Consider the following 52,168-nt stretch of genomic DNA (forward strand, 5'->3'; position numbering starts at 1 on the left):
GCTGGCGTTCTTCGGTGTGCGGGTCTTTCAGGCGTGCGGCTTGCTTCATGGCGCTTAGTGCCGTTCGCTACGGTAGGGCAGCAGCATCAGCTTGGTCAGCAGCGGCCACAGCAGTGCGCCGATCAGGGCCGGCAGGAAGTAGCCGAGGCCGGGCAGCGAGGCGCCGACGCTCCAGCGTGCGACCGCCATCAGCAGCTGGATCAGCATCATCAGCACCAGGATCACCAGCGTCTGCTGGCCGAGGTTGAACATCACCAGCTGCTGCTGGCGCAGCAGGATCAGGTAGGCGCCGACGGAGTAGGCCAGCGCGTGCTGGCCGAACATGCTGGTCGACACCACGTCGGCCAAGAGGCCGATGCCGAAGGCCATGCCGATGCCGATGCGCCGCGGCTGGTTTACGCTCCAGTACAGGATCAGCAGCGCGACGAAGTCGGGTAGCCAGCGGTTGGAGCCTTGCGGCAAGGGCAGCAGCTCCAGCGCCAGCGCGACGACAAAGGTCAGCGTGATGAAGCGGCGCTTGACCGGCTTGAGCAGTTCTTGCGGGCGATCGTAGTTCATGACGGTCGGGACTGACGGCAATGGCGCAGCTGGGCACGGCCGCTGCCGGGGTGGAAGGCATCACGCATCATGGCGATTTCTTGTCGGTGTTGGCCGCGTCGGTCGGAGGCGGCACCGGCGGCGCGGCCGGCAGGCGGCGGTTGGGCATGATCACCACAAAGCGGCTGGACTGCACGCCGGCGATCACCTCGCTGCGCACACGGGCAAAGGCGGCACCGCCAAGGCGGTCGATCTGTTTCACCCGCGCCACCGGAATGCCCTGCAGGTAGACGCCGTCGACACCGGAGGTGACCAGTAGGTCATTGTCGCGGATGTCGGTGCTGATCGGCAGGTAGCGCACTTCCACGCCGCCGCCAAAGCCGTACAGCAGCGCGCGATGGCCGGTACGCTCGATCATTACCGGCACGATGTAGTGGCGGTTGATCACCTGGGTGACCTCGGCGCTCAGCGGCTGCACGCGGGTGACCTGGCCGATGAGGCCGTTCTCGTCGATCACCGCCTGGCCGCTGGCGATGCCGCTGCTGCTGCCCTTGTCGATGATCAGGCGATAGGAGAACGGATCGCGTCCGGTGTACAGCACCTCGGCCACCACGCCCGCATGCGATGGCTGCGCCGCCAGCGCATTGAGCCGGCGCAGCTGTTGCAGCTCCTTCTCCAGCGACGACATGCGCATCAGGTGCGAGGACTGGATCAGGTCGCGTTCGCGCAGTGCGTCGTTCTCGCGCTTCAGTGCCGCCTGCGCGGTAAAGAAGTCGCCGACCTGCATGGTGAGGTTGAGCGGCGCGTTGGCCGCACGCTGCAACGGGTACAGCACCACGGAAATGGCGTCGCGCGCCTTTTCCATCAGGCCGTACTGGCTGTCGCCGATCAGCAGCGCCAGCGAGGTGAGCACGCACAGGAACAGGCGGCCGCCGGGCTGCAGGCCCTGATTGGCAAAGCTGGGAGTGTTGGCAAAGTTCATGCAGCACAACGTCACCTCTTGCGAGGTGACGTCTGGTCAGGAAATCAGGGAACGCTGGTGAAAATGGTGCCGACCTTGTCCATTTTTTCCAGCGACTTGCCGGAGCCGCGTACCACGCAGGTCAGTGGCTCTTCTGCGATGAATACCGGCAGGCCGGTTTCCTCGGCCAGCAGGCGGTCGATGTCCTTCAGCAGCGCGCCGCCGCCGGTCAGCACCATGCCCTTGTCGGCGATGTCGGCGCCCAGTTCCGGCGGGGCCTGTTCCAGCGCGATCTTCACCGCCGACACGATCTGATTCAGCGGCTCGGTCAGCGCTTCCAGGATCTCGTTGCTGGACACGGTAAAGGCGCGCGGGATGCCTTCGGCCAGGTTGCGGCCCTTGACTTCCATTTCCTTCACTTCGGCGCCGGGGAAGGCGGAACCGATGGTTTTCTTGATTTCTTCGGCGGTGGCTTCGCCGATCAGCATGCCGTAGTTGCGGCGGATGTAGTTGATGATGGCTTCATCAAACTTGTCGCCGCCGACGCGTACGGAATTGGAGTACACCACACCGCCCAGCGAGATCACGCCGACTTCGGTGGTGCCGCCGCCGATGTCGACCACCATCGAGCCGGTCGGCTCTTCCACCGGCAGGCCGGCGCCGATGGCGGCGGCCATGGTTTCCTCGATCAGCTCGACGCGGCGGGCGCCGGCGGCCAGCGCCGAGTCCTTGATCGCACGACGCTCGACCTGGGTCGAGCCGCACGGCACGCAGATCACGATGCGCGGGCTGGCGGCGAAGAAGCGGTTGGGGGTGACCTTCTTGATGAACTGCTTCAGCATCTGCTCGGTGACGGTGAAGTCGGCGATCACGCCGTCCTTCATCGGACGGATGGCCTGGATGCTGCCCGGGGTGCGTCCCAGCATTTTCTTGGCTTCGAGGCCGACGGCCAGGATCGATTTCTTGTTGCTGGGGATATCGTTGTGAATGGCGACCACCGACGGTTCGTCCAGCACGATGCCCTTGTTGCGCATGTAGATCAGGGTGTTGGCAGTACCGAGGTCGATAGCCAAGTCATTGGAGAAGTATCCGGTGAGCGAGCGGAGCATGGGGGTCGGTCCTGAAATGTTTTTTGAACGTTGCCTTATCGAAAACGACGGCACGCGTAATTAAATCGTGTTTGGGACAGGGCGGACAGGTAAAGATTCACTGTCCGCAGCGGTCCCGTTTGCCAAGCAGGTCTGGCCCCTTGGTTCTTGGGCTAATGTAACCAATTATGATACCCTACAACGCTTGAAATATTAAAGATTTTGACGAGGACGCCATGTCGTTGAGCCATCAGGATGTTGCACGTATTGCGCGCCTGTCCCGCATCGCGGTAACAGACGCCGAAATCGACGCGGTAAACCGCCAGTTGAACAGTATTCTCGGCCTGATCGAGCAGATGCAGGCGGTCAATACCGACGGTATCGAGCCGATGGCGCACCCGCAGGATGTATCGCTGCGCCTGCGCGAAGACGTTGTCACCGAGCCTAACCGGCGCGAGGCCTGCCAGGCGGTGGCGCCACAGGTGGAAAAAGGCCTGTTCCTGGTGCCGAAAGTCATCGAATAAGCCGCTGCGGCCAACCTTTGCCGTATCTGCCCTGCCGCCGAGGCGGGCCTTCTCTACGGAAGCTCTCTACACGATGATTCACGCTACGCTAAAACAATTGTCGCAACAGCTGGCCGACAAGCAGGTTTCTGCCGTCGAGCTGGCCACCGAATACCTGCAGCGCATCGACGCGCTCAACCCGCAGCTCAATGCCTTCATCACCGTTGACCGCGACAAGACCCTGCTCGAGGCCGCCGCCGCCGATGCGCGCCGCGCCGCCGGCAGCGCCGGGTTGCTGACCGGGGCGCCGATCGCGCACAAGGACATTTTCTGCCAGCAGGGCTGGAAGACCAGCTGCGGCTCGAAGATGCTGGACAACTTTATTTCGCCGTACGACGCGCACGTGATCGAGCAGTGCCAGGCCGCCGGTCTGGTGACGCTGGGCCGCGCCAACATGGACGAATTCGCGATGGGCTCGTCCAACGAGAACAGCTACTACGGCGCGGTGAAAAACCCGTGGGACCTGAACGCCATTCCCGGCGGCTCCTCCGGCGGTTCCGCCGCCGCGGTGGCCGCGCGCCTGGCGCCGGTGGCCACCGCCACCGATACCGGCGGCTCCATCCGCCAGCCGGCCAGCCACTGCGGCGTGACCGGCATCAAGCCGACCTACGGCGTGGTGTCGCGCTTCGGCATGGTCGCCTACGCCAGCTCGCTGGATCAGGGCGGGGTGATGGCACAGACCGCCGAAGACTGCGCGCTGATGCTGAACGTGATCGCCGGCTTCGACGAGCGTGATTCCACCAGCCTGGAGCGTGCCAAGGAAGACTACAGCCGCGATCTGGCGCAGCCGCTGGCCGGCCTGCGCGTCGGTCTGCCGCGCGAGTACTTCGCCGACGGCCTCGCCGCCGACGTTGGCCGCATCATCGACAACGCGGTGAGCGAACTGAAAAAGCTGGGCGCCGAGGTGGTGGACATCAGCCTGCCGAACACCCAGCTGTCGATTCCGGCCTACTACGTGATCGCGCCGGCCGAGGCCTCGGCCAACCTGTCGCGCTTTGACGGTGTGCGCTACGGCCACCGCGCCAGCGAGTACAAGGACCTGGTCGACATGTACGAGAAGTCGCGCGCCGAAGGCTTCGGCAGCGAGGTGAAGCGCCGCATCATGGTCGGCACCTATGTGCTGAGTCACGGCTACTACGACGCCTACTACATCAAGGCGCAGAAGATCCGCCGCCTGATCGCCGACGACTTCAAGGCCGCCTTTGCCGGCTGCGACGTGATCCTCGGCCCGGTGGCGCCGACCGCCGCCTTCAATCTGGGCGAGAAGTCCGGCGATCCGGTGCAGATGTACCTGTCCGACATCTACACGCTGTCGGTCAACCTCGCCGGCCTGCCGGCGATGAGCGTGCCAGCCGGCTTCAGCGACAACGGCCGTCCGGTCGGGCTGCAGATCATCGGCAACTACTTCAGCGAAGCGAAGATGCTGAACGTGGCGCACCAGTTCCAGCAGGTCACCGACTGGCACAGCAAGGCCCCGGCCCTGTAATTACGCGATCAACAAAGCTTGGCCGCAGCCTGCGGCCAAGCTTTAAAACAAGAAGGATTTTCCAAACATGAAATGGGAAGTCGTTATCGGTCTTGAGGTGCACGTGCAGCTCAACACCGTTTCCAAGATTTTCTCCGGCGCCAGCACCGCTTTCGGCGCCGAACCGAACACCCAGGCCTCGCTGGTGGAGCTGGCGCTGCCGGGCGTGCTGCCGGTGCTGAACAAGGCGGTGGTGGAGAAGGCGATTCGCCTTGGTCTGGCGCTGGACGCCACCATCAACCAGAAGAACGTGTTTGCCCGCAAAAACTACTTCTATCCCGACCTGCCCAAGGGCTACCAGATCAGCCAGATGGAGCTGCCGATCGTCGAACACGGCAAGCTGAACATCCTGGTCGGCGACGAGGAGAAATCCATCCGCGTCACCCGCGCGCACATGGAAGAAGATGCCGGCAAGTCGCTGCATGAAGACTTTCACGGCATGACCGGTATCGACCTCAACCGCGCCGGCACGCCGCTGCTGGAAGTGGTGTCCGAGCCGGACATGCGCTCGGCGGAAGAGGCGGTCGCCTACGCCAAGGCGCTGCACACGCTGGTGACCTGGCTGGGCATCTGCGACGGCAACATGCAGGAAGGCAGCTTCCGCGTCGATGCCAACGTGTCGGTGCGCCCGTTCGGCCAGGCCGAATTCGGTACCCGCCGCGAGGTGAAGAACCTGAACTCGTTCCGTTTCCTCGAGCAGGCGATCAAGTACGAGACGCAGTGGCAGATCGAAACCATCGAGGACGGCGGCAAGGTGCAGCAGGCAACGGTGCTGTTCGATCCGGATTCCGGCGAAACGCGGATGATGCGCAGCAAAGAAGACGCGCACGACTATCGCTACTTCCCGGACCCGGACCTGCTGCCGGTGCGCATCAGCGACGAGCAGATCGCGCGCGTCCGCAGCGAGATGCCGGAATTGCCGGCGCAGATGAAGGCGCGCTTTGTCGACGCCTTCGGCGTTACCGCGTACGACGCGGCGGTACTGACCGGCAGTCGCGCGCTGGCCACCTATTTCGAGGCGGTGGCGACGGCCTCCGGCCAGGGCAAGCTGGCCGCCAACTGGCTGGGTGGCGACGTCGCCGCGCGTCTCAACCGCGAAGGCAAGGACATCGCCGAGCTGCCGATCGATGCCGAACGCTTGTCCGGTCTGCTGGTGCGCATTGCCGACGGTACCTTGTCCAACAAGCTGGCCAAGCAGGTGTTTGATGCGATGTGGGACAGCAGGCTGTCTGCCGATGTCATCATCGAGCGCGACGGCCTGAAGCAGGTGTCCGATGTCGGCGCCATCGAGAAGATGGTGGAAGAGGTGCTGGCCGCCAACCCGAAAGCGGTGGAAGAATTCCGCGCTGGCAAGGAAAAGGCGCTCAACGCGCTGGCCGGACAGGTGATGAAGGCGTCCAAAGGCAAGGCCAACCCGGCGCAGGTGCAGGAAATCCTGAAGCAGAAGCTGGCGTAAGCCTGCAAAAACAGCGGCCGCCCTGTATTTGGCAGGGCGGCCGCTGTTTTTTGTTTTGTGGTGCTGCTTGTCAATGGCATGACTTGACACTCTGCCTGCAGAGGATGCTGTAAGCCGCTGATTTCTCTTGTTTTCCCTCCGCTTTGGCCTGCCCTAAGTCTTTGTCGCGAAAGGCGAAATGCCACAAATCAATATTGACCGGCTGATGTCGTTTCCCTATAGTGGCGAAAAGTGGGGCAATGTGGGTAATTGTGGAGTGTCAGCGCATTAATTTCAGGTGATGTGACAACAAAATGATCGGCGGCGTAAGTCTTGTCTCTCTCGACAGCAAGGGGCGTCTGGCCATTCCGGCCAAGCACCGGGAGACACTGTTGTCCGCGTTCGGTCATCGCCTGGTAATCACGCTGGAATCGTCCGAGCACCTGCTGTTGTACCCCGAAGCCAACTGGAAACCGGTGGAAGAGCGCTTGCTGAAGCTGCCGGCCGCCAATCCGGCCCTGAAGCGCTACCAGCGCCTGATGCTCGGCCACGCCGACCTGCTGGAGATGGATGCCGCCGGCCGCATCCTGCTGCCGGCGCGGCTGCGTGAGCTGGTCAAGCTGGACAAGGAAGTGGCGCTGGTGGGCATGGGTAACCGATTTGAATTGTGGGATGCCGTCGAGTGGGATGCGCAGACCAATGCTGCCCTGGCGCTGGATCCGGCCGACCTGGCGCAGCACCTTGGAGATTTTACACTTTGACCGACGCAGTTTTTGTTCACCGCACGGTGCTGCTCGACGAAGCCGTAGAGGCGCTCGCCATCCGCAAGGATGGCGTTTACGTTGATTGCACCTTCGGGCGCGGCGGCCACAGTCGCTTGATTTTGTCGCAGCTGGGCCCGACGGGCCGGCTGATCGCCTTCGACAAGGACCCGGAGGCGATTGCGGTCGCCACCGCACTGGCGGCCAGCGATGCCCGCTTTACCATCGTGCACAACGGCTTTGCCGCCTTTGCCGCCGAGCTGGACGCGCTGGGTGTGGCCCAGGTCGACGGCGTGCTGATGGATCTGGGGATTTCGTCCCCGCAAATTGACGACGGACGCCGCGGTTTCAGCTTCCGTTTTGACGCGCCGCTGGACATGCGCATGGACACCACCCGCGGCCAGACGGCCGCGCAGTGGCTGGCCGCGGCTGACGAGGCGGATATTGCAGAGGTTATCAAGACTTATGGTGAAGAGCGGTTTGCTCGCAAGATCGCAGCAGCCATTGTTGCGCACAGGGCTGAACGTCCCCTCGAAACGACGCGTGAGCTCGCTGTGCTCGTTGGGAAAAACGTCCGTACTCGCGAACAAGGTCAGGACCCCGCGACGCGAACCTTCCAGGCGATCCGGATCTACATCAACCGCGAGCTGGACGAGCTGAAGGAAATCCTGCCGCAAACGGTGGCAAGGTTGGCCGCAGGCGGCCGCCTGGCGGTGATTAGCTTCCATTCGCTGGAAGACCGCATCGTGAAGAACTTCATTCGCGATGCCAGCACCACCGACAAGTTGCCGTCGTGGGTGCCGGTGCGTGCCTGCGACATTCCCGAGGCGGCGATCAAGCCGGTGGGCAAGGCGATCCGCTGCAGCGAGGCGGAAGTGGCCGCCAACCCGCGTTCGCGTAGCGCGATCATGCGTGTGGCGCAGCGTATCGGCGGGCAGTGGCAGGGCACAGAGTGAGCCTTAACAAGCTGAATGCGGTACTGCTGCTGCTGTTGATCCTGTGTGCGATGTCGGTAGTGAGTTCCACCCACGTGGCACGCAAGCTGTACTACGAGCTGGAAAAAGAACAAAAGCTGGCACGCCAGCTGGATGTGGAGTACGGGCAGTTGACGCTGGAACAGAGCACCTGGGGCGCGCATGCGCTGATCGAGAAGACTGCCGCCGCGCGGCTGCAGATGCTGACGCCGAGCCAGCGCCAGGTGCACGTGATCACGCCTGAGGGTGTGCGATGAGCCGGGTGTACACGCCGCGCTACCAGCAGAACCTGAAGCCGGCGATGCGGCTGGCGCCGGGACGGGTCACCGTGGTGCTGCTGCTGCTGGGCGCGCTGCTGCTGGCCTTGCTGGCACGGGCAATCTACCTGCAGGTGGTGCAGCAGGACTTCCTGCAAAACCAGGGCGATGCGCGCTTCCGCCGCACGCTGCTGCTGGAGGCCAACCGCGGCGAGATTACCGACCGCAACGGCGAGCCGCTGGCGATCAGCACCCCGGTGCAGTCGATCTGGGCAAGCCCGGTGGACATGGAACTGGGCACGGTGCCGGCTGCCAAGCTGCAGCAGCTGGCGCGGCTGCTGGAAATGCCACTGGATGAAGTGAAACGCAAGCTGTCGGACAACAAGCGCGAGTTCGTCTACCTCAAGCGCCAGATCAGTCCGGCGCTGGCGCAGCAGGTGATGGCGCTGGAGATTCCGGGGGTGGCGAAGCAGCAGGAATTCCGCCGCTACTACCCGGCCGGCGAGATGCTGGCCCACGTGGTCGGCTTTACCGGCGTGGACGGCAAGGGGCAGGAAGGTTTTGAGCTGACGCGCGAAAAGATGCTTGCCGGCAAACACGGCAGCCGCACGGTGCTGAAGGACCGCCGCGGCCACATCGTGGAAGACCTGGCGGTGATCGAGCCGCCGCGTGACGGCCAGACGCTGCAGCTGTCGATCGACAAGCGCATTCAGTACCTCGCCTACCGCGAGCTGAAGGCGGCGATGGAAGTAAACAAGGCGAAAGCCGGCGGGGTGGTGGTACTGGATGCCCGCACCGGCGAGGTGCTGGCGCTGGCCAACACCCCGTCGTACAACCCGAACAACCGTGCGGTGCTGGAGCCGGAAATGCGGCGCAACCGCGCGGTGGTGGACATGTTCGAGCCCGGCTCGACCATGAAGCCGTTCCCGATCGCGATGGCGCTGGATGCCGGCAAGGTGACGCCGGACACGGTGTTCGACACCCAGACCTACCGCATCGGTCCGGCCACGGTGCGCGATACGCATCCGAAGCCGGCGATGACGGTGACGCAGATCATCCAGAAGTCGTCGAACGTCGGTTCGTCGAAGATGGCGGCGATGTTCTCGCCGGAGGATATGTGGACGTTTTACCGGCAGGCCGGCTTCGGGCAAAGCCCGCAAACCGGGTTTCCGGGTGAAAGCGCCGGCCGCCTGCGCGACTGGCAGAACTGGCGCCCGATCGAGCAGGCCACCATGTCGTTCGGTTATGGCGTCTCGGTCAGCCTGTTGCAGCTGGCGCGTTCGTACACGGTGTTTACCAACCGTGGCGCGCTGCTGCCGGTGTCGTTTACCCGTCTCGGCGCACCGTTGCCGGGCAAGAGCCTGATCAAGCCGGACACCGCGAAAAAGATGCGCGACATGATGGTGACGGTGACGGAAGAAGGCGGTACTGCGGTGCGCGCCCAGGTGCTGGGCTACCACGTTGGCGGCAAGTCCGGTACCGCGCGCAAGCTGGTCGGTGGCGCCTATGCGGCCAACAAGCACATCGGCCTGTTTGTCGGCTTTGCGCCGGCGACCACGCCACGGCTGATCGTGGCGATGATGATTGATGAACCGGGTGCCGGTGCCTACTACGGTGGTGCGGTGGCCGGGCCGGCGTTTTCCAACATCATGGCCGGCAGTTTGCGAATTCTGGGGGTCGAGCCGGATGCTCCCTCCAACAATACATTGATTCCGGAACACCAGATTTCGGAAGTGCGGGAAGAAACATGAAAACAAGCTTGATCGACTTGCCTGACTGGGACCCTGCCGTGTTGCAGGGTTTGGGCGTCGCCATTTCCCGCGTCGAGGCGGACAGCCGCCGCGTGTTCCCCGGTGACGTGTTCCTCGCCTGCCGTGGCGAGTACAGCGACGGCCGCGACTTCATCGCCGCCGCGCTGGAAAAGGGCGCCGCCGCGGTGCTGTGGGATGACGCCGACGGCTTCGTCTGGAATCCGGCGTGGCAGGTACCCAATCTGGCGGTGCCGCAGCTGCGCGAGCGCGCCGGCATCGTCGCCGCCCACGTCTACGGCTACCCCAGCCGTGACATGGCGGTGATCGGCATCACCGGCACCAACGGCAAGACCTCGATCTCGCACTGGCTGGCGCAGGCCTACGCGCTGCTGGGCGAGAAGGCGGCGCTGATCGGCACTGTCGGCAACGGCTTTTACGGCGCGCTGACCGAAACCACCCACACCACTCCCGACCCGATCACCGTGCAGCAGAAGCTGGCGGAATACCGCCGCCAGGGCGCGCACATGGTGTCGATGGAGGTGTCCAGCCACGGCCTCGACCAGTTCCGCGTCAACGGCGTCAGCTTCCGCAGCGCGGTGTTCACCAACCTGACCCGCGACCACCTCGACTACCACGGCACCATGGCCGAGTACGGCGCCTCCAAGGCCAAGCTGTTCCACTGGCAGGGGCTGCAGCACGCGGTGATCAATGTCGACGACGCCTTCGGTCGCCAGCTGGCGAGCGAAATTGACCAAAGCCGCACCCGTGTCATCAGCTACGGCCTGGAGCAGGGCGACGTGCGCCCGCTGAGCCTTGCGGCCAACCTTGATGGCCTGCAGCTCTCCGTCACCACGCCTTGGGGCAATGCCGAGATCAAGAGCCCGCTGCTGGGCCGCTTCAATGCGGCCAACATGCTGGCCTGCCTGGCGGTGCTGTGCGCCAACGGCGTGACCCTCGACGACGCGGTGCGCGTGCTGGGCAAGATCCAGCCGGCACGCGGCCGCATGCAGCGCATCGGCAGCAGCCTGGAGCCGCTGGTGGTGGTCGACTACGCACACACGCCGGACGCGCTGGAAAAGGCGCTGGCCACCCTGGCCGAGATTCGCCCCGTCGGCGGCAAGCTGTTCTGCGTGTTCGGCTGCGGCGGTGATCGCGACAAGGGCAAGCGCCCGATCATGGGCGAGATCGCCGAGCGCATCGCCGACGTGGCGGTGGTGACCAGCGACAACCCGCGCAGCGAAGCACCGGCGGCCATCGTCGCCGACATCGTCGCCGGCATGCAGGCACCGGGCCATGTCGAAATCGACCGCGCCGCTGCCATCCACTGGGCGGTGGCCAATGCCCGCGTCGGCGACGTGATCCTGATCGCCGGCAAGGGCCACGAGGAATACCAGGACATCGCCGGCGTGAAGCAGCCGTTCTCCGATTTCCGTGTTGCCGAAGACGCGCTCACCGCCTGGGGGGCCAACGATGCTGCCGCTGTCTGACGCCGCCCGCCTGTTGTCCGGCGAACTGGCCGGCAGCGATGCCGTGTTCCAGCGCGTGGTCACCGACAGCCGCGCGGTGCAGGCCGGCGACCTGTTCGTGGCGCTGAAGGGTGACAACTTCGACGCGCACGACTTCGTGGCCGAGGTACTGGCCAAGGGCGCGTTTGCGCTGGTGCGCCATGACTTCGAGCCGGCGAGCGGCAGCGTGATCCGCGTCGCCGATACTCGGCTGGCGCTGGGCACCTTGGCCGCCGCCTGGTGCGCACGGTTGCAGGTGAAGCGCATCGGCATCACCGGCTCCAACGGCAAGACCACGGTCAAGGAAATGGTGGCCGCCATCCTGCGCGCCCATGTCGGTGCTGATGCCGTGCACGCCACCGCCGGCAACTTCAACAACGACATCGGCCTGCCGCTGACGCTGCTGGCGCTGCGCCCGGCGCACCGCTACGCGGTGATTGAGATGGGCATGAACCATTTCGGCGAGATCCGCTACCTTACCGGCCTCGCGCGGCCGCAGGTGGCGCTGGTCAACAACGCCATGCGTGCGCACCTGGGCGGCGGCTTTGACAGCACCGCCGACATCGCCCGCGCCAAGAGCGAGATCTTCGAAGGCCTGAGCGCCGACGGTGTCGCCATCATCAATGCCGACGACGCGCAGCAGGCGATCTTCGCCGCCGCCGCCGGCCAGCATCGCCAACTGCGCTTTGGTTTGTCCGCTGCGGCCAACGTCTACGCCCGCGACATCGTCGCCAGCGCCACCGGCAGCCGCTTCGTGCTGTGCTGCCCGCTAGGCGAGCAGGCGATCGAACTGCCGGCCGCCGGCGAACACAATGTGCGCAACGCGCTGGCCGCCGCTGCGGTGGCGCTGGCACTGGAGGTGCCGCTGGCCGCCATCGCCACCGGTCTGGCCGCCTTTGCCGGCGTCAAGGGCCGCCTGCAGCTGAAGCCGGCCGCCTGCGGTGCCACCGTGATCGACGACAGCTACAACGCCAACCCGGATTCGATGAAGGCCGGCATCGACGTGCTGGCCGCCTATCCGGCGCCGCGCATCTTCGTGATGGGCCAGATCGGCGAGCTGGGCGACACCGCGCCGCAACTGCACGCCGAAGTGGGCGCGCATGCCCGCGCGCGCGGCATCGAAGCGCTGCTGTGCCTGGGCGAGCTGGCGCAGCATGCCGCCGCCGCCTACGGTGCCGGCGCCGAGTATTTCGACGACATCGCCGCGCTGCTGGCGCGGCTGGATGCCGTGGTCACCCCGGCCAGCACGGTGCTGGTCAAGGGTTCGCGCTTCATGCGCATGGAACGGGTCGTTGCCCATCTGGTAACCCCACAACAACAAGAAAACGGGAAGGGCTAAACGTGCTGCTGTTACTGGCTGAACTGCTAAAGGACCACATCCGGGCTTTCAACGTCCTCAACTACGTCACGCTGCGCGCGGTGATGGCGGCGCTGACGTCGCTGGTGATCTCGCTGTGGCTGGGGCCGTGGGTGATCGCCAAGCTGACCGAACTCAAGGTCGGCCAGGCGGTACGCAGCGACGGCCCGCAGACGCATCTGGTGAAGACCGGCACCCCGACCATGGGCGGCACGCTGATCCTGCTGGCGATGAGTGTCACCACCCTGCTATGGGCCGACCTGTCCAACCAGTACGTGTGGCTGCTGCTGGCGGTAACGCTGGGCACCGGCGCGCTGGGTTTCTACGATGACTGGCGCAAGGTGGTGTACAAGGACCCGAACGGGGTCTCCGCCCGTTTCAAAATGGCGTGGCAATCGACCATCGCCATTGCCGCCGGCGTGTTCCTGATCACCACCGCCAAGCTGCCGGCATCCACCGAATTCATCATCCCGTTCTTCAAGAACGTGATCTATCCGCTGGGCGGCATCGGCTTCTGCGTGCTGACCTACTTCGTCATCGTCGGCACCTCCAACTCGGTGAACCTCACCGACGGCCTCGACGGCCTCGCCGCGCTGCCGGTGGTGATGGTGGCCGCCGGTCTGGCGATCTTCGCCTACGTCGCCGGTCACGCGCTGTTCTCCAAATACCTGGGCATGCCGTTCGTGCCCGGTGCGCACGAGGTGGTGGTGTTCTGCGCCGCCATCTGCGGTGCCTGCCTCGGCTTCTTGTGGTTCAACGCCTACCCGGCACAGGTGTTCATGGGCGACGTCGGCGCGCTGGCGCTGGGTGCCGCGCTGGGCACCGTGGCGGTGATCGTGCGCCAGGAAATCGTGCTGCTGATCATGGGCGGCCTGTTCGTGGTCGAGGCGCTGTCGGTGATGATCCAGGTGGCGTCGTTCAAGCTCACCGGCAAGCGCGTGTTCCGCATGGCACCGCTGCATCACCACTACGAACTCAAAGGCTGGAAAGAGACCCAGGTCGTGGTCCGCTTCTGGATCATCACCATGATGCTGGTGCTGGCAGGTCTTGCCACGCTGAAACTGCGCTAAGGAAAGCTGACCATGGATCTGGCTAACCGTCACATCATCGTTATCGGCCTCGGTGACACCGGCGTGTCCGCCGCCCGCTGGCTGCTGGCGCACGGTGCGCGCGTGACGATGGCGGACAGCCGCGACAATCCGCCGAATGCGGCCGCCGTTGCGGCCAACCTTGGCTCGGTGTCGCTGCGTCTGGGCGCGTTCAGCGATGCTACCTTTGCCGATGCCGACATGCTGATGGTCAGCCCCGGCGTCAGTGTCCGCAGCCCGGCCATCGCCGCCTTTGCTGCCGCCGGCGGCGAGGTGGTCGGCGATGTGGAATTGTGGGCACGCGCCATTGCCGGCAGCGGCGCGCGGGTGATCGCCATCACCGGCTCCAACGGCAAGAGCACCGTCACCAGCCTGGTCGGCCACCTGTGCGAGGCCGCCGGGCTGGACACCGTGGTATGCGGCAATATCGGCCTGCCGGTGCTGGACGCACTGGCCGCGCGCGAAGCCGCCGGGCGGGCGCCGGAGGTGTGGGTGGTGGAGCTGTCCAGCTTCCAGCTGGAAACCACGCGCAGCCTGCAGGCGGACGCGGCCACGGTGCTGAACATTTCCGAAGACCATCTGGATCGCTACCACGACCTGCTCGATTACGCGCACAGCAAGACCGCCATCTTCAACGGTGACGGCGTACAGGTGCTGAACCGCGACGACGTGTTCTGCCGTGCGATGGTGCGCGCCGGACGACGGGTGGCGTGGTTCTCGCTGCGTGAAGACGCCGATTACGCATTGCAACAGACGGATAGCCGTTACCAGCTGGCCATCGCCGGACAGGCGGTGTTCGACTGTGCCGACATGCCGCTGCAGGGCCTGCACAACGCGGCCAACGCCTTGGCGGCACTGGCGCTGTGCGAGGCGATCGGCCTCGCGCGCGAACAGCTGCTGCCGGCACTGAAAACCTTCCGTGGCCTCGCGCACCGCGTCGAGTTCGTCGCCGAGTTCGACGACGTGATGTACATCGACGACTCCAAGGGCACCAACGTCGGCGCCACCGAGGCGGCGCTGAACGGCATGACCCGCAAAGTGGTGCTGATCGCCGGCGGCGACGGCAAGGGCCAGGATTTTGCGTCGCTGGCGCCGGCCTGTGCCCGTATCGCCCGCGCGGTGGTGCTGATCGGCCGCGACGGCCCGCAGATCGGCGCCGCACTGGCCGACAGCGGTGTGCCGCTGGTGGCGTGCCAGACGCTGGAGGACGCCACCCGCGAGGCGGCCAGCCTGGCGCAGCCCGGTGACGTGGTGCTGCTGTCGCCGGCCTGCGCCAGCCTCGACATGTTCAAGAATTACGCGCATCGCGCCCAGGTGTTTGTCGACACCGTCGCGCAGCTGCAAGCGGAGCGTCTATCGTGATGCACGCCGCGCGCAGCCGCTACCACCACAGCACCGCCATCACCGTGATGGACGAGGCGCTGATGTGGGCGATTGCGCTGTTGCTGTCAGTCAGCCTGGTGATGGTGTTCTCGGCGTCGATTGCCAACGCCGAGGCCGATCCGGCGACCAACAGCCCGTACTTCTACCTGATGCGCCACATGGTGTTCATGGTGATCGGGCTGTCGGCGGCGGCGCTGACCTTCATGATCCCGATGGCGTGGTGGCAGCAGTACGCGGGCAAGTTTTTCCTGTTCGCCGGCTTCCTGCTGGTGCTGGTGCTGATTCCCGGCATCGGCCGGGTGGTGAACGGTTCGCGGCGCTGGATCAACCTGATCGTGCTGAATTTCCAGCCGTCGGAAGTGATGAAGCTGGCGGCGGTGATCTACGCCGCCGACTACACCGTGCGCAAGGCGGCCAAGCTGCACAGTTTCAGCCAGGGCTTCCTGCCGATCCTGATGGCGATCGTGGTGGTGGCCTTCCTGTTGCTGGCGGAGCCGGACTTCGGCGCGCTGATGGTGGTGATGAGCATCACCATGGGCATCGTGTTCCTCGGCGGCATCAACCTGCGCATCTTTGCCGGGCTGGCGCTGATGGCGGTGGCGGCGATCGGCTTGCTGATCGTGACCTCGCCGTACCGGGTGAAGCGGGTGCTGGGTTTCCTCGATCCGTGGGAAGACCCGTACGGCAAGGGCTACCAGCTGTCGCACTCGCTGATCGCCATCGGCCGTGGCGAGTGGCTGGGCGTCGGCCTCGGCGGCAGCATCGAGAAGCTGTTCTACCTGCCGGAGGCGCACACCGACTTCATCATGGCGGTGATCTCGGAGGAATTCGGTTTCATCGGCATCTGCGTGGTGCTGGGGCTGTATGCGTGGATCGTGCGGCGTGCCTTCCACATCGGCACCGAGGCGAAGAAGCTGGAACGCTACTACCCGTCGCTGGTGGCGCAGGGCATCGGCATCTGGCTGGGGATCCAGACCTTCTTCAATGTCGGCGTCAACATGGGCTTGCTGCCGACCAAGGGCCTGACCCTGCCGCTGATGTCGTTCGGCGGCTCGGCCATGCTGTGCAACCTCGCCTCGCTGGCGGTGCTGTTGCGGGTGGATTATGAAAACAGGCGTTTGATGCGGGGCTTCAAAGTTTGAAGCACCGCATTGCTCCGCAAGGAGCACGAGCGCAGCGAGCAAGCGCCTGTTTGTCCGAGCCGCGTAGCGGCGAAGGAAAAATCGCCGGCTGATGCGCGGTTTCAAGGTTTAAGGAATCACGTTGCGGCCAACGTTGGCCGCAACGGCAATGAATAACCGGCAGGGCCGGAGCAAGAGAAAGCAAGAGATGACTAAACGCACGGTGATGGTAATGGCGGCAGGCACGGGTGGACACATCGTCCCCGGCATCGCCGTTGCCCGCGAGCTGCAACGGCGCGGCTGGCAAGTGCTGTGGGTCGGCACCGAGCGTGGCATGGAAAACAAGCTGGTGCCGCCGACCGGCATCCCGCTGATCCGGCTGGCGTTCCACGGTGTGCGTGGCAAGGGACTGCTGGGTTCGGTAAAAGGCGTGCTGCAGCTGGGGGCCGCCTTTGTGCGCAGCCTGAAGCTGATGTTCGAACACCGCCCGGACGTGATTCTGGGCATGGGCGGCTACGTGTGCCTGCCGACCGGCCTTGCCGGCGCCCTGCTGTGGAAGCCGCTGGTGATGGTCAATGCCGACGCCGGCCTGCTGCTGAGCAACAAGGCGCTGTTGCCGTTTGCCGACCATCTGGCCTGCGGCTTTGACGGCGAGGCCGCCAGGCTGAACAAGGCGGTGGTCACCGGCAACCCGGTGCGCGCCGAGATCGAGCAGATGACGCCGCCGGCCGCACGCTTTGCCGGCCGTACCGGTCCGCTGCGGGTGCTGGTGGTCGGTGGCAGCCTCGGCGCCAAGGTGCTGAACGACACGCTGCCGCAGGCGCTGGCACTACTGCCGGCCGAGGCGCGGCCGCTGCTGACGCACCAGACCGGCGACAAGAATTTCGACGCGGTGCAGGCGGCTTACGCCAGCGCCGGGCTCAAGGTTGGCCGCGACGTCACCCTGCTGCCCTTCATCGACAATATGGCGGCGCTGCTGGCCGACTGCGACGTGATCCTGTGCCGTGCCGGCGCGATCACCATCAGCGAACTGTGCGCCGCCGGCGTGCCCAGCATCCTGGTGCCGCTGGTGGTGTCCACCACCTCGCACCAGCGCGACAACGCGGCGTGGATGGCGGCCCATGGCGCGGCCATCCATCTGCCGCAACAAGACATGAATCCGCAGCAACTGGCGGCGCTGCTGGCAGGGCTGACCCGCCCGCAGCTGCTGCAGATGGCCGAACAGGCGCGAACGCTGGCCAAGCCGGCCGCGGCGGCCAAAGTGGCCGACCTGTGCCAGGCGCTGGCGGATACCGAATAGGACTGGGCCCGGACCGGGCCCGAGCAAGAGAAGACACCATGAAACATCGCGTCAAACACATACACTTTGTCGGCATCGGCGGCGTCGGCATGTGCGGCATCGCCGAGGTGCTGCTGAACCTGGGCTACACCGTGTCCGGTTCCGACATGGCCGACAACGCCGCCACCAAGCGCCTGACCGAGCAGGGCGCGCGCATCTTCTTTGGTCATGACGCCACCTACATCAAGGGCGCCGACGTGGTGGTGACCTCCACCGCGGTGAAGGCCGACAACCCGGAAGTGCAGGAAGCGCAGGCCAAGCACGTGCCGGTAATCCCGCGCGCGATGATGCTGGCCGAGCTGATGCGCTTCAAGCAGGGCATTGCCATCGCCGGTACCCACGGCAAGACCACCACCACCAGTCTGACCGCGTCGGTGCTGGGTGCGGCCAACCTTGACCCGACCTTCGTGATCGGCGGCAAGCTGACCGCGGCCGGTACCAATGCCCGCCTCGGCAGCGGCGACTACCTGGTGGCCGAGGCCGACGAATCGGACGCGTCCTTCCTCTATTTGCAGCCGGTGATGTCGGTGGTGACCAATATCGACGCCGACCACATGGACACCTACGACCACAGCTTCGACAAGCTGAAGCAGGCCTTCGTCGACTTCATCCACCACCTGCCGTTCTACGGCCGGGCTGTGCTGTGCGTCGACGACGAGCACGTGCGCAGCATCGTGCCGCAGCTGAAAAAACCGGTGACCACCTACGGTCTGGACGACAGCGCCGATGTCTACGCCGAAAACGTGGTCGCCGATGCCGGCCAGATGCACTTCGACGTGGTGGTGAAGGCCGACGGCCTGCGCTTCCCGGTGACGCTGAACATGCCGGGCCGCCACAACGTGCTCAACGCGCTGGCGGCCACCGCCATCGGCCTGGAGTGCGGCGCCGAGGTGGAAGCGATCCAGCGTGGTCTTGCCGAGTTCGCCGGTGTCGGCCGCCGCTTCCAGCGCTACGGCGAACTGCCGGCCAAGGATGGCGGTAGCTACACCCTGATCGACGACTACGGCCACCATCCGGTGGAAATGGCGGCGACGCTGGCCGCGGTGCGCGGCGCCTTCCCGCAGAAGCGGCTGGTGCTGGCGTTCCAGCCGCACCGTTACAGCCGCACCCGCGACCTGTTCGAGGACTTCGTCAAGGTATTGAACGGTGTCGACTGCCTGTTGCTGGCGGAAGTGTATGCCGCCGGCGAGGCGCCGATCGTGGCCGCCGACGGCCGCGCGCTGACGCGGGCGGTACGGGTCGGCGGCAAGGTGGAGCCGGTATTCGTCGAGCAGATTGCCGACATGCCGCAGGTGATCAGCGACATGGTGCGTGACGGTGACGTGGTGATCACCATGGGCGCCGGTTCCATCGGTGGCATCCCGGCCAAGCTGGTCGCGGCGAGCAAGGCATAACCCAGGACAAGGTTGGCCGCGTGCAGCTCACGCGGCAGCAAGGAAACATGATGAAGCAATTTGGCAAGGTGGCAGTGATCATGGGCGGCAGCTCCGCCGAGCGCGAAGTGTCGCTGATGAGCGGCAACGGCGTGCTAGCCGCGCTGCAGAGCAAGGGCGTCGATGCGCACAAGTTCGACCCGTCGGAAAAACCGCTGACAGCGCTGCAGGAAGAGGGCTTTGCCCGCGTGTTCAACATCCTGCACGGCCCGTTCGGCGAGGACGGCACGCTGCAGGGCGCGCTGGAGAGCATGGCCATTCCCTATACCGGCTGCGGCGTGATGGCGTCGGCCATCTGCATGGACAAGTGGCGCACCAAGCTGCTGTGGAAGGGTGCCGGCCTGCCGATCCCGGACTTCGAGCTGCTGAGCGACGACAGCGATTTTGACGCCATCGAGGCCCGCCTCGGCCTGCCGATCTTCGTGAAGCCGTCCACCGAAGGCTCCAGCATCGGGGTCACCAAGGTGAAGGAACACGGCGGCCTGAAGGCGGCGTACGCCGAGGCGCGCCAGTACGACGAGATCGTGATCGCCGAGCAGTTCATCGGCGGCGGCGAGTACACCTGCGCCATCATCGACGGCAAGGCCTATCCGACCATCAAGATCGAGCCGGCCACCGAGTACTACGACTACCAGGCCAAGTATTTCCGCGACGACACCGTCTACCGCTGCCCGTCCGGCCTCGCGCCGGAGGTGGAGCAGCGTGCGCGCGAGCTGGCGCTGCAGGCGTTCCGCGTGCTGGGTTGCCGCGGCTGGGCGCGCATCGACTTCCTGATGGACGAAGCCGGTGGCATCTACCTGCTGGAGGCCAACACCAATCCGGGCATGACCAGCCATAGCCTGGTGCCGATGGCGGCGCGGGTCGAGGGGCTGTCCTACGAAGATCTGTGCGTACAGGTGCTGGCGGCAGCTCATGTGGGATAACCATGCGGTACTGCGCGCGCTGGCGAACATGCTGTTGCTGGCCGCGCTGCTGATGTTGCTGTACAGCGCCGGGGTGTGGTTGACGCACTCGCCGCTGTTTCCGGTCAAGCGGATCGCGATTGGCGGCCAGTTCGTGAAGGTGACACCGGTGCAGTTGAAGTACATCGCGCAGCACGAGCTGTCCGGCACCTTCTTCACGCTGGACATCAACAAGACGCGCGGTGCGTTCGAGAAGCTGCCGTGGGTGCGCGAGGCGCAGGTGAGGCGGACGTGGCCGGACCGCCTGCAGATCACCATCGCGGAACACGTCGCGGTGGCGCGCTGGGGCGAAAGCGGGTTGATCAGCAAGGAAGGCCGCTGGTTCGATGCGGCCAGTGACCAGCCGCTGCCGGTGCTGTTCGGGCCGGCGGGCAGTGAAAAGGAAATGGTACAGGCCCTGCACACGTTCGGGCCGGTACTGGCTCAGGCCAGGCTGAAAGTGCGGCAATTGTGGTTGAGCGAGCGCCGCGCCTGGAAGATGGAACTGGATAACGGGGTAATGCTGGAGCTGGGACGTGGCCCGGTGAAGGAGCGGTTGGCGCGGTTTGTCGAGTACTGGCCGCGCAGCCTGGCCACCATGCCGTATCGCATCGAGTACATCGACCTGCGTTACCCCAATGGATTTGCCGTGAAGATGCCGGAATACCAGGCAAGCACGGCAACAGCAAACAAGCTTTGAGTGTTGGAGCGACAGGTGAGCAAACCTAAAGAAAGCAAGAACATGCTGGTCGGTCTGGATATCGGGACCTCGAAGATCGTCGCGATCGTTGCCGAGGTGCTGGAAGAGGGCCAGATCAACATCATCGGCATGGGCCAGGTGCCGTCGCGCGGCTTGAAGCGCGGCATGGTGGTCAACATCGAGTCCACGGTGCAGGCGATCCAGCGCGCGCTGGAAGAGGCCGAGCTGATGGCCGACTGCAAGATCCACCAGGTGTTTACCGGCATCGCCGGCAGCCACATCAAGAGCGTCAATTCGCACGGCATGGTGGCGATCAAGGACCGCGAGGTGACGCCGATGGACATCGAGCGCGTGATCGAAACCGCGCGCGCGGTGACCATTCCGCCGGATCACCAGGTGCTGCACATCCTGACCCAGGAATACAGCATCGACGGCCAGGAAGGCGTGCGCGAGCCGCTGGGTATGAGCGGCGTGCGGCTGGAGGCCAAGGTGCACATCGTCACCGGCGCGGTGTCCGCCGCGCAGAACGTGGCCAAGTGCGTGCGCCGCTGCGGGCTGGAAGTGTCCGACCTGGTGCTGCAGCCGATGGCGTCGGCGATGGCGGTGCTGTCCGAGGACGAGAAGGAACTCGGTGTCTGCCTGATCGACATCGGTGGCGGCACCACCGACATCGCGGTGTACACCAACGGCGCCATCCGCCATACCGCGGTGATCCCGATTGCCGGTGACCAGATCACCAACGACATCGCCATGGCGCTGCGCACCCCGACCAAGGAAGCGGAAGACATCAAGATCCAGCACGGCGTGGCGCTGGTGTCTCTGGCCGATGCCTCGCAGATGATCGAGGTGCCGGGCGTCGGCGAGCGCGGTCCGCGCCAGATGTCGCGCGCCACGCTGGCCGAAGTGATCGAGCCGCGGGTGGAAGAACTGTTCCAGCTGGTGCAGCAGGAGCTGCGCCGCAGCGGTTTCGAGGAAGTGTTGTCGTCCGGCATGGTGATTACCGGCGGCGCCAGCCTGATGCCGGGCATGGTCGAGCTGGCCGAGGAAGTGTTCCACATGCCGGTGCGTATCGGCGTGCCGAAGTATGTCGGCGGTTTGTCGGAGGTGGTGAAGAATCCGCGCTTCTCGACCGGCGTCGGCCTGTTGCAGTACGGCAAGGACCAGATGAATCCGCGCGCCCACCACAAGGTGGACGATGGCGGCGTAGGACAAATGTTTCAAAAAATGAAAGCCTGGTTTGCCGGAAATTTCTGAGCATGACCAGGGTCTCGGGTTCGCTCATCTTTTAACAGGAGAGAAAAAATGAGCATGGTATTCGAAGTAATGCAGGAAACCGCCTCCGAGGCGGTGATCAAGGTGATCGGTGTTGGTGGTGGCGGCTGCAACGCCATCGACAACATGATCGACAATCTGGTGAACGGCGTGGAATTCATCTGCGCCAACACCGATGCCCAGGCGCTGAAGCGCAACAAGGCCGCGCAGAAGCTGCAGCTGGGTAACAACCTGACCCGTGGTCTGGGTGCCGGTGCCAATCCGGAAGTTGGCCGCAGCGCCGCGCTGGAAGACCGCGAACGCATCGCCGAGATGCTGCGCGGCGCCAACATGGTGTTCGTGACCGCCGGCATGGGCGGCGGTACTGGTACTGGCGCCGCACCGGTGGTGGCGGAAGTGGCCAAGGAAATGGGCATCCTCACCGTCGGCGTGGTGACGCGTCCGTTCGACCACGAAGGCAAGCGCATGCGCGTCGCCAACGACGGCATCGAGCTGCTGAAGAAGCACGTCGATTCGCTGATCGTGATCCCGAACGAGAAGCTGATGGACGTGCTGGGTGACGACGTGTCGATGCGCGACGCCTTCCGCGCCGCCGACGACGTGCTCAAGGGCGCCGTGGCCGGGATCTCGGAGGTGATTACCTGCCCGGGCCTGATCAACGTCGACTTTGCCGACGTGCGCGCGGTGATGGGCGAGATGGGTCTGGCGATGATGGGGTCGGCGTTTGCCTCCGGCATCGACCGTGCCCGCGTCGCCGCCGAACAGGCCGTGGCCAGCCCGCTGCTGGACAACATCACGCTGGAAGGTGCCCGTGGCGTACTGGTGAACATCTCCACCGCGCCGGGCTGCCTGAAGATGAGCGAATACCGCGAAATCATGTCCATCATCCGCCAGTACGCCGACGATGATGCGCAGGTGAAGTTCGGTACCGCCGAAGTGGAAGACATGCCGGAAGACACCATCCGCGTGACGCTGATCGCGACCGGCCTCGGCCAGAAGCCGCAGACCAGCCGCGACGAGCGTCCGGAATACATCAAGATCGTGAAGACCGGTACCGACAATATCGCGATGGAAGTGGACTACAACGAGCTGGGCAACACCCCGGCCGTGATGCGTAGCCGCAACCGCCGTGCCACCGGTGCCGCCGACTTCTCCGATCCGTCGGTCAGCGAGTCGTTCGACATTCCGGCCTTCCTGCGCAAGCAGGCGGACTGATAGCGCAGACCTATAGTCGGTATCCGGTCAATCAATAAAGCACTAGCGTGAGCTGTGCTAGAATCGGTGTCACTGTAACGGCTTGAAAGCATGTGATGATTTTGCAGCGCACCTTGAAAAAAGCGATCAGCGCGACCGGCGTAGGCCTGCATTCGGGAGAAAGGGTGAAACTGACCCTGAACCCGGCGGCGCCCGATACCGGCATCGTGTTTCGCCGTACCGACCTGCCCGAGCCGGTCAGTGTCAAAGTGCATCCTTCGCTGGTGAACGATACGCGCCTCTCCTCGACGCTGGTCTCCGAGACCGGCGTGCGTATCGGCACCATCGAACACCTGATGTCCGCTTTTGCAGGGCTGGGCATCGATAACCTGCTGATCGACGTCACCGCGGCGGAGATGCCCATCATGGATGGCTCCGCCGCGCCGTTCATCTTCCTGCTGCAAAGCGCCGGCATCGTCGATCAGGCACAGCCGAAGCGCTTCATCCGCGTCAAGCAGGTGGTCGAGGTGGTGGAAGGCGACAAGTGGGTGCGGCTGGCGCCGCACGACGGCTTCAGTGTCGAGCTGTCGATCGAGTTCAACCATCCGGCATTCAACCGCGCGCCGCAGACGGTGCACATCGATTTCGCCAACCGTTCCTACATCGACGAGATCAGCCGCGCGCGCACTTTCGGCTTCATGCACGAGGTCGAGTACATGCGTAGCCACGGTCTCGGCCGCGGCGGCAACCTCAACAACGCCATCGTGATCGACGACGAGTACGTGCTCAATCCGGAAGGGTTGCGCTTTCCGGACGAGTTCGTGCGCCACAAGATCCTTGACGCCATCGGCGACCTGTACATCGTCGGCCATCCGCTGATCGCAGCCTTCAGCGGCCACAAGTCCGGCCATGCGCTCAACAACAAGCTGCTGCGCGTGCTGCTGGATACGCCGGAGGCGTGGGAGTTCGTCAGCTTCAGCGACGAGCACGACGTACCGTCCAGCTTCCACCGCCTGCCCGACGTGGCCTGAAGGTTGGCCGCATGAAAAAACCGCGCTGCGAGTGATCGCCGCGCGGTTTTGCATTGGGACGGAGCCGTCTTAGCGCGGTGTGCTCATCGCTTCGCCCAGGCGCACCGGCTTGGTCGGCAGCCAGGCCGGGTTGAACGTCATGCTGTGCTGCGGGAACAGCAGCACCACGGTGGAGCCGAGCAGGAAGCGGCCCATTTCCTCGCCCTGCTTGAGGGTGATGTGCTGGCCGGTATAGGACCACTCGGTGACCTCGCTGCGGCGCGGCGGATTGACCACGCCGTGCCAGCTGGTGGCCATGCTGCCGACCACGGTGGCGCCGACCAGGGTCAGCACCATAGTGCCGAACTCAGTGTCGAACACGCATACCACGCGCTCGTTGCGCGCGAACAGGCCGGGCACGCCGCGTGCGGTGGTCGGGTTGACCGAGAACAGCGCGCCGGGCACGTAGATCATGCGCCGCAGCGTGCCGTCGCACGGCATGTGGATGCGGTGGTAGTCGCGCGGGCTGAGGTAGATGGTGGCGAACTGGCCGTCGGCGAACTGTGCCGCCAGGCTGGCGTCGCCGCCGAGCAGCGCGGTGGTGGAGTAGTGGTGGCCCTTGGCCTGGAAGATCTGGTCCTGCGCGATGTGGCCGAACTGGCTGATGGCGCCGTCCACCGGGCAGGTCAGCGCCGCGTCCGCCTGCGGCCGCACGCCGTCGCGCAGCGCGCGGGTGAAGAAGGCATTGAAGGTGTCGTAGCTGGCGATGTCCGGATTGGCGGCTTCCGCCATGTTGACCTGGTAACGGCGCACGAACCAGCGGATCAGCCGCGTGGTGCGCTCGCCGCCACGGGCATTGGCAACCCGGCCGGCAAAGGCGGTCAGCGCCTGCTTGGGCAGCAGGTATTGCGGCAATACGGCAAGACGATCGGACACGATGACACCCTAATTCGAAAAAACAGCGGCAGATTATACCGGTGCCGCTGTCTCTGTCGGGAAAAACCGTGTCGACTGGCCGCCTGTCACTCGGTGAGTGTCAGCTCCGCCGGCTTGCGTTCGCGGCTGATCACCACCACCGCCGCCAGGATCAGCGCGCCGCCGGCCAGCTGCGACAGGGTGACGGCTTCGTGCAGGAACACCGCCGCCAGCAGCACGGTGACTACCGGCTCCACCGTCGATAGCAGCGAGGCCTGGGTGGCGTCGGTTTTTTCCAGTCCGGCCAGGAACAGCGTGATGGCAATTACGGTGGAAATCAGCGCGATCAGCGCAATGGCCAGCACGCCACTGCCGCTCGCCGGCGGCTGCAGCCCCTGCAGGCTGACCACGATGCCATTGCACAGTGCCGCCGACAGCGTCACCACGCAGGCGGCAGCGAGCGGGTGGCCGCGCTCGCGCAGGCGGCTGCCGGCCAGGATGTACAGCGCGTAGATCAGCGCCGCGCCCAGCCCCAGCAGCAGGCCGCGCAGCGAGGTCGACCACTCCAGCCCGATGGTGACCGCCAGCCCCCCCAGCGCCAGCAGCAGCGCCAGCAGGCGGCGCCGGGTCAGCGGCTCGCCGAGCAGGCTGGAGAGCAGGATCACGATCACCGGAAACAGGTACAGCAGCAGCGCCACGGTGCCGGCCGAGGCGTAGTGCAGCGCATTGAAATAACAGGCCGACATGCCGGCGTAGCCGACTGCGCCCATCGCGATCAGCGTCAGCAGGCTACGGCCGCGCGGCCACGGCAGCCGCCGCCACAGCACCCACGGCAGCAACAGCAGCCCGGCCACCAGGAAGCGCAGGAACAGCAGGCTGCCGGTACTGACGCCGTCGGCGTAAGCCTGCTTGGCAAAGATCGCCATCGCGCCAAAGGCTACCGCGGAGAGCAGGATCTGGACGGGGCCGAGCAGGCTGTGGCCGGGCGACAGGGTGGTGGCTGAGGCGGTCATGGCGGCATCCGTTTACTTTTTGCGCGGTCTGGCGTCCGGCTTGTTCAGGTTGGCCAGTAGCGCTTCGGCATTGCGTGGCGCCAGGCCGTCCGGGCACAGGTTCTTCAGCATGGTCTGGCGGAAAGGATCGCCAAAGCTGGCCTTCTGCCATTTGGCCTTGGTCGACTCGATCCAGCGCTTGCCCTCGGGGTCGGCAAAGCCGTAGCTGCGCAGGCTGCGCTCGTTGCAGTGCACGCCTTCACGGCTGATGTTCTCCGCGCCCTTGCTGCTCAGCTGGCGCAGGCTGAAACGGGTGACGCCATCGCTGCCGATCTGGATCGAGCCGGCGTCGATGAACACGCGCTGCTTGACCTCGCCGGGCATCTCGATCTCGCGCCAGTCGAAGCTGGCCGGATAGTCGATCAGCGGCACGCTGGCTTCCTGCCACGGGGCTTCTTCCTCGTACCAGTTCTGCTTGCTGTGGACCGGGCGGTCTTTACCCAGGGCGCCGGCCACGGCAAGGTTGGCCGCAACGGCGATGAGAAGGGCAGGGGCAAGGTATTTCACGATCATGAGTTCCTGTTGGGAGTGAGGCGCATGGTCTGGCGACGGCGACCGCTTTCACGGCCACCCAGTCCCCAGCTGACTTCGGTAAAGCTTAATTCGCTGCGCGCGTTCAGCGTCAGCACCGACGAGGCGCGGGTGCCGTAGTCGCGGCCGTTGATGAACACCGGCGACAGCATCTTTTCCAATGCCAGACCGACGCCGGTATTGGGCAATTGTTCCACCGGTGCCGGGGTCGGGTCGCTCAGCCAGCGCAGGATGTCGTTTTCCGCCGGCGGCCGTGTCTGCTGCTGCAGCTTGGCGCGCAGCTGTTCGCACTTGAACCAGCGGCTGTTCATGTCGGCATTGGACAGCACGTGGATGCCCGGCGGCACGCGGTTGAGCATGCCGCTGCGGCTGTTGAAGTGCAACAGGTTGCGGATCTCGCCGAACAGCAGGTTGAACGGGGCGAACTGGCGGTGCTCGGCCTTGAGCCAGGCGGCGAACTCCAGCGCCGATTCATCGCCGCTGACAAAGCGCTTGACCAGCTCGCCGCGCGAGCGCGCCGCGCTGCGGGCGTGGCCTTCGCGGATGTGGGTGACGGCGGCAAAGCGGCCGCGTACGTCCATCGCCAACCAGCTGCCGCCGGCCTGCAGGTCGCGGCCGCCGAGCACGTCCGGATGTTCCGGGCGCCAGAAATCCAGCGCCGCGGTGGGGCGGGCGTAATACTCGTCACGGTTGGCCGCCACCAGCAGCGGTCCGCAGGCGGCGGTCTGGTAGGCGAGGGCAATCACACACATATAATGGTATTGCGCACTTGGGCAATCTGCCGGCGCACCTTAAAATAGATCGCTTCATTGTAACGTGTAATGGCAGGGGATAGTTTTCATGCAGCCAGATCTTCACCTCGACCTGTCCGGTCTCAATTGTCCGCTGCCGATCCTGCGCGCGAAAAAGGCGCTGGCCGGCCTGACCAGCGGCCAGGTGCTGTCCGCCATCGCCACCGACCCCGGTGCGCCGAAGGATTTCGAGGCCTTTTGCCGCCAGACCGGCAATGCGCTGCTGGAGTCGTCCACCACCGACGACGGCCGCTTCCTGCTGGTGATCCGCCGCAAATAAGACACCACCGGCGTTGCCACGGCGGCGCCCGCTTTTTATTCAAGAAAGGTTTTGCCATGCAACTGACCATTACCCGCCCCGACGACTGGCACCTGCACATCCGTGATGGCGAGGCGCTGGCGGCGGTGCTGCCCGATACCTGTCGCCAGATGGGCCGCGCCATCATCATGCCCAACCTGAAACCGCCGGTGACCACCGTCGAGGCCGCCGCCGCCTACCGCGAGCGCATCCTGGCCGCGCGTCCGGCCGGTAGCCACTTCGAGCCGCTGATGACGCTGTACCTGACCGAAACCACCAGCGCCGACGAAGTACGCAAGGCCAAGGAAAGCGGCTTCGTGCACGGCATCAAGCTGTACCCGGCGGGCGCCACCACCAACTCCGACGCCGGCGTGCGTGACGTGAACAACGCGATGGCGGCGCTGGAAGCGATGGCCGAAGTCGGCATGCCGCTGCTGGTGCACGGCGAAGTCACCGACCCTGCCGTGGACGTGTTCGACCGCGAGGCGGTGTTCATCGACACCGTGTTCGAGCCGCTGATGGCGCGCCTGCCGCAACTGCGCGTGGTGTTCGAGCACATCACCACGCAACAGGCGGCGGAGTACGTCGCCGGCGCTGCGGCCAACGTTGCCGCCACCATCACCGCCCATCACCTGCTGATGAACCGCAATGCGCTGTTTACCGGCGGCATCCGTCCGCACCACTACTGCCTGCCGGTGCTCAAGCGCGAGCGGCACCGCGAAGCGCTGCTTAAGGCGGCGACCAGCGGCAGCGACAAGTTCTTCCTCGGTACCGACAGTGCGCCGCACGCGCGCCACACCAAGGAAAACGCCTGCGGCTGCGCCGGCATGTACACCGCCAATGCGGCCATCGAACTGTACGCCGAAGCGTTCGAGGCCGCCGGCGCGCTGGACAAGCTGGAGGCGTTCGCCAGCTTCAACGGCCCGGCGTTCTACGGCCTGCCACGCAACAGCGACACCATCACCCTGGTGAAGGAAAGCTGGCAGGTGCCGGCGGAAATCGCCTACGGCAACGACACGCTGGTGCCGCTGCGCGCCGGCGAGCATGTGTTTTGGAAATGCCTGGCATGAGTAAGGCTCATGCCTTGGCATAAATGTGGTGTTTCTACTCGAATTCTGTGAAAGAAATGCCACGCTTTTTGCTTGTCGTGGTGGCTAGTTCATGTTTTAGTGCTTGTGGCGCACTTTATGGCTGGGCATAATTGCCTCGCCTTTGCGTATTGTATCCATATCGTGCTGAGGGCCAGCCTGGGGTTGGCCCTCGTCGTTTCAAGGAGAGCAGGAGAATATGAAAAAAACCATGACAATCAGTGTGTTGGCAGCTTCCGTTGCCCTGGGCCTGGGCGTATCCGGCGCCGCGTTTGCCGCCAAGGTACCGGCCGGTACCCCGCTGGCCGCCAAGCAGGAAATCGTGCGCAACAACGGTTCCGAAGCGGAATCGCTGGATCCGGCCATCGCCGAGTCGGTGGGTGCCAACAACCTCGTCCGTGACCTGTTCGAAGGCCTGACCGCCACCGACAACGAAGGCCGTGTCGTGCCGGGTGTGGCCGAGTCCTGGAAGCAGAAAGATCCGACCACCTGGGTATTCACCCTGCGCAAGAACGCGAAATGGTCGGACGGCTCCAGCGTGACCGCTGATGATTTTGTCTATGGTATTCGTCGTTTCCTCGATCCGAAGACCGCTTCCACCTACGCCACCACCTACGGCACCTTCCTGCTCAACGGTGTTGAAGCCGCCGAAGGCAAGAAGCCGGTAAGCGATGTCGGCGTCAAGGCGCTCGACAAGTTCACCCTCGAAATCAAGACCCCGTACCCGGTGGCCTTCCTGCCGGAAGTGGTATCCAACGGCCAGCTGGGCCCGGTACCGAAAGCGGCCATCGACAAGTTCGGCAAGGACTGGGTCAAGCCGGGCAATATGGTCAGCAACGGCGCCTTCGTGCTGAAGGAGTGGCAGGTCAACAGCAAGGTAGTGCTGGCCAAGAACCCTCAGTACTGGGACAACAAGAACGTGCAGCTGACCCGCGTCACCTACCTGCCGATCGAAGACGGTTTTGCCGATGTGAAGATGTTCCTGTCCGGTGAAAACGACTGGGTCTACCAGCTTCCACCAGGCACCTACGAGAAGTACAAGGCCGAGCTGCCGAAAGACATCCGCAACGCGCCGATGCTGGGCCTGCGTTACTACGGTCTGAACCACAAGGACCCGGTGATGAAGGACGTGCGCGTGCGCAAGGCGCTGAACATGGTCATCGACCGTGACATCCTCGCCACCAAGATCACCGCCGACGGCCAGGTACCTGCCTATAGCGCCATCGTGCGCGGCACCAACGGCGCCGATGTGACCAGCTACGACTGGGCCAAGTGGCCGATGGCGCAGCGCGTGGCCGAAGCCAAGAAGCTGCTGGCCGCTGCCGGCGTGAAGCCGGGCAGCAAGGTCAAGTTCAGCTACAACACCAGTGAATACCACAAGAAGATGGCGATCTTCGCCGCTTCGGAATGGAAGACCAAGCTCGGCCTCAACACCGAGCTGGAAAACATGGAATTCAAGGTGCTGCTGAAGAAGCGCCATGACGGCGAATACCAGATCGGCCGCAACGGCTGGGTGGCCGACTACAACGACGCCACCACCTTCCTGACCCTGGTGCAGTGCGGCTCCGAGCAGAACGACAACTTCAACTGCAATCCGAAGGCCGAAGCACTGATCAAGCAGGGCAACCTGGCGCAGAACCCGGCCCAGCGCAAGCAGCTGCTGACCCAGGCCACCAAGCTGATCATGGATGACTACCCGATGATCCCGCTGCTGCAGTACACCGTACCGCGGCTGGTGAAATCCTACGTCGGCGGCTACACCACCAAGAATCCGATGGACCGCTATCGCAGCAAGGACCTGTACATCATCAAGCACTAAGCTGAGTTGATGGCAGTCTGACGGGGCTTGCCCCTGATGTGCGCAGACCGGGTGTGCTCCTGACGGGGCCACCCGGTCTGGTTTGAAGTGATGGCGATTGCTGCACTGCCGCGACCTGCGGTGTTGCTGCCGCTTGCCTACCTGCATTGCTGCAATGCAAAGCGCTATCCGTCCTGGAGTACTCCCATGTGGTCTTACGCTTTACGACGCGTGCTGATGACGATTCCCACGTTGTTGCTCGTCATCACCGTCTGTTACCTGATGCTGCACGCCACCCCCGGTGGCCCGTTTGACACCGAACGCAAGGTTTCCGCGGCGGTGATGGCCAACCTGCAGGCCAAGTACCATCTGGACCTGCCGCTGTGGCAACAATATCTCCTCTACCTCAAGAGCCTGCTGCAAGGCGACCTGGGGGCTTCTTTCCGTTACGCCGACTGGAGCGTCAACGAACTGGTGGGCAATGCGCTGCCGGTATCGCTGGCCATCGGCGGCGGTGCACTGCTGCTGTCGGTGATCATCGGCGTGGCGCTGGGCATCATCGCCGCGCTGCGCCAGAACAGCCTGATCGACTACTTCGTGATGCTGGTCGGCAACCTCGGCAGCGCCTTCCCCTCCTTCGTGATCGGCCCGGTGCTGATCCTGCTGTTCGCCATCTGGCTGAGCGTGCTGCCGGCCGGCGGCTGGAACGACTTCGACCCGCGCTACATGGTGCTGCCCATCGCACTGCTGACCTTTATCAACGTGTCCACCATCGGCCGCGTGATGCGCGGCAGCCTGATCGAGGTGCTGAACAGCAACTTCATCCGCACCGCGCGCGCCAAGGGCCTGCCGCTGCGGACCATCGTGTTCCGCCACGCGCTGAAGCCGGCGCTGATGCCGGTGGTGTCGGTGCTCGGCCCGCTGGCGATCTCGTCGATCACCTCGGCGGTGGTCACCGAGTCGGTATTTTCGCTGCCGGGGCTGGGCAAGCTGATCATCAACGGCGCCTCCAACCGCGACTACACGCTGGTGCTGGGGCTGGTGGTACTGGTGACCGTGTTTGCGGTGATTCTCAATCTGCTGGTTGACCTCGCCTACGCGTATCTCGACCCGAAAATCCGCTACTGAGCGAGGGCTTGCACATGTTGTTCAGAAGTAAACAAAAGGCGGTGGCCGAGGCCATGGCGGCCAACCTGAGCATGGCCGCGGTCGAAGGCCGCAGCCCGTGGGCCGATGCCCGCGAACGTTTCCTGCGTAACAAGGCGGCCGTGGTCAGCCTGATCCTGCTGTCGCTGGTGGTGCTGGCCTGTGTCTTCGGGCCGATGCTGCTGCCGCATAGCTACGAGGACACCGACTGGGATGCGATGGCGATGGCGCCGACCTGGCACAACCTGCACCTGTTCGGCACCGATGATCTGGGCCGCGACCTGCTGGTGCGCACCCTGATCGGCGGCCGCATCTCGCTGATGGTCGGCCTGATGGCCACCATCGCCTCGGTCACCATCGGCATCGTGTGGGGCGCCACCGCCGGCTTCCTCGGCGGCAAGGTCGATACCGTGATGATGCGCATCGTCGACATGATGTACGCGGTGCCCTACCTGCTGATCGCCATCCTGATGGTGACCCTGCTCGGTCGCGAGTTCTACCTGGTGGTGCTGACCATCACCGTGTTCTCGTGGATGGACATGGCGCGCGTGGTGCGCGGCCAGACGCTGTCGGTGAAGTCGAAGGAGTTCGTCGAAGCGGCGCGTGCCATCGGCGTGTCCACCGGCAGCATCATCTTCCGCCACGTGGTGCCCAACCTGCTGGGCATCGTGGTGATCTACACCACGGTGACGGTGCCGGGCGTGATCCTCACCGAATCGGTGCTGTCCTTCCTGGGCCTCGGCGTACAGGAGCCGATGACCAGCTGGGGCGTCCTGATCGAAGACGGCACCGGGGTGATGGAAACCACACCGTGGATGCTGCTGTTCCCTGCGGCCATGCTGTCGCTCACCCTGTACTGCGCCAACTATATCGGCGACGGCATGCGTGACGCGCTGGACCCGAAAGACCGATAAGAGGAGAACAGCATGAGCCTGTTACAAGTAAACAATCTCGGCGTACAGTTCCAGACCCCTGACGGTCTGGTCAGCGCCGTCAACGGTGTCAGCTTCGACCTGCAGGCCGGCCAGACGCTGGGCATCGTCGGCGAATCCGGCTCCGGCAAGAGCCAGAGCGTGCTGGCGATGATGGGCCTGTTGGCCAAGAACGGCAAAGCCAGTGGCGAAGCGCTGTACAACGGCCAGAACCTGCTGACCATGAGCCCGCGCCAGCTGAACGCGATCCGCGGCGACCGCGTGTCGATGATCTTCCAGGACCCGATGACCTCGCTGAACCCCTACCTGACGGTGGAGCGGCAGATGACCGAGGTGCTGGAGCTGCACAAGGGCATGACCCGGCGCGAGGCGAAAAAGCGCGCCATCAGCCTGCTGGAAGCGGTGCGCATTCCCGAGGCGGCCCGCCGCGTCGACATGTACCCGCACGAGTTCTCCGGCGGCATGCGCCAGCGCGTGATGATCGCGATGGCGTTGCTGTGCGAGCCGGAAATCCTGATCGCCGACGAGCCGACCACCGCGCTGGACGTGACGGTGCAGGCACAGATCCTCAGCCTGCTGAAGGACCTGCAGCGCGACTTCGGCACCGCCATCGTGATGATTACCCACGATCTGGGCGTGGTGGCCGGGCTGTGCGAAAAAGTGATGGTGATGTATGGCGGCCGGGTGATGGAATACGGTAGCGCCAACGACATCTTCTACCAGCCGTCGCACCCGTACACCATCGGCCTGCTCGGCGCGCTGCCGCGGCTGGACCACGACGGCAGCGAGCTGGTCAGCATCCCCGGCAATCCGCCGAACATGGCCAACATGCCGAAGGGCTGTCCGTTCTCCGAACGCTGCACCCATGTCAGCGAGCTGTGCATCAGCACGCTGCCGCCACTGGCTGCCTCTGCGGCCAACCCTGCCGTGCTGCGCGCCTGTCACAAGGCACCGCAGGAGCTGAAACCGTCCGTCGAGGTAGTGGCCCATGTCTGACAAGAAACTGATTCTCTCGGTGCGCGACGTCAAGGTGCACTTCAAGGTCAAGGGCGGCAACGACTGGCCGTGGACGCCGAAGAAAACGCTGAAGGCGGTCGACGGCGTCAGCTTCGACCTGTACGAAGGCGAGACGCTGGGCGTGGTCGGCGAGTCCGGCTGCGGCAAGTCGACGCTGGCGCGCTCCATCCTCAACCTGATCCCGGCCACCGCCGGCGAGATCGTGTGGATGGGCAAGGACCTGCGCCAGGGCAGCGAAAAAGACTGGCTGGCGGTGCGCCGCGACATCCAGATGATCTTCCAGGACCCGCTGGCCTCGCTCAACCCGCGCATGACCATCGCCCAGATCATCGGCGAACCGCTGCGCGTGCACCGCCCGGAGCTGTCGTCCGAGGAGGTGATGAAGCGCGTGCGCGCGATGATGGTCAAGGTCGGCCTGCGCGAGCAGATGATCAACCGCTATCCGCACGAGTTCTCCGGCGGCCAGTGCCAGCGCATCGGTATCGCCCGCGCGCTGATCCTGGAGCCGAAGCTGATCATCTGCGACGAGCCGGTGTCGGCGCTGGACGTGTCGATCCAGGCGCAGATCATCAACCTGCTGAAGGAACTGCAGCGCGAGATGGGGCTGGCGCTGATCTTCATCGCCCACGACCTGGCGGTGGTGAAGCACATTTCCGACCGCATCCTGGTGATGTATCTCGGTCGCGAGATGGAGCTGGCGGAGAAGCATGCGCTGTACGACAAACCGTCGCACCCGTATACCCGTGCGCTGCTGTCGGCGATCCCGATCCCGGACCCGAAACTGGAGCGCAGCAAGGTGATCCAGATCCTGCAGGGCGACCTGCCCAGTCCGATCAACCCGCCGTCCGGCTGCGTGTTCCGCACCCGCTGCCCGCTGGCGGAGGCGCAGTGCGCCGGCGAACGTCCGGAATTGCGCCGGTTGAGCGCCGACACCCAGTCGTCCTGCCTGCTGGCCTGACACAAGCTTGGCCGCAAGCCTGCGGCCAACCTTAACATCACCCTGTCGCCGCATCCGCGGTGGCAGGGTTTTTTCATGGGAGATGCGACGGCCGGCCAGCGCTGGCGGCGGCGTTTGCGGGGGCGGCCAGGCCTGTGTCGCACGGTGGCGTGCGCTACGGCGCAAAGCTTGGTGCCATTGTCGTGCCGTGCGGACGGCAAGCCCGTTACGGTGGGGCAGGGCGTGCGAGATGGTCGTGCGCCGCAGGCGGTCTGCAGCGGGCCAGGGTTGGCCGCAAGCTTGCTGCCGCTGGCGATGACCGCCGGCAGCGGTGACGTTGCCGCCGTTCGGCTTGCTCGTGACCGGGCTGTCACGCTCAGGACGGTGACGGACAGGCTGCGGGCGCGCTGCGGCCAACCTCCGGCCGCGTGCGCTGAACGCCGGCACGGCACCATGAAAAACGCCGCCGTGACGGGGTCACGGCGGCGTGGTGGGGGCAGCTACGGCTCAGCTCAGCTGGCCATGGCACTGCTTGTAGCGTTTGCCGCTGCCGCACGGGCAGGCATCGTTGCGACCGACACGCAGGCCCTGTGCCGCCAGCGCGGTGGCGGAGAATGGATTGTCCTCGCCGGAGACTGCCGATGGCAGCTCGTCGTGGTGCAGTTCCATGCCGGCCACTTCGTGCGGGGCGACCGCTTCCATGTCGGCTTCGCTGCGTACCTGTACCGTCATCAGCACGCCGACCACGCTGCGCTTGATGCGGTCCAGCATGCCGGCGAACAGTTCGAACGCCTCGCGCTTGTATTCCTGCTTCGGGTTCTTCTGCGCGTAGCCGCGCAGGTGGATACCCTGGCGCAGGTGGTCCATGGCGGCGAGGTGTTCGCGCCAGTTGTTGTCCAGCATCTGCAGCACCAGACCGTGTTCGAACTGGCGCATCGCCGCTTCGCCGGCCTGGCTGATCTTGTCCTGGTAGGCGGCCGCGGCCAGCTCCAGGATGCGCTGCTTGATGTCGGGAATGTCCAGCGTTGGCTGTTCCTGGATCCACTGCGCCACCGGTGCGGCGAGCTGGAATTCGCTGTCCAGCGCCTTTTCCAGCCCCGGCAGGTCCCACTGTTCTTCCAGCGATTCCGGCGGCATGTGCTGGTCGATGAGATCGGACAACACGTCGTCGCGCATGTTGGCGACGATGGCGGACACGTCCTGGTCTTCCAGGATCTCGTTGCGCTGCTGGTAGATCACCTTGCGCTGGTCGTTGGCGACGTCGTCGTACTCCAGCAGCTGCTTGCGGATGTCGAAGTTGCGGCCTTCCACCTTGCGCTGCGCGTTCTCGATGGAGCGGGTTACCCAGCTGTGCTCGATCGCCTCGCCGTCCGGCATTTTCAGCTTGTCCATGATCATCGCCACGCGGTCGCCGGCGAAGATGCGCAGCAGCGGGTCTTCCAGCGACAGATAGAAGCGGCTGGAGCCGGGATCGCCCTGGCGACCGGCACGGCCACGCAACTGGTTGTCGATACGGCGCGATTCGTGGCGTTCGGTACCGATGATGTGCAGGCCGCCGGCGGCCAGCACCTGTTCGTGGCGCTGTTTCCAGTCGGCGCGGATGGCGTCGATGCGCGCCGCCTTGTCGGCGTCGGACAGGGTGTCGTCGGCTTCCACCGCCTTGATTTCCGGCTCCGGGTTGCCGCCGAGCACGATGTCGGTACCGCGGCCGGCCATGTTGGTGGCGACGGTGATCACGCCGGGACGGCCGGCCTGCACGATGATGTCGGCTTCACGCGCGTGTTCCTTGGCGTTGAGCACGTTGTGTACCAGGCCGGCGTCGCCGAGCAGCTTGGCGACGATTTCCGAGTTTTCGATGCTGGTGGTACCGACCAGCACCGGCTGGCCGCGTTGCTGGCAGTCGCCGATGTCGGCGAGGATGGCTGCGTATTTCTCGCGGCTGGAGCGGTAGATCTTGTCCTGGCTGTCGATACGCACCATCGGACGGTTGGTCGGGATCACCACCGTTTCCAGGCCGTAGATGCTCTGGAATTCGAAGGCTTCGGTGTCGGCGGTGCCGGTCATGCCGGACAGTTTGCCGTACAGGCGGAAGTAGTTCTGGAAGGTGATCGACGCCAGCGTCTGGTTCTCGCGGTTGATCTGCACGCCTTCCTTGGCTTCCACCGCCTGGTGCAGGCCGTCGGACCAGCGGCGGCCGGACATCAGGCGACCGGTGAATTCGTCGACGATGATCACCTCGCCGTCCTGCACCACGTAGTGCTGGTCGCGCATGAACAGTGCGTGCGCCTTCAGCGCGGCGCCCAGGTGATGCATCAGCGAGATGTTGGCCGCCGAGTACAGGCTGTCGCCGTCCTGCAGCAGGCCCATCTCGGCCATGATCTGTTCCGCGCGCTCGTGGCCGGCTTCGGACAGCAGCACGCTGTGTGCTTTTTCGTCGACCCAGTAGTCGCCTTCGCCGTCTTCGGTTTCCTGCTTCTGCAGGCGCGGCGGTACCTGGTTGATCAGCTGGTACATGGCGACGTTGTCGTCGGCCGGACCGGAGATGATCAGCGGCGTGCGCGCCTCGTCGATCAGGATGGAGTCCACTTCGTCGACCACGGCGAAGTTCAGCTTGCGCTGCACCTTCTCGCCCAGCGAGAACACCATGTTGTCGCGCAGGTAGTCGAAGCCGAATTCGTTGTTGGTGCCGTAGGTGATGTCGCTGCCGTAGGCGGCCTTCTTGGCGTCGTGCGCCATCTGGCTGAGGTTGACGCCGACCGACAGGCCGAGGAAGTTGTACAGCTTGGCCATGATGCCGGCGTCGCGGCTGGCCAGGTAGTCGTTGACGGTGATCACGTGCACGCCGTTGCCGGACAGCGCATTGAGGTACACCGGCAGGGTGCCGACCAGGGTCTTGCCCTCGCCGGTACGCATCTCGGCGATCTTGCCCTGGTGCAGCACCATGCCGCCGATCAGCTGCACGTCGAAGTGGCGCATGTTCAGCACGCGGCGGGAGGCTTCGCGGCAGACGGCGAACGCCTCCGGTAGCAGCGCGTCCAGCGTTTCGCCCTTGGCATGACGCTCCCGGAATTCGGTGGTCTTGGCCGCCAGCGCTGCGTCGGACAGCGCGGTCATGGTGCTTTCCATGGCGTTGATGCGCGCCACAACCTGTCGGTATTCCTTCAGCAGGCGTTCGTTGCGGCTGCCGAATACTTTCTTAAGGAGCGTCGAAATCATTGTCTGAACATCCAGCGGCCAGCGGGCCGAAAAAAATGGCTTAAAGTGTAGCACACGAATAAGCGGCATAGATGGGGCCGATTCTGCGCGGAATCAAGATGCATGGCGATGAATTGCCGGCCGGCTGGCCGCCGTTGCGGCCAACCTTGTACCCGCTGCGTGGCGGCGCGGATGGCACGGCAGGCAGGGCGGTTTAGCGCTAAACTGCGGCTATCCCTTTGCCCGACTTCATCATGAGCAGCCTGCACCTCACCGCCTTCAGCCGCCGCGACAAGCAGCTGGCCGACCTGACCGCCGCCGCCCACGCCATCCTGGCGCTGGATCGCGCGTTCAAGCGCCTGCTGCCGGGGCAACTTGGCCAGTTCTGCCAGGTGGCCTGCGTGCGCGACGGCGAACTGGTGGTCTATGCCCACAACAGCACCGTGGCCGCGCGGCTGAAACTGCTCGGCAACAGCCTGCTGGCGCCGCTGCAACGCCAGGGCCACCCGCTGCGCAGCCTGCGCGTCAAGGTGCTGCCGACACCGCCCAAGCTGCGCAAGCCGAAATCCTTTGCCCTGTCCGAGGCCGGCGTCAGCGCCTTCGACGACGCCGCGCGCCAGATCCGCAACCCGGTGGTGCGCGAGGCGATGCTGGCACTGCTGGCCCACCACAAGCCGCGCTGAGTACGTGTCCACGATCACGCGCGCTCACGCGGGACAAGGCGAAAACGGCCGGGGACGCGGCGTTTATCCAGATATGAACAAGCCTTCCGAAGGCGTTTTTAACGCGGCATCGCCTCATTTGAGATGGAGTCGCGGCAGACCGTGAACAGGTTCTGACGGCGTGCCGGGCACAGAATGTACCAGCGGGTGTGGTATTCCTGAGCGATTGCCGTGCCGCCACGGCTGGCAAGCTGGCGGTGGCCGGTGCCGCCGTTTATGCTGCGGTGCAGATGCCGACAGAGCATCGTCAACTGGACACTGCCTAGATCATGACAACCCTCACCAGCCACCCGTTACGACGGGTGCTCAATGACGAAGCCCATGCTCGTCCCCCGATCGCCATTCCGTCGCCGGCGCGGCTCTCCACGCTGACCCTGCTGTTCGACGACGACGACAGCGCGCAGCGCGCCGCCTTCATCGAGCTGTTCCGCCGCCTCGGCCTGCCGCTGCCCGATCCGCGCGGTGCGCACCATACCGGCATCGCCGGCGACCTTACCGTGCGCTGGGCGCTGCATACCGAATTCGTGCGCTACACCTTTGTCTTGTCCGGCGATTGCGTCGACCCGTTCGAGCGCACCGCGCTGGACCGGCTGCCGAAGGACTGGCTGGCCAGCCTGCCCGGCGAGCTGATGGTGGCGATCCATGCCGTGCTGCTGCCGGCGTCGCAGGAGGCGCCGGCCAGCGAGATCTCGCAGCGCTGGTTCGGCGGCCACGACCTGATCGGCGCCGAGATCGGCGACAACAACGGCGTCGCCTACACCGACCTGCGCCTGCACCCGGACGCACGGCTGACCGAAGGCTTCAGCCGCTACGTGGTGATCGACCGCGACATGGGGCCGTCGCAGTCCGGCCGCATGCTGCAGCGCCTGTTCGAGATCGAGACCTACCGCCTGCTGGCGCTGCTGGCGCTGCCGGAGGCGAAGCGGCAGGCACCGGAATTGAGCCGCCTCGGTACCCAGCTGCGCAGCGTCACCCAGCGTATGGCGGAGCAGAGCGACACCGACGCCTTGCTGCTGGACGAGCTGACCGATCTGGCGGCGCAGGGCGAACAGCTGATCGCCGAAAGCCAGTACCGCTTCGCCGCCGCGCGCGCCTACTACAAGCTGGTGGAGCGGCGCATCACCGAACTGCGCGAAAGCCGGCTGCCGGGGCTGCAGCCGTTCCGCGAATTCATGGAGCGGCGGCTGGTGCCGGCGATGGAGACCTGTGACACCGCGGCCAAGCGCCAGGAGCGGCTGATGGCGCGGCTGCAGCGCAGCACCGCCTTGCTGCGCACGCGGGTGGAGGTGATGCACGAGGCGCAGAACCGCGCGCTGCTGGCGAGCATGAACAAGCGCGCCGCACTGCAGCTGCGGCTGCAGGAGACGGTGGAAGGGCTGTCGGTCGGCGTGCTGACCTACTACGCCATCGGCCTGCTGTCCTATCTGTTCAAGGCCGGCAAGGCGCTGGGCGCGCCGATCAATGCCGAGCTGGCCACCGGGCTGTCGGTGCCGCTGGTGGCGCTGGCGGTGTGGTGGGGCATGCGGCGGCTGAAGCGCACCGTGCTGCACTGAGCATCTCTGCGGCCACGGATTGCAGCAGGGGCGATGGCATTAGAAAGGGCTGCGGCATGGCGGTTTCCATCAGGTAAACACCGCTTGCCCAGCTGTTGGCGCCTGCCCTCGCGTGAACGCGCCAGATCGTGGACTTGTTCTGGGCGCCAAGGTTGGCCGCAATGCAAACCGGCCCGACAGCATGCTGTCGGGCCGGTTTGTTATCGGGCGCTGCGTGATCAGAACGCGACGCTGACCCCGGCGTAGGCACCATCGGCGATGCTGCGGTCACGCTGGCTGTCGTTGCGCTTCACTTCGAACACGCGGTAGCCGGCCTCGACGCCGACCAGCTTCAGCGGGCTCCAGCGCAGGCCGACCATGCTGTCGCTGACCGACTTCACGCTGCCGCTGGCGGCCGACGACGGCGCGTAGAAGCCCTGCGCGAACAGCTCGGTGCTGGCTGGCAGGTCGATGGTCAGGCGGCCGCCGACCATGGCGGCGCTGGCGTAGCCGTCCGATTCCAGATAGGCGAGCTTGCCGCCCAGGTCCAGGCGCAACAGCGCCGGTACCGGCAGGCCGAACAGCACGCCGACGGCGCTGGCCTGCGGCTTGTCGCCCTGCGGCGTGGCCTTGCGCGCCACGATGTGGTCGATGCTGATGCCGGGGCCGAGGCCGGTCGGCATGCGGGTGAGGAAGTCGTAGTCACTGCCGCGGGCGAGGGTGGTGTCGCCGGCAACGGCGGACAGCGGCAGGCAGGCGGCCAGCGCCAGCAGGACAGGTTTCAGCATGATGTTCTCCGGAAAAAGGGGGGCGATGTTACGCCTGTCCGGCGCCGGCTTCCAGCTCGGCGACGCGTTGCAGCAGGCTGGCGACGGTCTGTTCCAGCGCGCTGACCCGTTCGGCGAGACTGTCGTCGCTGGCGCTCGCCGTGGCAGGGGCGGCGGCCACGGCCACCGGATGCAGGGTGTGCACCCAGCGCGCCTCGCGTTCGCCCGGCTGGCGTGGCAGCTTCAGTACCAGTGGCGGGTACTTGTCGGCCAGCGCATTCAGCGCGGTATCGACCTCCTCGACGCTGCCGAAGCTGTACAGGCGTCCGGCGCGGGTGCGCAGCTCGGCCGCGGTCTGCGCGCCACGCAGCATCAGCAGCGCCAGTGCGGCCAACCTTGCGCCGTCAATGTTCCACGCGTAGTTGAGGCGGTGTTCGTACTTGGCGACGCGGCTGCCGGCCGGCAGCCGTTCGTTGACCAGTTTGGCGGCGAGCAGGCTGTCCAGCGTGGCGCTGAGATCGGCCTCGCTCAGTTGCAGCACCGGCTCGCGGCTGGTCAGCTGGTTGCAGGCGGCCAGCAGCGCGTTGAGGGTCAGCGGATAGCTGTCCGGGGTCAGCGCCTGTTTCTCGATCAGTGCGCCGAGGACGCGTACCGCGTGCGGTTCCAGTGTCAGGGTGTCCATTTTGTTCTCCTTGTGGCCATGGTTGCGGCCATCATCGCATCTTATGGTGGCACTGCGGCAGTCTTGACAGCCCGCGGCGCATTGCGCACCCTTGCCGCCCGATTGCCTGTTTGTGGAGTGCGCCTGATGCAACGTGTTGATTTGTTACTGGTCGAGCTGGGTCTGGCGCCATCGCGCACCGCGGCGCAGGCGCTGATTGCCGCCGGGCGGGTCAGTGTCGACGACGGCGGCCAGTTGCGCGACATCGGCAAGGCCAGCCAGAAGCTGCCGGCCGACAGCCGCTTCGTGATCGTGCCGGACGAGGCCGACCGCTACGTGTCGCGCGGCGGGCTGAAGATGGCCGGCGCGCTGGCGCAGGCCGGCTTGCAGATCGACGGCTGGACGGCGCTGGATGTCGGCCAGTCCACCGGCGGTTTTTCCGATTGCCTGCTGCAGGCCGGTGCACGGCGGGTGGTGGGGGTCGATGTCGGCCATGACCAGCTGGCGCCAAGGTTGGCCGCCGATCCGCGCATCGTCGCCTTCGAGGGTATCAACGCCCGCGCGCTGGACTACGCGGGGCTGCTGGCCGCCAATGACGGTGCGCCGTTCGACCTGATGGTGTGCGACGTGTCGTTCATCTCGCTGGCGCTGGTGTACCCGTCGGCGCTGCCGCTGATCCGGCCGAGCGGCTACCTGCTGAGCCTGGTCAAGCCGCAGTTCGAGGTTGGCCGCGAAGGGCTGGGTCATGGCGGTATCGTGCGCGACGCGCAGCTGTACGCCGGGGTGGAGCAGAAGATCAGCGCGCTGGTGGCCGAGCTGGGCTTCCAGCGCTTGGGCTGGTTCGACAGCCCGATCAAGGGCGGCGACGGCAACCGCGAGTTCTTCATCTTCGCGCAGCGCCACGCCTCTGCCTGAGCGCGTGCCCACGCTCTCGCGAACTCACGCGAGACAAGGCGCAAACGGCCGAGCAAGCGGCGTTTACCTTGCGGTCAACTTGCATGCCGCCGCCGTTTTCAACGCCGGATCGCCCCGTTGCGACCCGCCGCAGGCAATGGTGAACCGGTACTGAACCCTCAGCCTATGCTCGGCAGCGGGTTGTCGTCGTCTTCCGGATTGCGCACCACCAGCAGCGGCAGCGTGGTCTTGCGCATGATTTCCTCGGCAAAGCTGCCCATCAGCAGGTGACGCCAGCCACGGTGGCCGTGGGTGCCGATCACCAGCAGGTCGCTGGCGACCTGGGTGGCGCAGTCGACCAGCGCCTGCGTCATGCTGCTGCCACCTTCCGGCGCCTCCAGCAGGAAGCAGTCCGGCTGGGCCACCCCCATCTTCTGCGCGTAGTCGGCGGCCTCGTCGAGGATGGCCTGGCCGCGACCGCGGGCCTCCGCCTGCAGTGCGCCGCTGTCGAGCAAGCCGACGCTTTCGATGGCGAAATCGTGCAGCGACACCACATGCACCAGGGACAGGCGGGCCTTGCTGGCGGCGGCAAGACGAACCGCCTCGATCAGGGCCGGGCGGGCGTTATGGCTGCCGTCGAGGGCAACCGTCAGATGCTGGTACATGCACTTCTCCTTTGCGGGTGAGGGAGTTCGGATCCAGGCGGCAGTGTAACGCGCCGTTCATGTCATTGGAATGGCTGGCGCGGCGACTGGGCGGTGCTGGCAAGGCCGGCCCTCATGCCATTTATAGGTGTTTTCACGGATAGGTTCGCCAGCGATTGCAGACTAGAATCCTGTCATTATTACAGGAGGATATGCCGTGTTCGCTTGGTTCGCTCTCTCTGCATTATTGGTGTTTGCTGCCCTGTACTGGTTGTTCTTCGTCAAGCCGGCGCAGCAGCGCGCCAGCGCCAAAGCCGCCGCCCGTGTCGATACGGCGCGTCGGGCGGTGTACGCACAGACGCAGCCACTGCAGCACGATGTCCACCTTACCGGCCCGGCCTACGGTGCGTTGCTGCGGCTGGCGCGCGGCGACCGGCAGAAGGTCGAATTCTGGATCATCGAAGTGCAGCGCCAGATGCCGGGCCATACGCGCAGCGACGCCATCGCGTTGCTGGCCGAGCGCACCGCGGTGCCTCAGGCCGCCACGGCGTAAGCATCATTCCGTTTTGATCCGCACAGGCCACGGCATTGCCGTGGCCTGTGCCGTTTTGGGCCGGCTTCAGGCCAGTACCGACAGGTAGCGGCGCTCCCACGGCGTGATCTCGCCGTGAAAATGCTGCAACTCCACTTCCTTCACCGCGGCATAGGCCAGGCTGAATGCCTCGCCGAACAGGCGGCTGACGCTGTCGGCGCCCTGCATCGCCGCCAGCGCCGCGTCCAGCGTGTTGGGCAGCAGCTCGCTGTCCGCCTGCTTGAACACGTTGCCCTGCGCCGGTGCGCTCGGCTGCAGGCTGTCCTCGATGCCGAGCAGGCCGGCGCCGAGGCTGGCCGCCAGCGACAGGTAGGGGTTGGCGTCGCAGCCGGGCAGGCGGTTTTCCACCCGCCGCGCCTCCGGGCCGCCCTGCGGGATGCGCAGCCCGACCGAGCGGTTGTCCAGCCCCCACGACACGTTGACCGGCGCTGCCAGCCCCTTGACGAAGCGGCGGTAGGAATTGGGACTCGGGCAGAACAGCGGCATCAGCTTGGGCAGGTGCGTCTGCAGGCCGCCGATGAAGTGGTGGAACAGCGCGCTCTCATGGCCATGGTGGTCGCTGAACACGTTGCTGCCGTCGCGGTCGACCAGGCTCTGGTGCAGGTGCATCGAGCTGCCCGGCTGGCCGGCCAGCGGCTTGGCCATGCACACCACATTGAGGCCGTGGCGGTTGCCGGTTTCCTTGAGCAGGGTCTTGAACAAAAAGGTCTGGTCGGCCAGCGCCAGCGCGTCGCCGTGCTTGAGATTGATCTCGAACTGGCTGGGGCCCATCTCGTGTACCCAGGTATCGGTGGCGATGCCGAGCAGCTCGCAGCCGCGGTAGACGTCGTCGAAGAACGCCTCCAGATCGTTGAGGGTGGTGAAGCTGAACGAGTCGAAGCCGACCTCGCGCCGGCCGCTGCGCAGCGGCGGTGCCTGGAACGGCTGCGCCGGATCAGGGTTGGCCGCAAAGATGTAGAACTCCAGCTCCGGCGCCACCACCGGCTGCAGCCCGCGCGCGGCGTAGCCGGCCAGCACCCGCTTCAGTGCCGAGCGCGGCGCGAACGGGGTCAGCGCGCCGTCCAGATCGACACAGTCGCACAGCACCAGCGCGCGCGGCGTCGCGGCCCACGGCACCGGGCGTAGCGTGGCCATGTCCGGGCGCAGCGTGGCGTCGGGGTCGTTTTCGCCGTAGAAGCGGTAGTCGGGGAATTCGCCGACACAGCTCTGGATCGCCACCGCGCGCGCGATGCGCAGCGTCTGGCCACTGATAAAGGCCTCGCGCGGCAGCGTCTTGCCGCGGGCAAAACCGCTTACATCGGCAAAGCACAGCTCCACGTCACGACAGCCGCGCTCGCGCAGCCACTGGCTCTGTTCGGTATTGGGTACGACTGGGTACATGCACGACTCCTGAACGGGATGGCGGGGCGCAAGCGCGGTGCCAACGGGCCAGACGATTATGCCTGTGCGGTAATGTAGGGCAAGTATTTTGTTCCGCATGGCGGGACATTGTTTCAAAAAATGGAAATAAACTGCGCATTGCTGCCAAAAACGGGGTTTGTCCTGCCGGCTTGTCCACAGCCCCCTGTTTTCACTGTAGCACTGTGACGGACAGGGGCCACGCTCGCCCGCGCCGGCCTGCCGCTGTCGGCAAGTGCTTGTCGGCAAAGCGGTTCTTGGCGCGTGACGGGCGGTTTTTGCGCGTGATCATCGCCACCGGCCACACCATTGCGCGGCGTGGCCAGTATTGTGCACAGCTTATCCACAGCCGGCTGTGGAAGAGTGGCGCAGTCGGCAGCGGCACGCGCGGCAAGAACTGGCGGACAAGACAATGCGCCGCGGGCAGGACTGCCGGCGGCGCATCGGGGGGGAGGCTGATGCTGACTTACTGGCGGATCTGGCCGTCGCCGAGCACGATCCACTTCTGGCTGGTGAGGCCGTGCAAGCCGACCGGGCCGCGGGCGTGGATCTTGTCGGTGGAGATGCCGATCTCGGCGCCGAGGCCGTACTCGAAGCCATCGGCAAAGCGGGTGCTGGCGTTGACCATCACGCTGGCGGAATCCACCTCGCGCAGGAAGCGGCGCGCACGGCCGTAGTCATCGGTGACGATGGCGTCGGTGTGGTGGCTGCCGTAGTGGTTGATGTGCTCGATGGCGTCGTCGATGCCGCCGACCACCTTGATCGCCAGCACCGGCGCCAGGTATTCGGTTTCCCAGTCGGCCTCGGTGGCGGCGACGACCTTGTCGCCGAGGATGCCCTGGGTGCGCTCGCAGCCGCGCAGCTCGACGCCTTGCTCCCAGTACGCCGCGGCCAACCTTGGCAGGATGAACTCGGCAAACGCGGTGTGCACCAGCAGCGTTTCCATGGTGTTGCAGGTGCCGTAGCGGTGGGTCTTGGCGTTCAGCGCGATGTTGAACGCCTTGTCCGGATTGGCGGTGTCGTCGATGTAGACGTGGCAGTTGCCGTCCAGATGCTTGATCACCGGCACCCGCGCCTCGCGGCTGATGCGCTCGATCAGACCCTTGCCGCCGCGCGGCACGATCACGTCGACGAATTCGCTCATGGTGATCAGCTCGCCCACCGCGGCGCGATCGGTGGTTTCCAGTACCTGCACCGCGTGCAGCGGCAGGTCGGCCACGCGCAGGCCCTCGTGCACGCAGGCGGCGATGGCCTGGTTGCTGTTGAACGCCTCCGAGCCGCCGCGCAGGATCACCGCATTGCCGGATTTCAGGCACAGGCCGGCGGCGTCGGCGGTCACGTTCGGACGCGCCTCGTAGATGATGCCGACCACGCCCAGCGGCACGCGCATCTTGCCCAGCTGGATGCCGGACGGACGGTAGGTGAAGTCGTCCATCTCGCCGACCGGGTCCGGCAGCGCCGCGATCTGGCGCAGGCCCTCGGCCATGCCGCGCACGGTTTTCTCCGACAGCGTCAGGCGGTCGATCAGCGCTTCTTCCAGTCCGTTCTGGCGCGCGTTTTCCAGATCCACCATGTTGGCCGCAACCAGCCGTTCCAGATCCCGCTCGATGGCGTCGGCGATGGCCAGCAGCGCCTTGTTCTTCTGGTTGGTGTCGGCGCGGGCGATGGCGCGGCTGGCCTTGCGCGCGGCCTGGCCGACGACGTTCATGTAGTGTTTGATGTCCATGGCTTTGTCCTGTCCTGCGGGCGTTTTCTTAGCGTGACAGCGTACCGCATCTGCCCCGCTTTCGACCAGTGTTGTGCAAGGCCAGCCGGCGGCAGCGCCGGCGAATGGTGGGCGGAATGCGGCGCCGGCTCGGCATTTCCGCAACGTCCAATTTCGCGGCGGTCGCCGGCAGGGGGCGTGCGCATTGACCTTGCCCGTCAAAGGGCTTAATTTGTCTGACAAGCAACCGCTTGGTTGTTTTACGCCAGACCGCGCGCCAGACGCGGCAGACACAAGAGAGACCCCGACATGACCTCGTACCACGACTTCCATCGCCGCTCCATCGACGACCCGGCCGGCTTCTGGGCAGAGCAGGCGCAACGCATCCACTGGCACAAGCCCTTCGACAAGGCGCTGCAGTACGACCAGCCGCCGTTCCGCGACTGGTTCGCCGGCGGCGAGACCAACCTCTGCTACAACGCCGTCGACCGCCACCTGGCCGCGCGCGGCGAGCAGGCGGCGCTGGTGTACGTGTCCAGCGAGACCGGCGCCGAAAGCAGCTACAGCTACCGCGAGCTGTACGAGGAAGTGGCGCGTTTCGCCGCCATCCTGCAGGCGCAGGGCGTGGGCAAGGGCGACCGGGTGCTGATCTACATGCCGATGATCCCGGAGGCGATCTTCGCGATGCTGGCCACGGTGCGCCTGGGCGCCATCCACTCGGTGGTGTTCGGCGGCTTCGCCTCCGCCAGTCTCGCCACCCGCATCGAGGATGCCACGCCCAAGGTGATGGTCACCGCCGACGCCGGCATGCGCGGCGGCAAGGTGATCGCCTACAAGCCGCTGGTGGACGAGGCGCTGGCGCTGGCCGGCAGCAGCGCGCCGGGCAAGGTGATCGTGGTCAACCGCGGTCTGGCCGAGGCGCCGATGATGAAGCCGGGGCGTGACCTCGACTACGCCGCGCTGCGCGAAGCGCACCGGGACGAGCGCGCCGAGGTGACGTGGGTGGAGTCCAACCACCCCAGCTACATCCTCTACACCTCCGGCACCACCGGCAAACCGAAAGGCGTGCAGCGCGACACCGGCGGCTACGCGGTGGCGCTGGCGGCGAGCATGGACTACATCTACGGCGGCCAGCCGGGCGAGTGCTACTTCTCCACCTCCGACATCGGCTGGGTGGTCGGCCACTCCTACATCGTGTACGGCCCGCTGCTGAACGGCATGACCACGCTGGTGTACGAAGGGCTGCCGATCCGCCCCGACGCCGGCATCTGGTGGCAGCTGGTGGAAAAGTACAAGGTCACGGTGATGTTCTCCGCGCCGACCGCCATCCGCGTGCTGAAGAAGCAGGATCCGGCCTGGCTGCACAAGTACGACCTCTCCAGCCTGCGCGCGCTGTTCCTCGCCGGCGAGCCGCTGGACGAGCCGACCGCCAGCTGGATCGCCGCCGAATTGCAGGTGCCGGTGCTGGACAACTACTGGCAGACCGAAACCGGCTGGCCAATGCTGACGCTGTGCAACGGCGTGGAGCCCAAGGCGGTCAAGTTCGGCAGCCCCGGCCTGCCGGTGTACGGCTTCAACGTGAAGCTGTTCAACGAGGCCACCGGCGAGGAGGTCGGCCCCGGCGAGAAGGGCGTAATCGGGGTGATCCCGCCGCTGCCGCCGGGCTGCATGAGCACCATCTGGCAGCAGGACCAGCGCTTCGTCGACACCTACTTCAGCCTGTTTCCGGACCAGCTGGTGTACTCCAGCTTCGACTGGGGCATCAAGGATGCTGACGGCTACTTCACCATCCTCGGCCGCACCGACGACGTGATCAACGTCGCCGGCCACCGTCTCGGCACCCGCGAGATCGAGGAAGCCGTTGCCGGCCACAGCGCCATCGCCGAAGTGGCGGTGGTGGGCGTGGAAGACAGCCTCAAGGGCCAGGTGCCGAAGGCGTTCGCGGTGGTGAAAAACCCGGCGCTGCTCGATGATCCGGCCAGCCGTGCCAGGCTGGAGAAGGAAGTGATCGCGCAGGTGGCGGCGCAGCTGGGCGCGATTGCCAACCCGGCGCGGGTGTACTTTGTGAACCAGCTGCCCAAGACCCGCTCCGGCAAGGTGCTGCGCCGCTCGATCCAGGCGCTGGCCGAAGGCCGCGATCCGGGTGACCTGACCACGCTGGACGATCCGGCCGGCATCGAGCAGATCCGGCAGAGCATAGCCCAGGCCTGAGCCGGCAGGCCGGCCAGCCGCGACGGTTGCCGTCGCGGCTTTTTGCCGTCTGGCGCGGCTGGTTTTCTGTCGGGTGCGGCCAACGTTGGCCGCACAGCGGCGGCAAAACAGCGGATAATCGTTGCCCGATTCCCTCATTTCAGATTGCCGCCATGTCCGACGACACCATCCGCCTTTCCAAACGCATGACCGAACTCGGCCTGTGCTCCCGCCGCGAGGCCGACGAATTCATCGAGCAGGGGCTGGTGAAGGTCGATGGCGTGGTGGTCGACGTGCTCGGCAGCCGCGTGCGTCCGGAGCAGCGCATCGAACTGGAAGCGCGCGCGCTCAACGAGCAGGCCGAGCGCGTCACCCTGCTGCTGCACAAGCCGGTCGGCTATGTCAGCGGCGCGGCGGAGATGTCCGGCGAACGCCCGGCGTGGCAGCTGATCAAGGCCGACACCCTGTCGCCGGCCGACCGCTCCGGCTACACCTTTTTGCGCAAGCACCAGCTGCACCTCGCCGCCGCCGGGCGCCTGGATGTCGATGCCTCCGGCCTGCTGGTGCTGACCCAGGACGGCCGCGTGTCGCGCAAACTGCTGTCCGGCGACTGCGAGCAGGAATTCCTGGTGTGGATCGACCGGCCGCTGGACGACGCCGGCCTCGCCGCGCTGAAGACCGGCGTCAACAGCGACGGCGACAAGCTGACCGCGCTGCGCGTCAGCCGCCAGAGCGACAGCCAGCTGTGCTTCGTGCTGCGCGAAGTGCAGCGCCGCCACATCCAGCGCATGTGCGCCGCGGCCGGGCTGCAGGTGAAGGCGGTGCGCCGCATCCGCATCGGCCGCGTGCGGCTGGGCGAGCTGCAGCAGGGGCAGTGGCGCTACCTGCTGGACAGCGAGAAGTTCTGAGCACCTGTTCACGATCTGCTGCGCCAGCGTGATCCTGTGTTGGCATTGACCAAAAAATGCTCATTGACACCCCGTCAACTGCGCTTTTTGGGCCAATGCCGCCTTGTCTGACGTTGGCTCGCGAGATTGTGAACCCGTTCTGAGCGCGTGAACGGGCTCTGAAGCGGCACTGCGTCACGCGGCGCCGCCCAGCAAAAACCCCTGCCAGATGGCAGGGTTTTTTGCTGGGCGCTTCGCGGTAGCCAGTATCGAAAACACCAAAGGTTGGCCGCATCGCCGCTGCGGCCAACCTTGAATATGAGCGATAAGGCTCAGTCCTTGCGCGCCAGGCGGTCTTCCTCGAACACGGCGAAGGTCTTCTTCGCCGGCTCCACCACTTCCCAGATGCCCTCGAAGCCTTCCGGAATCACGAAGTGCTGGCCGGCGACGATCTCGACCATGCCGCCGTGGTCGTCGTGCATGCGCACGCGGCCTTCCAGCAGGGTGCAGAACTCGCACTCGGTGTACTTCACCCGCCACGCGCCGACGCCGCCGGACCACAGGCCGGCGTGGAACTGGCCGGTCGGATCGCTGTAGTGCATCTCGACGGTTTGCTGGCACTCACCGGCCAGGCGGCGCTCCAGCGGCGCGGAGAACGAGTCCGGGGTGATGTCCTGCTGATGGAACAGGACGATATCGTTGGCGTTGGACATTGAACGCTCCTCTGTGGTGTTATTTTCTACAACATGTTGATTATGTTTGACACTTTGGCACAGCTGGCCGCCGGCGGCAAGCCACGGCACCTGATTGTGATCAAATTTTTAGGTGTCTTGCCGCGTGTTCACGATTTCGCACGCTCACGCGCGACAAGGCGAAAACGGCTGGGGAAGCGGCCTTTATCTGAAGATAAGCCCGCATGCCGAAGCCATACTCACCGCGCAACGTTGCACGAAGCGTCGCCGATCGTGAACAGGCGCTCAGCGCCAGTCGCCACGCAATTCGCTGACCGTCTGTTGCAGCGCCGCGGCGCTGACCTCGCTCGCCGCCAGCGCCGGCGCCGCCTTCAGCGCGATGCGCGACCAGAAGCGGCGCGGCCAGCTCAGCATCGCCTTGCCGTAGCGGCGCGAGAAGAAACTGCCCCACATGCCGCACAGCGCCATCGGCACCACCGGCACCGGCGTGCGCGCCACGATCTCCTCGATGCCGAGCTTGAACAGGCTGATCTCGCCATCGTGGGTGAGCTTGCCCTCCGGGAAGATGCACACCACCTCGCCGGCGGCCAGCGCCGCCGCCACCTCGTCGAAGGCGCGCGCCTTGGCGTGCGGGTCTTCCTTCGCCGGCGCGATCGGGATGGCGCGCGCGGTGCGGAACACGAAGCCGAGCAGCGGGGTGCGGAAGATGTGGTGATCCATCACGAAGCGGATCGGGCGGCGTACCGCGCCGGCGAGGATCAGCGCGTCCATGAAGCTGACGTGGTTGCACACCAGTACGCAGGGGCCGTGCTCCGGAATCTGCTCCAGCCCGTGGTGGCGCACGCGGTACAGGGTGTGGGTCAGCAGCCAGATCACGAAGCGCATCAGGAATTCCGGCAGCAGGCTGTAGATGTAGGCGGCCACCACCAGGTTGAGCAGCGCCGCGATCAGCAGCACCGTCGAGATGCTGACACCGCCCGCCGCCAGCACCGCGGCAAACGCTGCCGACACCACCATGAACAGCGAGTTGAGGATGTTGTTGGCGGCAATGGCGCGCGAGCGGAATTCCGGCGCCGAGCGCGACTGCACCAGCGCGTACAGCGGCACGATGTAGAAGCCGCCGAACACGCCGATCAGCGCGAAATCGGCCATCAGTCGCCAGTTGCCGGCGTCGGCGATGAAGGCCAGCCAGTCCAGCGTGGCGGCGGCCTGCGGCGGGGTGGCGAAGTAGAGGTCGATGCCGAACAGGCACAACCCCAGCGAGCCGAACGGCACCAGCCCCAGCTCCACCTTGCGCCCGGACAGCCGCTCGCACAGCATCGAGCCGGTGCCGACGCCGAGCGAAAACAGCGTCATCAGCAGCGTGTACACCGTGGCGTCGCCGCCGAGCACGTCGGAGGCGTAGGTCGGCAGCTTGGACAGGTAGATGGCGCCGAGGAACCAGAACCAGGAAATGCCCAGCAGGCTGAGCCACACCGGCCGGCTCTGCTTGGCGTGGCGCACGATGCCCCAGGTCTGGCGCGCAAAGTTCCAGTCTATCGGCAGCGCGGCGGCGGTCGGCGCCGCCGGCGGCATCGCCCGCGCCGCGG

48 protein-coding genes (1 of these 48 cut by a window edge) are annotated in these 52,168 nt (G+C 65.5%); 32 read left to right on the plus strand and 16 right to left on the minus strand.

The window, feature by feature from the left end:
* The 4 genes from mrdA to ACG97_RS03365 form a co-directional block, all read right to left on the minus strand.
* Positions 1–49 carry the beginning of a penicillin-binding protein 2 gene (mrdA, locus tag ACG97_RS03350; RefSeq protein ID WP_047965916.1) on the minus strand. It extends 1,904 nt beyond the left edge of the window, so 49 of the gene's 1,953 nt are visible here — the first part of the coding sequence; its start codon is at positions 47–49; its stop codon lies beyond the left edge, outside the window.
* Between the two features lie 5 nt (positions 50–54).
* Positions 55–558, minus strand: coding sequence for a rod shape-determining protein MreD (gene mreD, locus ACG97_RS03355; protein WP_047965917.1), 504 nt, complete (start codon positions 556–558; stop codon positions 55–57).
* A gap of 67 nt (positions 559–625) precedes the next feature.
* The gene (mreC, locus tag ACG97_RS03360) at positions 626–1,519 is read right to left on the minus strand and encodes a rod shape-determining protein MreC (protein ID WP_047965918.1); all 894 of its coding nucleotides are present in this window, start codon (positions 1,517–1,519) and stop codon (positions 626–628) included.
* Between the two features lie 44 nt (positions 1,520–1,563).
* Positions 1,564–2,607, minus strand: coding sequence for a rod shape-determining protein (locus ACG97_RS03365; protein WP_047965919.1), 1,044 nt, complete (start codon positions 2,605–2,607; stop codon positions 1,564–1,566).
* A gap of 215 nt (positions 2,608–2,822) precedes the next feature.
* On the opposite strand from ACG97_RS03365, the gene gatC reads away from it, so the two are divergent.
* The 19 genes from gatC to lpxC all read left to right on the plus strand — a co-directional run bounded on the left by gatC (position 2,823) and on the right by lpxC (position 24,216).
* Positions 2,823–3,110, plus strand: a complete 288-nt coding sequence (gene gatC, locus ACG97_RS03370; RefSeq protein ID WP_047965920.1) for an Asp-tRNA(Asn)/Glu-tRNA(Gln) amidotransferase subunit GatC — start codon at positions 2,823–2,825, stop codon at positions 3,108–3,110.
* 73 nt (positions 3,111–3,183) lie between these two features.
* Entirely contained in the window at positions 3,184–4,635 is a 1,452-nt protein-coding gene (gatA, locus tag ACG97_RS03375) for an Asp-tRNA(Asn)/Glu-tRNA(Gln) amidotransferase subunit GatA (protein WP_047965921.1), read from the plus strand.
* A gap of 67 nt (positions 4,636–4,702) precedes the next feature.
* Entirely contained in the window at positions 4,703–6,130 is a 1,428-nt protein-coding gene (gene gatB, locus ACG97_RS03380; protein WP_047965922.1) for an Asp-tRNA(Asn)/Glu-tRNA(Gln) amidotransferase subunit GatB, read from the plus strand.
* Positions 6,131–6,423: 293 nt separating this feature from the next.
* Positions 6,424–6,870: a division/cell wall cluster transcriptional repressor MraZ gene (mraZ, locus tag ACG97_RS03385; RefSeq protein WP_047965923.1), complete on the plus strand. Its 447-nt coding sequence runs from the start codon at positions 6,424–6,426 to the stop codon at positions 6,868–6,870.
* Complete coding sequence (gene rsmH / locus ACG97_RS03390) at positions 6,867–7,826, plus strand: 16S rRNA (cytosine(1402)-N(4))-methyltransferase RsmH (protein WP_047965924.1); 960 nt, start codon at positions 6,867–6,869, stop codon at positions 7,824–7,826. Before mraZ ends, rsmH begins: the two co-directional genes overlap by 4 nt.
* On the plus strand, positions 7,823–8,101 hold the full coding sequence (gene ftsL, locus ACG97_RS03395) for a cell division protein FtsL (protein ID WP_082133628.1): 279 nt from the start codon (positions 7,823–7,825) through the stop codon (positions 8,099–8,101). Before rsmH ends, ftsL begins: the two co-directional genes overlap by 4 nt.
* Entirely contained in the window at positions 8,098–9,852 is a 1,755-nt protein-coding gene (locus tag ACG97_RS03400) for a penicillin-binding protein 2 (RefSeq protein ID WP_047965925.1), read from the plus strand. The genes ftsL and ACG97_RS03400 overlap by 4 nt, the downstream gene beginning before the upstream one ends.
* Positions 9,849–11,339, plus strand: a complete 1,491-nt coding sequence (locus ACG97_RS03405) for a UDP-N-acetylmuramoyl-L-alanyl-D-glutamate--2,6-diaminopimelate ligase (protein ID WP_047965926.1) — start codon at positions 9,849–9,851, stop codon at positions 11,337–11,339. The genes ACG97_RS03400 and ACG97_RS03405 overlap by 4 nt, the downstream gene beginning before the upstream one ends.
* Complete coding sequence (gene murF, locus ACG97_RS03410; RefSeq protein ID WP_047965927.1) at positions 11,323–12,696, plus strand: UDP-N-acetylmuramoyl-tripeptide--D-alanyl-D-alanine ligase; 1,374 nt, start codon at positions 11,323–11,325, stop codon at positions 12,694–12,696. Before ACG97_RS03405 ends, murF begins: the two co-directional genes overlap by 17 nt.
* A gap of 5 nt (positions 12,697–12,701) precedes the next feature.
* A complete protein-coding gene (gene mraY, locus ACG97_RS03415) occupies positions 12,702–13,784 on the plus strand; it encodes a phospho-N-acetylmuramoyl-pentapeptide-transferase (RefSeq protein ID WP_305118873.1) in 1,083 nt (360 codons plus the stop codon).
* Positions 13,785–13,796: 12 nt separating this feature from the next.
* On the plus strand, positions 13,797–15,164 hold the full coding sequence (gene murD / locus ACG97_RS03420) for a UDP-N-acetylmuramoyl-L-alanine--D-glutamate ligase (RefSeq protein WP_047965929.1): 1,368 nt from the start codon (positions 13,797–13,799) through the stop codon (positions 15,162–15,164).
* Entirely contained in the window at positions 15,164–16,327 is a 1,164-nt protein-coding gene (gene ftsW / locus ACG97_RS03425; RefSeq protein WP_047965930.1) for a putative lipid II flippase FtsW, read from the plus strand. The genes murD and ftsW overlap by 1 nt, the downstream gene beginning before the upstream one ends.
* 187 nt (positions 16,328–16,514) lie before the next feature.
* Positions 16,515–17,606 carry an undecaprenyldiphospho-muramoylpentapeptide beta-N-acetylglucosaminyltransferase gene (murG, locus tag ACG97_RS03430; RefSeq protein WP_047965931.1) on the plus strand — a complete coding sequence of 364 codons (1,092 nt, stop codon included), beginning with the start codon at positions 16,515–16,517 and terminating at the stop codon, positions 17,604–17,606.
* 38 nt (positions 17,607–17,644) lie between these two features.
* A complete protein-coding gene (gene murC / locus ACG97_RS03435) occupies positions 17,645–19,039 on the plus strand; it encodes a UDP-N-acetylmuramate--L-alanine ligase (RefSeq protein WP_047965932.1) in 1,395 nt (464 codons plus the stop codon).
* 50 nt (positions 19,040–19,089) lie between these two features.
* Entirely contained in the window at positions 19,090–20,001 is a 912-nt protein-coding gene (locus ACG97_RS03440; protein WP_047965964.1) for a D-alanine--D-alanine ligase, read from the plus strand.
* Entirely contained in the window at positions 19,991–20,719 is a 729-nt protein-coding gene (locus ACG97_RS03445; RefSeq protein ID WP_047965933.1) for a cell division protein FtsQ/DivIB, read from the plus strand. Before ACG97_RS03440 ends, ACG97_RS03445 begins: the two co-directional genes overlap by 11 nt.
* A 42-nt stretch (positions 20,720–20,761) precedes the next feature.
* Positions 20,762–21,973, plus strand: coding sequence for a cell division protein FtsA (gene ftsA / locus ACG97_RS03450; protein ID WP_202902695.1), 1,212 nt, complete (start codon positions 20,762–20,764; stop codon positions 21,971–21,973).
* Positions 21,974–22,021: 48 nt separating this feature from the next.
* The gene (ftsZ, locus tag ACG97_RS03455) at positions 22,022–23,206 is read left to right on the plus strand and encodes a cell division protein FtsZ (protein ID WP_047965934.1); all 1,185 of its coding nucleotides are present in this window, start codon (positions 22,022–22,024) and stop codon (positions 23,204–23,206) included.
* A 98-nt stretch (positions 23,207–23,304) separates the two neighbouring features.
* Complete coding sequence (gene lpxC, locus ACG97_RS03460) at positions 23,305–24,216, plus strand: UDP-3-O-acyl-N-acetylglucosamine deacetylase (RefSeq protein ID WP_047965966.1); 912 nt, start codon at positions 23,305–23,307, stop codon at positions 24,214–24,216.
* Positions 24,217–24,285: 69 nt separating this feature from the next.
* On the opposite strand, the gene asd is transcribed toward lpxC, so the two are convergent.
* From asd to ACG97_RS03480, 4 genes are all read right to left on the minus strand, one after another.
* A complete protein-coding gene (gene asd / locus ACG97_RS03465) occupies positions 24,286–25,131 on the minus strand; it encodes an archaetidylserine decarboxylase (RefSeq protein ID WP_047965935.1) in 846 nt (281 codons plus the stop codon).
* Positions 25,132–25,217: 86 nt separating this feature from the next.
* Entirely contained in the window at positions 25,218–26,123 is a 906-nt protein-coding gene (locus ACG97_RS03470) for a DMT family transporter (protein WP_047965936.1), read from the minus strand.
* A 12-nt stretch (positions 26,124–26,135) separates the two neighbouring features.
* Entirely contained in the window at positions 26,136–26,669 is a 534-nt protein-coding gene (locus tag ACG97_RS03475) for a CNP1-like family protein (protein WP_162198996.1), read from the minus strand.
* 2 nt (positions 26,670–26,671) lie between these two features.
* Positions 26,672–27,445 (minus strand): NRDE family protein, encoded by a 774-nt coding sequence (locus ACG97_RS03480; RefSeq protein ID WP_047965938.1) that lies wholly within the window; start codon positions 27,443–27,445, stop codon positions 26,672–26,674.
* A gap of 88 nt (positions 27,446–27,533) precedes the next feature.
* Here ACG97_RS03480 and ACG97_RS03485 point away from each other — a divergent pair, with 88 nt between their 5' ends.
* The 7 genes from ACG97_RS03485 (at position 27,534) to oppF (ending at position 34,721) form a co-directional block, all read left to right on the plus strand.
* Positions 27,534–27,764: a sulfurtransferase TusA family protein gene (locus tag ACG97_RS03485; RefSeq protein ID WP_047965939.1), complete on the plus strand. Its 231-nt coding sequence runs from the start codon at positions 27,534–27,536 to the stop codon at positions 27,762–27,764.
* A 56-nt stretch (positions 27,765–27,820) separates the two neighbouring features.
* Positions 27,821–28,852, plus strand: coding sequence for a dihydroorotase (pyrC, locus tag ACG97_RS03490; RefSeq protein ID WP_047965940.1), 1,032 nt, complete (start codon positions 27,821–27,823; stop codon positions 28,850–28,852).
* A gap of 229 nt (positions 28,853–29,081) precedes the next feature.
* Positions 29,082–30,689 (plus strand): peptide ABC transporter substrate-binding protein, encoded by a 1,608-nt coding sequence (locus tag ACG97_RS03495; RefSeq protein WP_047965967.1) that lies wholly within the window; start codon positions 29,082–29,084, stop codon positions 30,687–30,689.
* Positions 30,690–30,875: 186 nt separating this feature from the next.
* Positions 30,876–31,796 carry an oligopeptide ABC transporter permease OppB gene (gene oppB / locus ACG97_RS03500; RefSeq protein WP_047965941.1) on the plus strand — a complete coding sequence of 307 codons (921 nt, stop codon included), beginning with the start codon at positions 30,876–30,878 and terminating at the stop codon, positions 31,794–31,796.
* Between the two features lie 14 nt (positions 31,797–31,810).
* Positions 31,811–32,728: an ABC transporter permease gene (locus tag ACG97_RS03505; protein WP_082133630.1), complete on the plus strand. Its 918-nt coding sequence runs from the start codon at positions 31,811–31,813 to the stop codon at positions 32,726–32,728.
* A gap of 12 nt (positions 32,729–32,740) precedes the next feature.
* Complete coding sequence (locus tag ACG97_RS03510) at positions 32,741–33,742, plus strand: oligopeptide/dipeptide ABC transporter ATP-binding protein (protein WP_047965942.1); 1,002 nt, start codon at positions 32,741–32,743, stop codon at positions 33,740–33,742.
* Positions 33,735–34,721, plus strand: coding sequence for a murein tripeptide/oligopeptide ABC transporter ATP binding protein OppF (gene oppF / locus ACG97_RS03515; RefSeq protein ID WP_047965943.1), 987 nt, complete (start codon positions 33,735–33,737; stop codon positions 34,719–34,721). Before ACG97_RS03510 ends, oppF begins: the two co-directional genes overlap by 8 nt.
* 486 nt (positions 34,722–35,207) lie before the next feature.
* Here oppF and secA read toward each other — a convergent pair whose 3' ends face one another.
* The gene (gene secA / locus ACG97_RS03520; RefSeq protein WP_047965944.1) at positions 35,208–37,916 is read right to left on the minus strand and encodes a preprotein translocase subunit SecA; all 2,709 of its coding nucleotides are present in this window, start codon (positions 37,914–37,916) and stop codon (positions 35,208–35,210) included.
* A 233-nt stretch (positions 37,917–38,149) separates the two neighbouring features.
* On the opposite strand from secA, the gene ACG97_RS03525 reads away from it, so the two are divergent.
* Positions 38,150–38,578: a DciA family protein gene (locus ACG97_RS03525; RefSeq protein ID WP_047965945.1), complete on the plus strand. Its 429-nt coding sequence runs from the start codon at positions 38,150–38,152 to the stop codon at positions 38,576–38,578.
* Between the two features lie 308 nt (positions 38,579–38,886).
* Positions 38,887–40,170, plus strand: coding sequence for a DUF3422 family protein (locus ACG97_RS03530; RefSeq protein ID WP_047965946.1), 1,284 nt, complete (start codon positions 38,887–38,889; stop codon positions 40,168–40,170).
* 218 nt (positions 40,171–40,388) lie between these two features.
* Here ACG97_RS03530 and ACG97_RS03535 read toward each other — a convergent pair whose 3' ends face one another.
* Positions 40,389–40,937: a YfaZ family outer membrane protein gene (locus ACG97_RS03535; RefSeq protein ID WP_047965947.1), complete on the minus strand. Its 549-nt coding sequence runs from the start codon at positions 40,935–40,937 to the stop codon at positions 40,389–40,391.
* Positions 40,938–40,965: 28 nt separating this feature from the next.
* Positions 40,966–41,598, minus strand: a complete 633-nt coding sequence (locus ACG97_RS03540; RefSeq protein ID WP_047965948.1) for a YceH family protein — start codon at positions 41,596–41,598, stop codon at positions 40,966–40,968.
* Between the two features lie 126 nt (positions 41,599–41,724).
* On the opposite strand from ACG97_RS03540, the gene ACG97_RS03545 reads away from it, so the two are divergent.
* A complete protein-coding gene (locus tag ACG97_RS03545) occupies positions 41,725–42,492 on the plus strand; it encodes a TlyA family RNA methyltransferase (protein ID WP_047965949.1) in 768 nt (255 codons plus the stop codon).
* A gap of 158 nt (positions 42,493–42,650) precedes the next feature.
* Here the strand turns inward: ACG97_RS03545 and ACG97_RS03550 are convergent, their stop codons facing one another.
* Positions 42,651–43,136, minus strand: coding sequence for a universal stress protein (locus ACG97_RS03550; protein ID WP_047965950.1), 486 nt, complete (start codon positions 43,134–43,136; stop codon positions 42,651–42,653).
* A gap of 196 nt (positions 43,137–43,332) precedes the next feature.
* On the opposite strand from ACG97_RS03550, the gene ACG97_RS03555 reads away from it, so the two are divergent.
* Positions 43,333–43,668 (plus strand): hypothetical protein, encoded by a 336-nt coding sequence (locus tag ACG97_RS03555; RefSeq protein WP_156167915.1) that lies wholly within the window; start codon positions 43,333–43,335, stop codon positions 43,666–43,668.
* 66 nt (positions 43,669–43,734) lie between these two features.
* Here ACG97_RS03555 and ACG97_RS03560 read toward each other — a convergent pair whose 3' ends face one another.
* Both ACG97_RS03560 and ACG97_RS03565 read right to left on the minus strand, forming a co-directional pair.
* Positions 43,735–45,087: a glutamine synthetase family protein gene (locus tag ACG97_RS03560; protein WP_047965952.1), complete on the minus strand. Its 1,353-nt coding sequence runs from the start codon at positions 45,085–45,087 to the stop codon at positions 43,735–43,737.
* Between the two features lie 484 nt (positions 45,088–45,571).
* Positions 45,572–46,831, minus strand: a complete 1,260-nt coding sequence (locus ACG97_RS03565; protein ID WP_047965953.1) for a glutamate-5-semialdehyde dehydrogenase — start codon at positions 46,829–46,831, stop codon at positions 45,572–45,574.
* A 288-nt stretch (positions 46,832–47,119) separates the two neighbouring features.
* Here ACG97_RS03565 and ACG97_RS03570 point away from each other — a divergent pair, with 288 nt between their 5' ends.
* Together ACG97_RS03570 and ACG97_RS03575 are read left to right on the plus strand one after the other, a co-directional pair.
* Complete coding sequence (locus ACG97_RS03570; RefSeq protein ID WP_047965954.1) at positions 47,120–49,021, plus strand: propionate--CoA ligase; 1,902 nt, start codon at positions 47,120–47,122, stop codon at positions 49,019–49,021.
* A 152-nt stretch (positions 49,022–49,173) separates the two neighbouring features.
* Positions 49,174–49,908: a pseudouridine synthase gene (locus ACG97_RS03575; protein WP_047965955.1), complete on the plus strand. Its 735-nt coding sequence runs from the start codon at positions 49,174–49,176 to the stop codon at positions 49,906–49,908.
* Positions 49,909–50,219: 311 nt separating this feature from the next.
* Here the strand turns inward: ACG97_RS03575 and ACG97_RS03580 are convergent, their stop codons facing one another.
* Positions 50,220–50,600 carry a cupin domain-containing protein gene (locus ACG97_RS03580; RefSeq protein WP_047965956.1) on the minus strand — a complete coding sequence of 127 codons (381 nt, stop codon included), beginning with the start codon at positions 50,598–50,600 and terminating at the stop codon, positions 50,220–50,222.
* A 264-nt stretch (positions 50,601–50,864) separates the two neighbouring features.
* Positions 50,865–52,168, minus strand: a 1,304-nt coding sequence (locus ACG97_RS03585) for a 1-acyl-sn-glycerol-3-phosphate acyltransferase (protein ID WP_047965969.1), incomplete at its 5' end; no start/stop codon positions are given.

It is taken from the genome of Vogesella sp. EB, from assembly GCF_001037925.1.
Lineage (GTDB): Bacteria > Pseudomonadota > Gammaproteobacteria > Burkholderiales > Chromobacteriaceae > Vogesella > Vogesella indigofera.

What these genes read in the sequence shown, in the direction of transcription:
- ACG97_RS03405 (WP_047965926.1), top strand. Translation starts at nt 9,849, where the DNA reads ATGAAAACAAGCTTGATCGACTTGCCTGACTGGGACCCTGCCGTGTTG.
- ftsZ (WP_047965934.1), top strand. Translation starts at nt 22,022, where the DNA reads ATGAGCATGGTATTCGAAGTAATGCAGGAAACCGCCTCCGAGGCGGTG.
- ACG97_RS03560 (WP_047965952.1), bottom strand. Translation starts at nt 45,087, where the DNA reads ATGTACCCAGTCGTACCCAATACCGAACAGAGCCAGTGGCTGCGCGAG.
- ACG97_RS03575 (WP_047965955.1), top strand. Translation starts at nt 49,174, where the DNA reads ATGTCCGACGACACCATCCGCCTTTCCAAACGCATGACCGAACTCGGC.
- oppB (WP_047965941.1), top strand. Translation starts at nt 30,876, where the DNA reads ATGTGGTCTTACGCTTTACGACGCGTGCTGATGACGATTCCCACGTTG.
- ftsA (WP_202902695.1), top strand. Translation starts at nt 20,762, where the DNA reads ATGCTGGTCGGTCTGGATATCGGGACCTCGAAGATCGTCGCGATCGTT.
- mraZ (WP_047965923.1), top strand. Translation starts at nt 6,424, where the DNA reads ATGATCGGCGGCGTAAGTCTTGTCTCTCTCGACAGCAAGGGGCGTCTG.
- ACG97_RS03365 (WP_047965919.1), bottom strand. Translation starts at nt 2,607, where the DNA reads ATGCTCCGCTCGCTCACCGGATACTTCTCCAATGACTTGGCTATCGAC.
- ACG97_RS03505 (WP_082133630.1), top strand. Translation starts at nt 31,811, where the DNA reads ATGTTGTTCAGAAGTAAACAAAAGGCGGTGGCCGAGGCCATGGCGGCC.
- pyrC (WP_047965940.1), top strand. Translation starts at nt 27,821, where the DNA reads ATGCAACTGACCATTACCCGCCCCGACGACTGGCACCTGCACATCCGT.
- ACG97_RS03580 (WP_047965956.1), bottom strand. Translation starts at nt 50,600, where the DNA reads ATGTCCAACGCCAACGATATCGTCCTGTTCCATCAGCAGGACATCACC.
- ACG97_RS03530 (WP_047965946.1), top strand. Translation starts at nt 38,887, where the DNA reads ATGACAACCCTCACCAGCCACCCGTTACGACGGGTGCTCAATGACGAA.
- gatC (WP_047965920.1), top strand. Translation starts at nt 2,823, where the DNA reads ATGTCGTTGAGCCATCAGGATGTTGCACGTATTGCGCGCCTGTCCCGC.
- mreC (WP_047965918.1), bottom strand. Translation starts at nt 1,519, where the DNA reads ATGAACTTTGCCAACACTCCCAGCTTTGCCAATCAGGGCCTGCAGCCC.
- murF (WP_047965927.1), top strand. Translation starts at nt 11,323, where the DNA reads ATGCTGCCGCTGTCTGACGCCGCCCGCCTGTTGTCCGGCGAACTGGCC.
- gatB (WP_047965922.1), top strand. Translation starts at nt 4,703, where the DNA reads ATGAAATGGGAAGTCGTTATCGGTCTTGAGGTGCACGTGCAGCTCAAC.
- ACG97_RS03480 (WP_047965938.1), bottom strand. Translation starts at nt 27,445, where the DNA reads ATGTGTGTGATTGCCCTCGCCTACCAGACCGCCGCCTGCGGACCGCTG.
- ACG97_RS03540 (WP_047965948.1), bottom strand. Translation starts at nt 41,598, where the DNA reads ATGGACACCCTGACACTGGAACCGCACGCGGTACGCGTCCTCGGCGCA.
- ACG97_RS03535 (WP_047965947.1), bottom strand. Translation starts at nt 40,937, where the DNA reads ATGCTGAAACCTGTCCTGCTGGCGCTGGCCGCCTGCCTGCCGCTGTCC.
- ACG97_RS03565 (WP_047965953.1), bottom strand. Translation starts at nt 46,831, where the DNA reads ATGGACATCAAACACTACATGAACGTCGTCGGCCAGGCCGCGCGCAAG.
- gatA (WP_047965921.1), top strand. Translation starts at nt 3,184, where the DNA reads ATGATTCACGCTACGCTAAAACAATTGTCGCAACAGCTGGCCGACAAG.
- ACG97_RS03400 (WP_047965925.1), top strand. Translation starts at nt 8,098, where the DNA reads ATGAGCCGGGTGTACACGCCGCGCTACCAGCAGAACCTGAAGCCGGCG.
- ACG97_RS03440 (WP_047965964.1), top strand. Translation starts at nt 19,090, where the DNA reads ATGAAGCAATTTGGCAAGGTGGCAGTGATCATGGGCGGCAGCTCCGCC.
- ACG97_RS03550 (WP_047965950.1), bottom strand. Translation starts at nt 43,136, where the DNA reads ATGTACCAGCATCTGACGGTTGCCCTCGACGGCAGCCATAACGCCCGC.
- ACG97_RS03545 (WP_047965949.1), top strand. Translation starts at nt 41,725, where the DNA reads ATGCAACGTGTTGATTTGTTACTGGTCGAGCTGGGTCTGGCGCCATCG.
- murG (WP_047965931.1), top strand. Translation starts at nt 16,515, where the DNA reads ATGACTAAACGCACGGTGATGGTAATGGCGGCAGGCACGGGTGGACAC.
- murD (WP_047965929.1), top strand. Translation starts at nt 13,797, where the DNA reads ATGGATCTGGCTAACCGTCACATCATCGTTATCGGCCTCGGTGACACC.
- ftsW (WP_047965930.1), top strand. Translation starts at nt 15,164, where the DNA reads ATGCACGCCGCGCGCAGCCGCTACCACCACAGCACCGCCATCACCGTG.
- oppF (WP_047965943.1), top strand. Translation starts at nt 33,735, where the DNA reads ATGTCTGACAAGAAACTGATTCTCTCGGTGCGCGACGTCAAGGTGCAC.
- secA (WP_047965944.1), bottom strand. Translation starts at nt 37,916, where the DNA reads ATGATTTCGACGCTCCTTAAGAAAGTATTCGGCAGCCGCAACGAACGC.
- ACG97_RS03525 (WP_047965945.1), top strand. Translation starts at nt 38,150, where the DNA reads ATGAGCAGCCTGCACCTCACCGCCTTCAGCCGCCGCGACAAGCAGCTG.
- ACG97_RS03510 (WP_047965942.1), top strand. Translation starts at nt 32,741, where the DNA reads ATGAGCCTGTTACAAGTAAACAATCTCGGCGTACAGTTCCAGACCCCT.
- ACG97_RS03495 (WP_047965967.1), top strand. Translation starts at nt 29,082, where the DNA reads ATGACAATCAGTGTGTTGGCAGCTTCCGTTGCCCTGGGCCTGGGCGTA.
- murC (WP_047965932.1), top strand. Translation starts at nt 17,645, where the DNA reads ATGAAACATCGCGTCAAACACATACACTTTGTCGGCATCGGCGGCGTC.
- ACG97_RS03445 (WP_047965933.1), top strand. Translation starts at nt 19,991, where the DNA reads ATGTGGGATAACCATGCGGTACTGCGCGCGCTGGCGAACATGCTGTTG.
- mreD (WP_047965917.1), bottom strand. Translation starts at nt 558, where the DNA reads ATGAACTACGATCGCCCGCAAGAACTGCTCAAGCCGGTCAAGCGCCGC.
- ACG97_RS03570 (WP_047965954.1), top strand. Translation starts at nt 47,120, where the DNA reads ATGACCTCGTACCACGACTTCCATCGCCGCTCCATCGACGACCCGGCC.
- ACG97_RS03470 (WP_047965936.1), bottom strand. Translation starts at nt 26,123, where the DNA reads ATGACCGCCTCAGCCACCACCCTGTCGCCCGGCCACAGCCTGCTCGGC.
- ACG97_RS03485 (WP_047965939.1), top strand. Translation starts at nt 27,534, where the DNA reads ATGCAGCCAGATCTTCACCTCGACCTGTCCGGTCTCAATTGTCCGCTG.